Raw genomic sequence first — 40827 nt, forward strand, 5'->3', positions numbered from 1 at the left:
TCCCAAATTCGGGCAAATACGGGGGTGGCTTCGGCCTGGCGCCGGGGTGTCCGTGTTGGGTTTGCGGTTACTGGTTTGCCGACGTTTCGCGGGCGTGGCGTTCTGCTTCCTCGCGGCGCTCGTCCTCGGCGATCGCCTCGGCCACCGACATGCGCCTGCGGCGGCCCTTGCGGGCCTTGTCGGCGGGAGCGCCGTCTGCGGCGCTGGCCTCGGCGTCACCCGACCGCAGTTCGGAATAGATCAGGTAACCGATCGCGATGATCGCCATGGTGCCGAAGGCGATCCACTGCAGCGCGTAGGAGAAGTACGGGCCCGATTCCAGACGTGGCAGGGGCAGCGCACCGAGCACACCCGGCTGGCCTTCGGTGAGCGCGAAGTAGCCCGGGCGCAGCGTGATGCCGGTGCCGGTGGCGACGGTCTGCGAGTTCACCGCATACGTCCAACGGTGGCCGTCGTGGTCGAACAGCGGGCGGTTCTTACTGTCCTGCTCGTCGGCGCGGACGCGGGCGACGACGGTGACGTCGCCGGTCGGTGGCGCCGCGTACTCCGGCGCCTGCGTGCCGTTGACGGGGCGGACGAAGCCCCGGTCGACCAGCACCGTCGAGCCGCCCTCAAGCCGGAACGGGGTCAGTACCTCGAACGCGGGCTCGCCGAGCACGGTCCGCTGCCAGGCCAGCGTCTCGCCCTCCGGCAGGTACCGGCCGCGCAGCACGACCTGCGCCCACTCGGTGCGCTCGCTGGGGGCCTGTCCGGCGGGAAGAACCTCGGCGAGCGGTTTCGGCGGTGCGTGGAACGACTCGCTGATCGCGCTGTTGCGCGCCTGCGTCTCCTCGTTGCGGCTGAACTGCCACGGTGCGAGCAGGGTGAAGCACAGCGTGGCGAAGACCACGACCAGTCCGATCAGGCCGAGCCACCCGGGCCGCAGCAGAAACTTCAGACGCACACCCCTACGGTAGGCGGCCACCGACGGGTGGTGCTGCCGCCCCCAGCGCCGGTGTCACCTGTTCCACATGGCGCGAGAACGGGGCGCGATGCGACGCCGTGCACTCAGCGGGCGCGGAGGGCGTTGCGGGCCGCGGCCACGGCTTGGGCGGCGTAGCCGCCGCCGAAGAGCACGGTGTGCACCAGCAGAGGGAAGAGCTGGTGCAGGTGGATGCGGTCGGCCCAGCCCTCGGCCAGCGGGCTGACCTCCTGGTAGGCGGCCAGCACCCGGTCCAGGTGTGGGCAGCCGAACAGGTGCAGCATCGCCAGGTCGGTCTCGCGGTGGCCGCCGTGCGCGGCCGGGTCGATCAACCAGGCCCGCTGCCCGCCCCAGTGCACGTTGCCGCTCCACAGGTCGCCGTGCAGCCGCGCGGGCGGTTCCGCCGGCCCGGCCAGCGCGTCGATGTCCGCGCACACCCGGCCGATCACCTCGGCCCCGTCCGGCCCGAGCAGGCCCGCATCCACCGCGCGCCGCAGGTACGGCTCCACGCGGTGGCGGGCGTAGAACGACGGCCACCGCTCGCAGGGTTCGTTGCGCATCGGCGCGAGCCCGATCCAGGCGTCCGCCGGACCGCCGGGCGGGGCGGCGCCGAACGCCGGTGCCCCGGCGGCGTGCAGCGCGGCCAGTTCCCGGCCGAGCCGCTCGGCGGCGCGTGGGGTGGGGGCCGCCTCCGGGATGTGTTCGGTGACCAGCCAGCGTTCGGTGTGCCCGTGCACGGCGGGTACCGCGACCGAGTCCGACTCGGCCAGCCACGCCAGGGACGCCGCTTCGGCCGCGACGGCGCCCGGCATCGTCTCCAGGGCGGTCTTGGCGAACACGGTCGTCCCGTCGTCGAGGCGGACGGCGAACGCCGCCGCCGTGTCGCCACCTCCGAGCCGGTGCACCTCCACCGGTTGCCGACCGGTGATCTCCGCCACTGCGTCCCGGGGGTTCATCGGTTCACACCCGCTCGCGAACCCAGTCCAGCAGACCCGGCATCGCGGCCTCGACCATCTCCAGCACGTCGTCGAACCCGCTCGGACCCCCGTAGTACGGGTCGGGCACCTCGGCCCGGTCCGCGGCGTCCGGATCGAAGGAGCGCAGCAGCCGCACCTTCGCCGGGTCGTCGACCATGCGGCGCACCGCCCGCAGGTGCCCGGCGTCCATGGCGACCAGCAGGTCGGCGCCGAGGTGCGTCTCGTCGATCTGCGCCGCGACGTGGTCGGTGGGGTAGCCGTGCTCGGCGAGCACCTTCGCGGTGCGCGGGTCCGCGGGTTCGCCGACGTGCCACGGCCCGGTCCCGGCGCTGCTGACCTCGACCTGCCCGTCCAGCCCGGCGCGCCGGACCTGCTCACGGAAGACCAGGGCGGCCATCGGGGACCGGCAGATGTTGCCGGTGCAGATGAACGAGATGTGCACGTCCGGGAAGCATACGTGCCCGACTCCGCCGCGGACCTCGGCGCACCACCAGCGCCGCTTCCACCGCGGGCGCCGCCCGAAGCCTCGTCCGGTTCGGCCGAGCCGAGGTGAGCACCGCCAGGCGGTGCGGACCGCAACGCTTGTCGACCCGGTGGGCTCGAAGGGCAGTCGTCGTGACCCGGCGTCGGGGTTTTCCGTCCTGGTTAGACTGCGCGGGATGAGCAGCGGGCATGATCGGGAGCTGTTGCGCCACCACGGCGACGTCGACGCCGGACCCGGCCTGCTCGACTTCGCCGTCAACGTCCGGCTCGACCGGCCCCCGACCTGGCTTCGCGACCGCCTCGCGGCGGCCCTGGACCGCCTCGGCCGTTACCCGTCCGCCGCCGACGACCTGGCCGCTCGGACGGCCGCCGCCGCCCGCCACGGCCGCGACGCCGACGAGGTGCTGCTGCTCGCGGGCGCGGCGGAGGGCTTCGCGCTCCTGCCCTCGCTGCGCCCCCGCCTCGCGGCGCTGGTGCACCCCTCGTTCACCGAGCCGGAGCTGGCGCTGCGCACCGCGGGGGTCGAGGTGGCGCGGGTGCAGCTGAATCCGCGCGACGGCTACCGGCTGGATGCCGCGGCGGTGCCGGAGCAGGCTGATCTGGTGGTTCTGGGCAACCCGACCAACCCGACCTCGGTGCTGCACCCCGCTGCGGAGATCCGCAAGCTCCTGCGCCCGGGGCGCGTGGTCGTGGTGGACGAGGCGTTCGCCGACACCGTGCCGGGCGAGCCGGAGTCGCTGGCCGGGTTCGGGGAACCGGGGCTGCTGGTGTTGCGCAGCCTGACCAAGATGTGGGGGCTGCCGGGTTTGCGCGCCGGGTACGCGCTGGGTGACCCGGGGCTGCTCGCCGAGCTCGCCCGCAACCGTCCACACTGGCCGGTCAACACGCTGGTGTTGGAGGCGGTGGCGGCCTGCTGCGAGCCCGCGGCGCTCGCGGAGTCCGAGCAGGCCGCGGCGCAGTTGCAGGAGCACCGGGCGGCGCTGGCGGGGGCACTGGCCGGAATCCCGGGGGTGCGGGTCAACTCGCCCGCGCGAGCGCCTTTCCTGCTGCTGGAGGTGCCCGACGGGGAGCGGGTCCGCGCGGGGCTGCGGGAGCGCGGCGTCGCGGTGCGCCGCGGCGACACCTTCCCCGGGCTGGGTGCCGACCACCTCCGGGTCGCGGTACGCGACCCGGAGACGAACGCCTTGCTGGTCAAGGCTGTGCGCGATGTCGTGGAACGGGGGTGAACCGGTGGCGGTTCGGATTCAGGACGTGGTCGAGGCGCTGGAGGCGGCCTACCCACCCGAGTTGGCGGAGAGCTGGGACGCGGTCGGCCTGGTGTGCGGCGACCCGCAGGCCGTGGTGCAGCGCGTGCTGTTCTGCGTGGACCCGGTCGAGGCCACTGTGGACGAATCGATCGACTTCGGCGCGCAGCTGCTCGTCGCGCACCACCCGCTGCTGCTGCGTGGCGTGCACGGCGTGCCCGCCGACGACCCGAAGGGCCGAATCGTGCACCGGCTGATCAGGGCCGGCATCGGCCTGTACTGCGCGCACACCAACGCCGACAGTGCGGTGCACGGGGTCTCGGACGCCCTGGCGGCGGCGCTGGGGCTGACCGTGCTGCGCCCGCTGGCGCCGCACGCCGAAGGCGCGCAGACCGGGCTGGGGCGGATCGGCGAACTGTCCGAGCCCGAACCGTTCCGGGACTTCGTCCAGCGCGTCGCCAACAGCCTGCCCACCACCGCGTGGGGCGTGCGCGGGGCCGGTGACCCCGAGCGCCCCATCCGCACCGTCGCGGTCTGCGGCGGGGCGGGCGACTCGTACCTCGCCACCGCCGTGGCGGCCGGGGTGGACGCGTACGTGACCGCCGACCTGCGGCACCACCCGGCGGGCGAGCACCTGTCGCGGGCCGACGTCCCGGGTACCCGGGTACCGGCGCTGGTGGACGTGGCGCACTGGGCCAGCGAGTGGCCGTGGTGCCAGCAGGCCGCCGACACCGTCGCTGCGGCGCTGCCGGATACAGTCGAAGTCCTCGTTTCCACCCGCCGCACCGATCCGTGGACCGTCCATGCGGGTGCGGCATCCGACCCAGGGAGGGCGCTCGCGTGAAAGCCGACCCCGCCGTGCAACGACGGCTGCTCGATCTCGCGGAGGCGGACGCGGATCTCAACCGCGTCGAGCACCGGCGGCGCACGCTGCCCGAGTTGGAGCAGATCGGCCAGGTCGAGCGAGACGTGCAGGCGAAGCGCGACGAACTGGTGGTGGCCCAGACGGCGTTCGGCGACCTGGACCGCGAGGTTCGGCGCCTGGAGAACGAGGTCGAGCAGGTGCGCGCGCGGGAGCAGCGTGACCGCGACCTGATGGCGGCCGGGGGCTCCGCCAAGCAGCTGGCGGACCTGGAGCACGAGCTGCAGACCCTGGCCCGGCGGCAGGGCATCCTCGAGGATGAGCTGCTGGAGGCCATGGAGCAGCGCGAGGCGCTGGAGGCGAACGTGACCCGGTCCCGCGAGGCGGTCGTCGCCGCCGAGGAGCGGCTGGCGGAGATCCGCGCGCGCCGCGACGAGGCGCTGGCCGACCTGGAGGTCACCCAGACGCGCCGCCGGGCGGAGCGGGAGCTGATCGCCAAGGCGCTGCCGGAGGACCTCGCCGCGCTCTACGAACGGATCCGTGCGCAGCGCGGGGTCGCGGCCGGGCTGCTGCAGGGCTCCCGGTGCGGGGCGTGCCGCATCGAGCTGGACCGCAGCGCGCTGAACGAGGTGCGCGAGGCTGCGGCCGACGAGGTCGTCCGGTGTGAGGAGTGCGGCGCGATCCTGGTGCGCAGCGGGGAGCCGGGCCGGTGAGCCTGCGCGTCGTCGTCGAGGCCGACGGCGGGTCGCGCGGCAACCCCGGGCCCGCCGGGTGCGGTGCGGTGGTGCGTGACGCGGCCTCCGGGGCGCTGCTCGCGGAGCGGTCGGTCGCGCTGGGCGTCACCACCAACAACGTGGCCGAGTACCAGGGGCTCATCACCGGGCTGCGGGCCGCGGCCGAGCTCGGTGCCACCGAGGTCGAGGTGCGCATGGACGCCAAGCTGGTGATCGAGCAGATGGCCGGTCGCTGGCGCGTCAGGCACGCCGCCCTGAAGCCGCTGCACGCCGAGGCGGCGCGGCTGGTGGCGGAGTTCGCCGCGGTGTCCTTCGAGTGGGTGCCGCGTGCCCGCAACGCGCACGCCGACCGGCTCGCCAACGAGGCGATGGACCAGCAGGCGGGCGGCCACGCGGCGGAGGGTGGCGGCGAGTCGCCGACCGCGACGGCCCGCGGCCGCGCTGCGGGCTGGCTCGACGCGGACGGCACCCCGACCAAGCTGCTGCTCCTGCGGCACGGCCAGACGCCGATGTCGGTGGAGCGGCGCTACTCCGGCCGCGGCGACGTGGCGCTGACCGAGTTCGGGCAGCGGCAGGCGCGCGCCGCGGGCAAGCGGCTGGCCGCGATGGACGGCGTGATCGCGATGGACGGCGTGGCCCCGGTGATCGCCTCGCCGCTGACCCGCACCCGGCAGACCGCGCAGGCGGTGGTCGACGCCATCGGCGGCGAGCTGCACTTCCACGACGGCCTGCTGGAAACCGACTTCGGCGCCTGGGAGGGCCTGACCTTCCGCGAGGCGGCCGAGCAGTTTCCGCGGCTGCACCGCGCCTGGCTGGGCGACCCGACGGTGGAGCCGCCCGGTGGGGAGAGCCTGGAAGCGGTCTTCGCGCGGGTGACGGCGGCCCGCGACGACCTGCTGGAGCGCTACGCGGGTCGCACGATCATCGTGGTGAGTCACGTGACCCCGATCAAGGCGCTGCTGCGGCTGGGCCTGGACGTCGGCCCGCAGATGTTCTACCGCCTGCACCTCGACCTGGCGTCGCTGTCCATCGTGGAGTTCTACCCGGACGGGAACGCCTCGGTCCGGCTGGTCAACGACATCTCCCACTGGGCCTGACCCACCGCGCCGGGCGGGACCGGAACACCCCTCGCCAGAGTACGGTCCCGCACAGCCATCCGAACGCGTACGGAGCCGGGCGCGTTCGTCTCGGCAAGATCCTGCAACCCGGACGGCGGCGCTGGCCGGGCTGCCCCCGAATCCGCCGTTCGCCGCACACACCTCGGCGTGCCTGGCCGGGGCGAACCTGCCCCGCGAGGAACGGGAGCTGCGCCGCGCGATGGCCGAGCGCGGCTGGTCGGCCTCGGTGACGGTGGCCAACGACACCTTCGCGCTGCTGCGGGCGGGCACCGAGGACGGCGTCGGCGTCGCCCCCGACGGGCGCACCGCGCGGTTCCCCGCGATCGGGCGCATCTCCGGCGACTGGGGCGGCGGGGCGTTCCTCGGCCACGAGGTCCTGTGGTGGGCGGTGCGCCGCGGTCGCGCCCGGGCCGAGGTGCGCCTGGTCGAAGCGGCCCCGGTCCTCGGTGCGGGCCTTCTCGGCCTGGACCACCTCGGTGCCGGCCCGCCGGCCCGGCGTCGGCTGCGCGGGGCTGATCCGCGGCCCGACGCCCGACACGGCTAGACTCGTCGGTGCGGATGAGCCGGCCGGGTGACCGCGGCGGGGAGCGAACCCGCCGAGGAAAGTCCGGACTCCACAGGGCAGGGTGGTTGCTAACGGCAACCCGGGGAGACCCGCGGGACAGTGCCACAGAAAACAGACCGCCCGGCGGCTGACGCCGGGTAAGGGTGAAACGGTGGTGTAAGAGACCACCAGCATCCCGGGTGACCGGGGTGGCTTGGTAAACCCCACCCGGAGCAAGGTCAAGAGGACGCCGGCGAACGGCGTCTGCGCGGACGTTCGAGGGCTGCCCGTCCGAGGTCCGCGGGTAGACCGCACGAGCCTGTCGGCGACGGCAGGCCCAGATGGATGGTCACCGAATGGGAGCGCCGCAAGGCACCCAGGAACAGAATCCGGCTTACAGGCCGACTCATCCGCTTCTCGTCGTGTTCCAGTGATGGCTTCGGCGTCGCGGGCTGCGTCGCTCGCAACGGCGTCGACGGTTGTCGGTTCTGGTCGCGCCCGTGCCTCGCGTCCGGATCGTGGGATGGGCATTGCCGTTCGGACAGGGCTGGTCCGGGTGGCGGGAGCGCGGATCGTCCATAGTGGCGGTTGCTCGTTGGGCTGATCGGGTGTCGGTGCATGGCGGGGCGGCCCTGGGGCGGACGGGCCGTGGCGTAACCGCTACTCTGAGATGGGCGCCAAGATCACCTTTTTCGGATCTGTTCCCGCGGCACCGTGTCCGCGTGAGCCGGTCGGGTGCATCGCGGCGCGATGTGCGGAAATCCACCGGCCCACCGGTTCGTGCACGGTGCGTTACGAAGGAGCTCGCAAGCGGGTGAACAGTCACGAGATTCCGGCCCGGAACCGGCCTGATGAGCGTCCTTTTCCCGGCAGTGCGCCGAAAGCGGCATGCCCGAACGGCCTATTCGCGGCGTGACGGCGCCAGATCCGCAACGCCGTTTCCGCCACACCCGGACTCGCAACCACTACTTCTGGTCACCATGTCATGTTCTACTCGTACCTGCGTGCCGGGTCACGCCCGGCGGGCTGAGGTACCGACCCGACGACACTCCGCGCACTCAGGGGTAACAAGATGACCGCCACGCCGCTGGAAACACTGGCGCACCTGGACGTACTCGCGCAGCAGACGCAGCTCGGCACCAATGGCATCCAGGGCTGGATCCTCAACAACCTGCTCCCCCTGCTGCTGCTGACCGTGGCGATCCTGCTGCTGTGGCTCGGCGGCGGCAAGGGCGACAACGCGGGCGTGATGCGCCGCGTCGGCGGCGTCTTCGTCGCCTTGGCGATCATCGGGTTGGCGGTGACCGGAGCCGGCGTCGACATCGGCACCTTCATCGCCGGTCTGTTCAGCACCAGCGGGTGATGACCAGTGCGGATCCGCACCGACGACGAGATCTACCGGGTCGACGCGGTCTGGCTCGGCCCGCCGAAGGCGACGTTCCCGTGGCGCGCCCGCTACGTGGCCTGGGGCGTGGGAATCGTGGTGTTCCTGATCGTGCTGGCCGTGGAACGCCGCATGAACATCGGCTTCGGCTTCTTCTCCACCGCCTGGGCCGTGATCATCACCATCGTCGTCACCCGCATCATCTGCTCGCGCATCAGCCACGAACGACCGCTGGGTGCGGTCATGGTGATGTGGCTGCGCGAACTCACCGCGCCCCGCGAGAAGACGTCCGGCACGGGGGGAGCCGCCAGCGCGGCGCGGATCAGGGTACGGGCGCAGCGGCCCCGCCCCAGGACGTCCAAGCGTGGCCGCACCCAACAGCGGCAGCGGCCCGCGCCGACCAGGCAGCAGGTCGCCCGCAGCACGGTCCCCAGCAGGCGCGCGCGTAGCAAGGAGGTTCGCGGTGTTCGGTCGGCGGCGAGGCCGTGAGCGCAACACGCACCAGGTCCCAGGTCCCCGCGGCTCGAACGGCAAGGTTCGCAACGCCCGGAAGCGCCCGGCCAAGCGCGGGCGGGGACTGGGTGACGAGCAGTCCATCCCCACCTACACGCCGTCGATCGCCGCGCGCTCGATCGACGGGCACCTGCTGCGCACCGGTCAGGACGTGTTCGCCTGGTACCGGCTCGCCCCGCAGCGCTGGTCGTTCCGCTCCGACTCGCAGCGCCAGGACCTGATCGCCGCGATCGCCGGGCAGTACGCCGAGCTGCAGGGCCGCTGGTTGCACCTGCGGGTGACCACCCGGCCCTACCCGATCCGGATGTGGGCCGAGGCGCACGTGCACAACGTCCGCAACCCGCTGCCGGACACCCCCGGCGCGCTGAGCTTCGACGACTACATGGTCGGCGAGCAGCAGCAGCTGATGGGCCGGTCGATGGCGGAGAAGGAGGTGTACCTGGGAGTCCAGGTGCAGACCCGCAACGTCGTGGACCGGGCCGTGGAGCGCGCCGCGCCGCTGTTGCGCCGGGTCTTCCCGGAAGCCGTGGACGCCGAACTCGTCGCCCTCGACAGCGAGATCGAGCACCTGGACCAGGTGATCGGCTCGGCCGGGCTGGACGGGCGGCCGGTGACCGCCGAGGAGATGTCCTGGCTGATGCACCGGTCGTGCTCGCTGGGGCTGCCCGCGCCGCGCAACCTGCCTGCGGTGCCCGGGGCGCCGTGGGAACCGGAGGACCTGGCGTCGTTCACCGACGCCGCCGACATGCACCAGGACCCGTACGCGCCGACGGTCACCGTCCGCGGCCGCACCGGCTCCAACGCGGGCGTCACCCGGCACGTGGCGGTGCTGACCGTCGGGCAGACCCACGGCCTGCAGATCCCGGAGATCGACGACCCGTGGATGCAGCACTCCGACCGGCTGCCCGCACCGGTGGAGTGGTCGGCTCGGATCTACGTGCGCCGCCCCGAGGACGTCGCCGGTGAACTGCAGCGCCAGATGAACAAGGTGCGCTCCCAGGTGCGGCACTACACCGAGGAGCACGGCCTCGAGCCGCCGACCTCGCTGGCCCGGCAGGCCAACCGGGTGCTGGAGATCGACGACGAGATGACCTCCGGGTTCACCGCGCTGGCCACTCGCGTCAAGTCGTGGTGGCGGCTGGCGGTGTCCGGCCCGACCGAACGCGACGCGTTGCGGCTGGCGCAGCAGATCCTCGACCTCTACAAACCCAAGATCGCCATCGAGCACCCCGAGGCGCAGTACGCGATGGCGCGCGAGTTCATCCCCGGCGAGCCGCTGGCCAACGGCGCCTACCTGCGGCGCGGTTCGGTGGTGTGGGCCGCCTCGGCGGTGCCGCAGGCCACCGCGGAGGTCGGCGACCGGCGCGGCATCCTGCTCGGCGAGACCTGCACCGCGACCCGTCGGCCGGTGGCCTGGGACCCGTGGATGGCGCAGGAGGTCCGCGATGCCTCGGGGCTGACGGCCATGGTCGCCGGGCTCGGCGGCGGTAAGTCGTTCCTCGGCGGCGGCATCGTCTACAAGACCCTGCGCTCCGGGGCGCACTGGACGCTGCTGGACCCGTCCGGGCCGCTCGCGGAGCTGTGTGAGCTGCCCGAACTGCGCCCCTACGCGCGGCCGATCAACCTGCTCAACGCCCAGCCCGGCATCCTCAACCCGTACCGGGTGGTCGCCGAACCCGAACTGGAGCACTTCGTCGACGAGGACGACCCGGAACGCAGCTGGCGCCGGGAACGCGCGCTGGCCGCGGCCACCCGCCGCCGGCTCGTCCTCGACGTGCTCACCGGTCTGCTGCCCTACGAGGTGGCACGACTGCCGCAGACCCGGATTGTGCTGCTGCGCGCGGTCCGTGCCGTCGGCGGACGCCCCGACGCCCACCCGGGCATGGTCTTCGAGGCGCTGCGCCGTGACGCCAGCGAGCACCACGAACACGCGGTGGTGGTGGCCGATTTCCTCGACGAGATCCGGGAGCGCATGTCGCTGCTGATCCCGGAGGCCAACGCCGACCCATACTCCGAGCGCCGCGAGGACCGGCTGACGGTGCTGACCATGGCCGGGCTGACGCTGCCCAAGGACGGCGTGGGCCGGGAGCACTGGACCGACGCCGAAGCGCTCGGCGTGGAGATGCTCAACCTCGCCGCCTGGTTGACGCAGCGGTCGATCTACGAGCGGCCCAAGAACGAGCGCAAGGGCGTCTGGATCGACGAGGCGTTCTTCCTCAGCGAGGTGCCGACCGGCCGCGTGCTGATGAACCGGTTCGCCCGCGACTCCCGTAAGTGGAACGTGCGCGTGTTGCTGTCCAGCCAGATCCCGGCGGACTTCCTGCGCATCCAGGGCTTCGTGTCGCTGCTGGACTCGGTGTTCATCGGCCGCCTGGACGACGAGCAGGCGCAGGCCGACGCGCTGCGGCTGCTCAAGGTGCCCGTCGGCGCCGGCTACGAGCAGGTGGTGGCGGCGCTGGGCCGCCGCCCGGGCCCGGCGCGCAACGCCACCGAGCGGGACCGCTCGCCGCGGCAGTTCATCTTCGGCGACGGCGCCGGCGGGGTGGAGAAGATCCGCATCGACTTCTCCGGGCCGCACCTGGCGCACCTGCGCGACGCGCTGGACACCACGCCCGCGGCCGAGGACCACGTCGAGCGACGCGCCCTGCAGCCGGCCGATAACGGCGCGAACTCCGACGCGGCGGTGCCGGCGCTGGCCCCGGCGGACGACTACGCCGACGACCTGGAGTCCTTCGACGAGTTCGAGCTGGAGACCGTCGGCATCGGCTACGACGACGGTGGCGACCGCTCGCCCCGCCCGGGCGAGCGGGGTGGGGACGACGCCCGGTGAGCGCCGCGGTGCTGGCGGCCGCCCTGGCCGCCGCGATCGTCACGGCCGTGCGGCTGCGGAAACGGCGTGGCGCTGCGGGCACAGCGTCGAGTCGATCGCCCTGGAAACCGCGCGCCAGGCGGGGCGCGGTGGCGCTGGTCGCCGGACTGGTGGCGATGCAGGCACTGATCGGCGCCCCTGCCTGGGGCCAGGGCTTCGACTGCAAGGAGGCGCCCAACCCGGAACGCCCGGGCTCGGGCATGGTCGGGGAGATCGACCGGGGGTCCCTCGGGACGGGGTATCCGGGCAGCCCCTACAACGAGGTCGGCTACGCCGGGCTGGTCTGGCACACCTATGACCTGGGCTGCGGCCCGCAGGGGGTGACCAACCCCAACGCGCTGGTCGACACCTGGGTCGGCAACGAGCTGTTCAACGTCGCCAAGAACCTCGTGGGCGCGACCAACGGGCTGCATTACGCGCTGCTCAACGGCAGCCTCCTCAGCCCGTTGGACGAGCTCATCGCCACCGGCACCGTGGCCCTCTACGACAGTGTGTTCGCGCCGTGGTTCGGGCTGGTCGCGCTGGTGCTGGCGATCGTGCTGTTCCGCTACATCTGGTCGGGCGACCTGGCGGCCATCGGCAAGCGCGGCATGTGGGCGCTGGCCGCGCTGTGGTTCGCCTCCGCGACGTATCTGACCCCGCTGGTTTACACGCATGCCCTGGACGACGTGCTGATCCGCGGGACGTCGGCGGTGCAGGCCGGTTTCCTGCAGGAGGTCGGCGTCGACGAGCGGCACGCGCTGCCGACGCTGCTGCACGACCAGGTCGTCTACCGCAACTGGCTGCGCGGTGAGTTCGGCTCTCCGGACTCGCCGCAGGCCCAGCAGCTGGGCCGGGAGCTGCTGCGCGCCCAGGCGTGGACCCGGCAGGAGGTCGAGAGCGGGGCGGACGCCGGATCGCCCGAGCCGAAGAAGCAGGCGTTCGAGGACGTCGCGGGCAAGATGGGCAGCGCCTACGGCTACTTCCAGGGGGTGGACGGCAGCCGGGTCGGTGCCGGGATGCTGGCCATGGTGCAGGGATTCGCCTACGCCTCGTTCCAGCTGCTGGCCAAGGCCACCATCCTGCTCGCCCAGGTGCTGCTGCGGGTGCTGATCCTGGCCGGGCCGCTGATCGGCCTCGTCGCGATGATCTACCACCAGGTGCTGCGCACCATCGGCCGGGTGGCCGGGGCCGCGGTGCTCAACGTGGTGCTGATCTCGGCGATGGCCGGGCTGCACACCCTGATCCTCACCTGGATCTTCGACCCGGTTCGCGGCTTCTCACCGCTCACCCAGATCATGCTGGCGGCCCTGGTGACGATCGTGTTCCTGCTGGTCGCCAAGCCGATCCGGCGGATCGGTCAGATGGTCCAGCTGTCGGTGGGCACCGTCGGCCAGGCCGTGCCGCGTGCCCCGCAGGGTTTCTTCTCCCGCTTCCGCGGCCGGCGGACCGAGGAGGCGGACGGCGGTTTCTGGGAGCAGGTGCGCGACATGGACCCGGACGCCGAGTACGCCGAGCCGCAGCGCGGGCGGCGCCGCAGCCGCCCGGAGGCGCAGCACCCGTCGGTGACGGCGACCGCGCAGCGGCTGGACCAGGTCGTGCCGGCCGAGGTGAGCGGCGGGGCCAGCGCGGCGCTGCCCGCGGGGATGACAGTGCGCCGACCGGGTGGTGCGCAGGCCCTCCCGGAGGGCCGCACCATGAGCCGCGTCGTCGACACCAACCCGGTGGCGGATGCCAGATGGGACGGGATGGACGAAGATCCGGTGCTGATCCCGTCTCGCGCAGCCGCGTCCCCGATCTCCGGCCCAGCCGAGCAGCAGGGCCCGCGCCGCGCCGAGATGGAGGTCGTGGCCGGCCGTCCGGTGTATGTGATCTACCGGCCATCGAGGGGGCTGGAGGTGGCCGATGGCTGAGTGGAAGAGGGGTAGCTGATGCCGATCCGGACGCACCGCGGGCGGGCCGCGGTGTACCGCAGGTTGTGGGGTTGGCCGCTGCGCTCGCCCAAACACCTGGTGGCCGCGGTGGTCGTGCTCGCCGCGGTCGCGACGATGATCGGTTTCCTGCTGCCCGAACCACCGCCCAGCCAGCACGTCGCGGCCGGCCGCACCACCGCGGCCGAGCACTCCGCCGTCGTGCCGCCCACCCGGACCAAGTCGCCGCCCACGATCTCGGTGCCGCAGACCCCGCCGCCGCAGGTGCCCCCCGACCCCGCCGGGTTGGCGGTCGTCGAGGCGTGGGGCCGCGCGTGGGTGGACCACCCGGTGGGGGCCGACCGGCAGCAGTGGCTCGACAAGCTGCGGCCCTACACGACCGAGGAGTTCCTCACCGAGATGGCGACGGTCGATCCGGCCAACGCCGGCAACGTGATCACCGGTTCGGCGAGCGCGCTCAGCGCGACGGAGGGATCGATGGTGGTGCGGTTACCCACGGACATCGGCACCCTACGGGTGATCGTCAACAGGACCCCGGCGGGCTGGCGCGTCGCCCAGTACGACAAGGAAGCCTGACATGCGCAAACTCGTGGTGGCGTTCGTCGTGCTCGCGGGTTTCGCAGGTCTGATCGGGGTGGGCGCGGTGACCGCGCTGCTGGTCGGCAGCGGAGGGCGCGGCGCGGGCTGGTCGGCCTGCAGCGCCTACCTCGGCCCGTGGGGCGACGGCGCGGGCCGCGGCGAGCGGGACGCGGCGACCCTCAACGAGGAGTCGATCGGCATCGTCCGGCGGATCATCGAGATCGGCAAGCAGCGCGGCCTGCCGCCGCGGGCGTGGCAGATCGCGATCCAGGCCGGCAAGACCGAGTCGAACCTACGCAACATCCACTACGGCGACCGCGACTCGCTGGGCATCTTCCAGATGCGGCCGTCGATGGGCTGGGGCACCCCGCAGCAGATCACCGACGTCGACTACGCGATCAACAAGTTCTACGACGTGCTGCTGGCGGTGCCTGGCTGGGAGGAGATGCGCCCCGGCACCGCGGCCCAGCGGGTGGAGCGCTCGGCGTTCCCGCTGCGCTACCACCGGTGGGAGCCGATGGCCGCATACCTGGTGAGCGTGGAGGGCGATGTCCCGGGCATCAGCGCCTGCGACGGCCTGCCGCGCGCCAGCGTGCTGGCCGCGCAGGCGATCCAGTACGCGCAGGCCCAGCTGGGCAAGCCGTACGTGTGGGGCGCGGCCGGCCCCCACGCGTTCGACTGCTCCGGGCTGACGCAGCAGGCGTGGAAGGCCGCCGGGGTGGAGATCCCCAAGTACTCCCAGACCCAGTACTTCCAGGGCGGCGTGCACGTGCCGCTGTCTCAGGCCCAACCGGGTGATCTGGTGTTCTGGGGTTACGGCCGGGACCCGAACAGCATCCACCACGTGGCGCTCTACCTGGGCGACAACGAGGTGCTGCACGCCCCGCAGCCCGGCGAGTCGGTCGAGGTCACCAAGCTCTGGGACGGCGGGGAGCTGCTGCCGACGGTGGTCCGCCCGGCGGCCGACACGCCGCAGCCGCCCTCGCCGGCACCCGCCGCCGAGGGCCAGCGTTAGGTAAGAATGGCGGCGGCCTGCTGACACCGCGAGCGCGCGGATCGGCTCGTGCGGGCGGTCCCGCGGTGGAACCTGCGGGAGGTCGACCCGCGCAGCGGGGATCCGCGCGCCTCCTCCGGAAAGGGTTGATCATGTTCACTCCGAACCCGATTCCGCGGCCGTCCGGTCCGCCCGCGTCGAGCACCCCGCTCGGCGACTACCTGAACCAGGCCCGGCACGGCGTCGACAGCGGCTACGCGGTGCTGCCCCGTTCGTTGGCCGAGGCCATGCCGTTGCCCTGGCAGCAGCAGATGCGCAACCTGCTCGCCGAGTTCCACCAGGCGTTCGGGCACCTGCAGTGGCCGGTGTACCGGGTGGTGCCGTCCCGCTACGAGCGGCTGGTGGACCTCGACGACGACCAGCTCGCCGAGGTCGGCTGCACCGTGGAGGTCGGTGACGACGGGGAGCTGGAGTACCGGATGCGGGACGGGCGGCGGATCGACGCTCCGGAGCAGCATCAGGTGCTGGTGTCGTGCCTGGATCCGATCCCGCGGCAGCACCCGGGCGGCTGGCAGCCGACCCCGGCCGCGCCCCCGCCCCCGGCCTGGTGAGCGGTTGGGACATCCCGGTCGTCTCGGCTCCGGACGCGTGACAGGCGCTGCTGCTCGTGCGAGGCTCGGAACATGGGCCGCGGAGGATGGTATTTCTGTCTCAAGCATCGGCAGGTCGAGCCGAAGGCGGGTTGCCGTGCCGCTGAGCGCCTGGGGCCGTACCCGGACCAGGAGACCGCGGCCCGCGCCCTGGAGATAGCCGCGGAGCGGACCAAGGCGGCGGACGAGGCCGACCGGCGCTGGGACCGCGAGGACTGAGTTCCGATGGCGGCGGCGGGTGGTCCACCGGGCGGCATCGCTGTTGCCGCCGCCGCGCCGTCCGGCCGGGTGCGTCCGGAAGCGGGATGGGACTTCTCGGCGGTCCGCGCCGAACTCGGGCTGCCCGCGGACTACCCGACGGCCGCGCTGGCCGAGGCGGAGCAGAGCGTCGCGCAGCCGGTGGCGACCGGGCAGCGGCTGGACGCCACCGGGTTGCCCCTGGTCACGGTGGACCCGCCGGGGGCCAAGGACCTGGACCAGGCGGTGCTGGTGCAGCGTCGGCGCAGCGGGTACCGGATCCACTACGCGATCGCGGACGTGGCCGCCTTCGTGGTGCCCGGCGGGGCGCTGGACGTTGAGGTCCGGCGGCGCGGGCAGACGCTCTACCTGCCCGACGGCAACGTCCCGCTGCACCCGCCCAGCCTGTCCGAGGACGCCGCAAGCCTGCTGCCAGGCCAGGTGCGCGCGGCAGTGCTGTGGACGATCGACCTGGACTCCGACGGCCTCCCGGTTCGGGTGGACGTGCGGCGCGCGCTGGTGCGGTCGGTGGCGCAGTTGGACTACGAGGGCGTGCAGCGCTCGCTGGCGGCTGGTGACCCGCACCCGTCGATCGCGTTGTTGCCCGAGGTGGGGCGCCTGCGGCGGGAGCAGGCGCTGCTGCGCGGCGCGATCGAGCTGGGGTTACCGGAGCAGCAGGTGGAGCCCGATGGTGACGGGGGTTGGCGGCTGGTGCTGCGTCCCCGGCTGGTCGTGGAGGCGTGGAACGCCGAGATCTCGCTGCTGACCGGGATGTGCGCGGCGGAGATGATGCTGGCCGCGGGGATCGGGGTGCTGCGGACCGTGCCCGACCCGGAACCGGAAACCGTGGCGGGGCTGCGCCGTTCGGCGTCGCGCCTCGGCGTGCACTGGCCGGACCACGTCCCGCCCGCCGCCGCGCTGGCCGCGATGGACCCGGTCCGGCCGGAGGCGTTGGCGGTGCACGTCGCGGCGACGCGGCTGCTGCGCGGCGCCGGCTACACCGCGTTCGGCGACGGCGCGCCCGCCAAGGCCAACCACGCGGGTATCGGCGCCTCGTACGCGCACGTGACCGCACCCCTGCGGCGGCTCGTCGACCGCTACAGCGCCGAGGTGTGCCTGGCCGTCTCCTCGGACCGCCAGGTCCCGGAGTGGGTGCGGGAGGCGCTGGCGGAGCTGCCGTCGGCGATGGGCAGTTCCGACCGGGTCGCCGGGCAGGTGGAGCGGGCCTGCATCGCCCAGGCGCAGGCGTGGTCGCTGGTCTCGCGGGTGGGGGAGGAGTTCGCCGCGACGGTGCTGCGGGTGCCCAACGGTTCGGCCGGTGAGGTCTTCCTGGCCGACCCGCCGGTGATCGCGCGCTGCACGGGCAGCGGTCTCGGGGAGGGCCAGCAGGTGCGGGTGCGGTTGGTCGCCGCGGACCCGGCGAGCCGTGACGTGGCGTTCGAAGTGGCCTGAAGCACACCCCGTGTCGGTGGTGCTTCCGCCGTCACCGGTTGATCGTGGATGGCGCAGGGTCGAGGGAGACGAAAGGGGCCGGGGTGGCTGATGTGCGGGAGATGACCGTCGGGGTCCTGGGCGGCACGGGTGCGCAGGGGCGTGGGCTGGCGATCCGGTGGGCGAAGGCCGGGCTGAAGGTGGTGATCGGCTCGCGCAACGCCGAGCGCGCCGAGCAGGCGGCCGCCGAGATCCGCGGCATCGCGGGCGGTGACGTCACCGGCCAGCACAACGCCGGGTGCGCCGCGGCGTCGGACATCGTGCTGGCCGCGCTGCCCTGGGAGGGGCACGCCGAGACGCTGAAGTCGTTGCAGGCGCAGCTGGCGGGCAAGATCGTGGTCGACTGCGTCAACCCGCTGGGCTTCGACAACAAGGGCCCGTACGCGCTGGCGGTGCCGGAGGGCAGCGCGGCGCAGCAGGCCGAGCAGTTGCTGCCGGACTCGCGGGTGACCGCGGCGTTCCACCACGTCTCGGCGGTGACGCTGGCGGATCTGAGCGTCGACCGCATCGACCTGGACGTCCTGGTGCTCGGCGACGACCGTGAGGCCACCGACGTGGTCCGCGCGTTGGCCGACGTGATCCCGGGGGTTCGGGGGATCTACGGCGGACGCCTGCGCAACGCCCACCAGGTCGAGGCGTTCACGGCGAACCTCATCGCGATCAACCGCCGCTACAAGGCCCACGCCGGACTGCGCATCACCGACGTCTGATGCGGGCGTGAGGGTGCAGGCCGTCGCGAGCAGTCGCCTCCGCGCGGAATTGTCGCCGCGGTGCGGCGGCGGCACCCTGACGACAGGGAGGTGGTCGGGGTGCCGGAACTGCCGGAGGAAGCCAGCCGCTGGAGCGACGACGAGCGGGAGCGTGCCGATGCGCTGCTCGACGGGCACGCCGTGGTCGTCAACGTCCGCAAGGGCGGCCCGCACAAGCATCTCGTCGCGTGGGCGGCGGAGCAGGGCCTGCTGACCTACGTCGGTCACGCCGGTCCGCGGCACAACTGGCCGGAGTCGGAGTTCGCCAGTCCCTTCGTCAAGGAGGCCAAGACCGACCGCGAGGCCATGGTGCGGCACTACGAGCAGTGGCTCGACGAGCAGCCGAACCTGCTGGCCAAGATCCGCGAGGGAGAGCTGAGCGGGCGGGCGCTCGGGTGCTGGTGTGCCCCCGAGCCGTGCCACGCCGACGTCCTGGCCAAACGCGCGGGCTGAACCGCCCGCCCCCTCGGCACCGCCGGGTGGAGCGGGAGCGGTGGACGCGCTGCGGGCCCGGATCGGGCGGGCCCGCAGCGCGTCCTGATCACATCTCGGCGCGGCGCCCGCCGTCCACCGTCCAGGCCGCCCCGGTGACGAAGGAAGCCTTCGGCGACAGCAGGAACGCGGCCACCGCCGCCAGCTCCGCCGGGTCGCCGGAGCGCCGCAGGGCACTCGCCTGTTCGGCTTCCTCCTTCGACTGGGGGTTGTTCGCGGCGATCTGGCGGGCCCGCTCGGTGTCGAAACGGCCCGGCAGCAGCGCGTTGACCCGAACCCCGCGCGGCCCCACCTCGTTCGCCAGGTCCTTGACGAAGCCCTGGGTGGCCGGGCGCGCCACATTGGAGCTGGCCAGCCCGGTCAGCGGCTCCGCTCCGGAGGTGGAGGTCAGCACGACGATGGAGCCGCCCGGGCCGAGTTCGGCGGCCACCTCGCGGGCCATGCGGATCGGCGCGATGGTGGCGATCTCCAGACCGCGGCGCAGCGTGTCGTCGTCGAGCCCGCTGGGCATCCCGGCGGGCGGGCCGCCGTGGCTGACGAACAGCCCGTCGAGCCTGCCGAACTGCTCGCGGGCGAAGTCGATCAGCCGGCGCGGGGTGGCGGGGTCGGTGAGGTCGGCCGCGAGACCGCGGGCGTTGTCGCCGAGTTCGGCGACGGCCGTGGCGGTGTTGTCCGCGGAGGATGACGACACGACGACGTTGGCCCCCTCGTCAACCAGCGCGCGGGCGGTCGCGAAGCCGAGCCCCTTGCTGGCGCCGGTGACGAGGAAGCAGCGTCCGGAAAGATCCAGGTCCATGCCCGCACCCTAAACCGCCGTCGCCGGCTGCGGAATATCTCGTTCCGCACCCCTGGCGCGGGCCTAGGGTAGGGAGTATGGCTGAGGCGCAGTTCGGGGCGGAGACCTCGCAGCGGGGCGAGTGGGTGCGGCAGACCAACCGGTTCACCGACCGGATCACCGCCGACGGGTCGTCGGGGTGGCCGGTGGAACCGGGCCGGTACCGGCTGGTGGTGAGCCTGGCGTGCCCGTGGGCGCACCGGGCGGTGATCGTGCGCCGCCTGCTGGGGCTGGAGGACGTGCTGTCGCTGGGCGTCGTCGACCCGATCCGGGACGAGCGCGGCTGGCGCTTCACCCTCGACCCGGGCGGCCGCGACCCGGTGACCGGGATCGCCTTCCTGTCGGAGGCGTACCTGGCTGCGGACCCGGATTTCACCGGCCGCTACACGGTTCCGGCGGTGCTGGACGTCGCCGAGCGCAGGGTCGTCACCAACGACTACCCGCAGCTGACCCTGGATTTGTCCACGGAGTGGGCGCGGTACCACCGCGACGGTGCTCCGCAGCTGTACCCCGAGCACCTGCGGGCGGAGATCGACGAGGTCAACGAACTGGTGTATGCCGACGTCAACAACGGCGTGTACCGCTGCGGCTTCGCCACCACGCAGCAGGCATACGAGGAGGCGTTCGAGCGGTTGTTCGCGCGCCTGGACTGGCTCTCCGAGCGGCTCGCCGAGCGCCGCTACCTGGTCGGCGACACGATCACCGAGGCGGACGTCCGCCTGTTCACCACGCTGGTGCGCTTTGACGCGGTCTACCACGGGCACTTCAAGTGCAACCGGCAGAAGCTGACCGAGATGCCGGTGCTGTGGGCCTACGCCCGCGACCTGTTCCAGACGCCCGGTTTCGGCGACACGGTCGACTTCGACCACATCAAGCGCCACTACTACGGGACGCACCACCGAATCAACCCGACCGGAATCGTCCCGGTCGGCCCGGATGTGTCGGGCTGGCACACCCCGCACGGCCGGGAGGCGCTCGGCGGCACCCCGTTCGGCGACGGAACCCCACCGGCCTGAGCGGAGCACCCCACACCAACCAACCGATGCGGGGTGCCCCTGACCCCTTGAGGCCGTGCCCCCTCGACTCAGACGAGATCAGTCGTCCCAGCTCGAGAAGGCATCTCGCCGATCGAGGTTCAGTGGAAGGAGTGCTCCGGGCCGGGGAACGCGTGGTTGCGGACGTCGTCGGCGAAGCGGGTCGCCGCGTCGGCCAGCACCCCGCCCAGGTCGGCGTAGCGCTTGACGAACCGCGCCGTGCGGCCGGTGTTCATGCCCGACATGTCCGTCCACACCAGCACCTGCGCGTCGCAGTCCGGGCCCGCGCCGATGCCGACGGTGGGGATACGCAGCTCGGCGGTCACCCGCTTCGCCACCTCCGCCGTCACCATCTCCAGCACCACGGCGAAGGCGCCGGCCTCCTGCAGCGCGAGGGCGTCGGCGAGCAGTGCGTCCGCCTGGTCGCCGCGGCCCTGCACCCGGTAGCCGCCGAGCCCATGCTCGCTCTGCGGGGTGAACCCGATGTGCCCCATCACGGGGATGCCCGCCGACACCAGCGCCTCGACCTGCGCCGCGTAGCGGCGGCCGCCCTCGAGCTTGACCGCGTGCGCGCGGCCCTCCTTCATGAACCGGGTCGCGGCGGCCAGGGCCTGCTCCGGCGACGCCTGGTAGGAGCCGAACGGCAGGTCGGCCACCACCAGCGCGCGCTCCACCGAGCGGGTGACCGCGCGTACCAGCGGGACCAGTTCGTCGACCGTCACCGGCAGCGACGACTCGTAGCCGTACACGTTGTTGGCCGCCGAGTCGCCGACCAGCAGCACCGGGATCCCGGCCTGGTCGAAGATCCGGGCGGTGTACATGTCGTACGAGGTGAGCATCGGCCAGGGTTCGCCGCGCTCCTTGAGCTGCTGGAGGTGGTGGATGCGCACTCGGCGCTTGGCGGGTGCGGAACCGTAGGGGGCGGACGTCTCGCCTTGGGCAGTTGTCATCGTTGACCGTCCTTCTTCCTCGAGGCCCGCGCCGCGGGTCCCCGGGTAGTAACGGATGGTTGTAACCGCAAGAGTCCCACGCCCGGTGCCGCCCTGCCGAGACCCTGGGGGCGAAGGTCACAGCCGCCCGGGCATCACCCGATCCAGGGCTGGGCGATGCGCGCGTAGGTGCCGTCGTGCAGGGCGAGGTTCAGCCACTGGTTCACCCACTGCTGGAACACCACGTCCCCCTTGGGCAGCAGGTACGCCTTCTCGCTGAAGGTGAACGGCTGGTCAGGGTGCACCGAGCACAGCTCCGGGTGCTGCTTGGCCTGCCACCGGGTCTCGGCGGCGTCGGTCATCATCAGATCGGCCCGGCCGTCGATGATCTCCTGGAAGATCGTGTTGTTGTCCGGGTGCTCGACGATGGTGGCCCGCGTGAGGTGCTGCCTGGCGAACTGCTCGTTGGTGCCGCCCGGGTTGACGATGGCACGCACGCCGGGCTGGTCGATCTGCGCGAGCGTCTGGAAGCGCGCCGCGTTCTCGCAGCGGGTGATCGGCGTCTTGCCGTCCACCACGTAGGCGGTGCTGAAAAACGCGTGCCTGGCCCGCTCCAGCGTGATCGACACGCCGCCGACGGCGATGTCGCAGCGGGCGGTGAAGTCGGCGACCAGGGTCTTCCAGGTCGTGGGCACGATGGTGGCCTTCACCCCGAGCTTCGCGGCCATGTCGTGCGCCATGTCGATGTCGATCCCGCTCCACGCGCCGGAGGCGTCCCGGTAGGTGAACGGCCGGTAGTCCCCGGTGCTGCACACCCGCAGTTCACCGCGCTGTACGACCTGGTCCAACCGGCTCGCCGCCGCTGGCTGCTGCGGCGCGGCGGGCGGGGCGCCGGAACACGACGTGCCCGACGCGACCACACCGGCCACGGCCAACCCGACAGCGAACCTCTTCCACCGCATGACGCCTGCCTTTCGATTTTCGTGAGTCATGCATAGCCGCTCGGACCGCCGAGAGCCAGAACACTCCGGACGAGGATCGGATGCCCACCGGGGGTCGCCTCACCTGGTTCTGGGAAAAACGGGAAAAAGTCAGGAGCAACCAAATCGCCTCCTCGGCGTCCAAGTGAGGGGAGTGCGTGGGAGCGCGGGAGGGAGGCACCTGGGGGTGCTTCCCTCCCGCAACCCGTTCCTCCGCCCCGCCCCCATGGCGCCGGAGGAGATCGGTGACGCGGGTGCCGCCGAATTCCCCAACTCGCCCCACGTCACCGACCCCCGCCCTAAGATCGACTGTGCCGCGCGAACGTCTGCTCCGGTTCTCCTGAACTGGCTACCGGTCGGGCGGCCCTGTGCAGGCACTGTCGAGATATCTGGGGGAGATACGTTGCCGCTTGACAACGTTGTGCTCGCAAAACTGGATGTTCCGGACACTCCGGAACTGCGGGCTCGGCTGACCGAACTCACCTGTCCAGACGGCGTGGAACTACAGCCGGCCAACAACTACGAGGCCCGCGACCCGAGCGGGTACGTCTTTGTCACCGTGGACAGGTCCGGGAAGGTAACGAATGTCCGGATTCGGTCGGGGTGGACCGACCACATCCGGCCGGACGCATTTCCGACCGTGCTCTTCACCACGTATATGACCGCGGTTCAGCGTGCGCTTGCCGTGGAGCTCAGCCACCGTCCGGAGAGTCCGTCGAATCAGCCCGCGCCGGACGACACCTATACCGACCCCGCAGAGCTGTCGTTTGAGGAGTGGGTCTCCCGAACCCAGTCCCGGCTCAACGCCATCGATGCCGAATACGACGCGATCCGCCGCCAACAGCAGGCTCGGGCAGCGGAGGACGTCACCGAGATCCGCAGTCCGCTCGGCTACCTGACCATGCACATGCGCGGCGGGGGCCCGGTCTCGATCAACGGCGACCCTCAGGCTCTGGACAACCCGTCGGACACGGTGCTGTCCGAGGAAATTCTGCAGCTGTTCGTCCGGGCGGGCCTCGGGGTCGCGCCAGACGGAGAGTCCCGTCCGACGCAGTCGCGCGGCAGCAGCGATGACGCGTACGACGAGGACTTCTCGGAGATCGACATGTTCGAGGATTGGAATGACTGAATTCCGAAGCGTCTTTGAGTGGATTCGAGACGAAGCCCAGAAATGGCAGAAAAAGGCCGACGACGCCGAGCCGATCCTGCGAGCGGTGCAGAGCGCGTACCTGTCACCTACGGCGTTCTTCGTCGGCGACCTCATGACCCTCGTCCCAGGTTCCATCAACGCCGATCTTGAGGCCGAGCAGTACGAAGAGTTCCGCGCGTACATCGAGCGACTTCTTCGGGAAGCGATCATCGAGTTCGATCAGATTGGCCAGGCATTGCGGAAGATCGCCGACGAGTACGAAAGAACCGACAGCGCCAACAGCATCGACGTCAACCAGGCTTTCCACGCGTAGGAGTCAATGATCCATATGTCCGAAGCTGACATACTGACCAGCCAGCTGGACCAAGCCTTCAATGGTCTGGAGGAAAAAGTCCAGGAGTGCGTCGACAAATTCAACGCCGCCGTCCATCACATCGTGGACTGGGCATTCGTGCTTGGTCCGGCGATGTTATACATCAATCCGCGTCTTGACGAGGTCCGTGAGGGTCTTGAAAAGCTGGTCAAGCTCGTCAGGACCGCAGTAGAGCATCACCTGCCCGTCGTGTCACTGATTGTGCAGTCCAACAAGTGGGTCGCCGATGTCAAGGCCCCCATGAACAAACTCACCCATTCAACGGAACACCTGCTGTATTACTGGGAAGGTAAAGCGAGCGAGGCGTACAAGGACAAGGTCGGACAGCAGAACGAAGCGATCGCTTTTATTGTGAACCGGGCGGACGCAGTCAGCGCGTGGCTAATGGACATCGCCAAGTATAACGTCGAGTACATGTGCGGGTTGACCAGGATGGCGACCGATTTCCTGGGGGCACTTGTCGCCGCCTCGATCGAAGCGGCGACGGTTGTCGAGATCCCGTTCGCGGTACAGAATCTCGCAGGCGCCATCGGAACCCTCGTCACCCAATACCTGAACAACCTGGTGGACACCGCCAAGAGGTTCGTGGAGGCGCTCAGCAAGGTACGTGACCTCAAGAGCGTGATGACCGACAGAGCGATTGTGGATGACAGATGGCCGCAGGCGGTCATCGGTTGAGTCCGTACCCGTCACAAGAAGGAGCTATGAGCGCTAGTTCGCATCGTGCCTGGGGTGGGCCGATTGTTGGTCTGGTGGTTGCGGCGATGATGTTTGCCGGTGGGTGTTCTGTCGAGCCGTACACGATGCCCACGTCGTCGGATCCGACGCCGACTCTGATTCCCGGTGCTGAGTCGACGCCGAGTGGTCCACCGCCGGGGCCGGTCAAGTACGATTTTGCAACTTTCAAGACTTGCTCTGAAATTCAGCAGGCGGTGCCCGACCTGCCGCCGCCGTTGACGCCGCAGCGTGAGGAAAGTGCAAGTCGGTTTTCGCAGAAGTGCACTTTCGCGACGACCTCGAACGAGGATAAACGTTACATCGCCTTCCGGGTCGAGCTTTGGGAAAACCAGCGAGACAGGTACGGCTATCACTCCGCGGCTGAGCTCGCGAGAATTGGTTTCAACGCCACCCCGCTGCCCGGCGTGGAACCGGAGACCGGTCTAGGATTCGGCTCGCAAGCCCAATGGAATGAATCTGACGTGAGTCGAAGCTGTCACCTGGAAGTTCTCGACGAGAACGCAGTGATGATCCTCACCTACTATTCTGGTGAGGAGGACCAAGATCCGCGAAGTGAGCAGTGTCGTGAAAGTGCGCGCACCCTCGCGAGGCAAATTCACGCCGCCGTACAGCCACAATGAGCGTCGCGATCTGTCGCCGACATCGAGATCCGCAGCCAGCTTGGCAACCTGACCAGGCGCGGAGGGGGTTGCGTTTGATGCATCTGCGTGGTGGTAGCCGGTTGATTCCGTGCCCGTCAAGAGAAAGAGCTATGAACGTTGATTCGCGCCGCGCCTGGGTTCGGCCGGTTGTTGGTCTGGTGATTGCGGCGATGATTTTTGTCGGTGGGTGTTCCGGCAAGCGGTACACGATGCCCGTGTCACCGGACCTGACCCCCATGCCCAGTTTTGAGCCGACGCCGAGTGATCCACCGCCGGGGCCGGTCAAGTATGGCTTGTGGACCTTCAAGAATTGCTCTGAAATTCAGCAGGCGGTGCCCGATCTGTCGTCGCCGTTGCCGACAGCGCGCTCTTCGCATAACGGGTGGCACACGCAAACTTGCGATTTTACGGTCTCGAAAGATCACGGGCCGTACGTCACCTTCAACGTTGAGCTTCATGAGAACTGGCAGGCATGGCACGGCAACTACTCCGGGGCCGAGCTTGCGGAAAAGGACTTCAACCGCCCTCCGCTGTCGGGCAAGGAAGAAGAGACCAGCCTGAACCTCGGTTCGCAGGCACGCTGGGACGTTGATCTTGGAGTGAGTAACAGCTGCAAGCTGGAAATTCTCGACGAGAATGCGGAGATGTTCATCACCTATTATCCTCTTCAGGATATTGGAAGCGAGCAGTGCCGCGAACGCGCGCGCACTATCGCGAAACAGATCTACGACGCCGTACAGCCGCAGTGAGCCTTTCGTGGGGGGCCTGTTGTGATCGTGGGGAGGCTGGGGGAGGCAGTTGAGTGTGCGGTTCCCCAGCCTCGTGGGCCAGGGCTGTCAGGCGAGACGTCGTACGAACTTGGTCCAGGTGGTGCGGTCGAACCGCAGGATCGGGCCGTCAGGGTCCTTGGAGTCGCGGATGTCGATCCCGTCGGGCGCGAAGCGGGCCTCGACGCAGCTGTTGTTGTTCGGGCCGCTGTAGCTGCTCTTGAACCAGTCGCGTTCGTTGTCGTCAGTCATCATGTTCCAGCTCCTCAACTCGTCGTGCGATGAACGATCGTGACTGCTCAGGCCCGAGTGCTACGGCACGGAGCTGATCAAAGGCGCGCATGCATGCTGCGATGTCCTTCTCGTCGACGACGTAGACACCGCCGCCTATGAAGGTTGGCTGATGCACGAGATCCGGTGCAAGGCCATCAAACCGGAGGATCTCGATCGAACCGCCGAGCAGTGGATGGTCCACAATAGACAACGGTGCCACTTGGATGACGATGTGTGGGTGTTGTTCGATCAGCGCGAGTAGCCGCTGAAGCTGACCGCGCAGCACCTTCCAGCGTCCGACCGGGCGGCGGAGTGCGGCCTCGCCGATCACGAACCACATTCGCGGCGGGTTCTCGCGCGTGATGAGTTCCTGGCGGTCAAGTCGGAACTGGACTCTTGCCTCGATGTCTTCGTGGCTTGCTGTACCCACCAGCGCCGCACGTCCAACCCGCATCATGGCGCGGATGTAGTCCTCGGTCTGGAGCAGACCGGGGATCAGTTCGCTGTCGGAGTAGTAAATTTCCGTGGCGTCTTGTTCGTGGTCGCTGAGTCTGCGGAACGCACCAGGGAAAGCGTCTGAGTACATCCGGCGTGGCTGACGCTGGCGAGCCAGCTGGGCGAGGCGGGTGATCTGGGCTCGGTCTTCCTTTGGTGCACCGTAGAAATCGAGAAGCGCCTCGATCTCCAGCACCTTGAAGGCGCGTTCGCCGCGCTCCACCCTGCTGATCTGGCTGACGTCGCACTCGATCGCGGCAGCAGCCTCCTTCTGCTGCTTGCCGGCCGCTTCGCGAAGTCTGCGCAGTTCTGCGCCGAGCTGGCGGCGTTCGAGTGTCGTACGTGGTCTGCCCATGCTGAAGATCAGCCTTCCAGGGTGACATGTGGCGTGGTCAAATGTCAGCTAGTCTCGCACTGTCTCAGAACACGCCTCCGTCTTGTTTGCGACGGAAGTCTAGCCAGTGGGCAGGGGAGTGGTGATGGTGCGTTTCGGTTATGTGCTGGAAGCTGTGTCGACCGGGGCTGAGGTCGTCGAGATCGCACGGAAGCCCGTAGATCCGGAGCAGCGGGACCCTGAGCTGCTGCGGCAGGAGCTACGGCCGTGGGCGGAGGCGGAACTGGTGCGGTCGAAGGCCGAATTCGGGCTCTACACAGCGGAGTTCGGTTCCTGGGGCGATGGGCGCTCCGGCTTCTACCTGCGCATGCTCTACATCGTCTGGGGCGGTGACGATGTCATCTCGGCGCATGTCGACGACAGCCCGGTCAACTACGCGGGCGTTCGCGCGCTTGCCAACCAGGCCGAAGCCTTTCGCGTGCTCCGTAAAGCAGAACGTCAGCACGTTGTCCGGGCAGGAGGTCACGAGCGCCTCATGGCGCGGTAGGCGGGGCGGAGGAGATCGGTGACGCGGGTGCCGCCGATGTCGATCGGCAGGTCGTCGAGCTCGTCCAGGACCGCGTCCGCGGCGGTGGGTTCGGAGTCCGGGATCACCGGGGCGGCGGGTCGTTCCCCGGTCGTCCAGAACACTTCGGGGGATTCCGGCAGGGTCGGCGCGTCCTCCGGTTCGCCCGCGTCGGGTCCGGTGACCGTGCCGCGAAGGGCGCGGAGCCGGTCCAGGAGCTCGTCGCGACCCCGGCCACGCCAGGCCAGGATCTGGAACGGGTCCTCGTCGAAGGACTCCGCCAGCAGGTAGCACGCCGCCGCCAGGTGCTTGCACGGGATTTCCCAGTCGGGGCAGGAGCAGTCCATGGTCAGCTGGCGCATGGTGTTCGGGAACAGCCGCAGGCCCAGCTCCGCGAAGACGTTCTCCAGGTCGGTCGGCATCTCCCCGGCCAGCAGCTTCGCCGCGTACAGCGCCCGGCCCGCCAGCGCGCGCTCGATGCGCTCCCACTCCGCCGCGGTGAACGCCTTGATCCCGATTCGCACCCGGTAGGGCTCCGGCCGCGAGCCCTGCACCAGCCCCACCACCACGCTCGTCGAGACCGTGAGGCTGCGGACCTGCCCGGCGCGCGCGTAGTTCTTCCCGCGCGCCAGCCGACCGCCCATGCCGAACGACTCCAGCACCTCGATGAACCGCCGCGACCACCAGGTCCGCGCGATCTCGCCGCGTCTGCTGCGCGCGCGGATGCCGCCCTCGACGCGGATCGGCTTCGCGGGCCGCGGGAATCCGCGCCAGTTATTCACCGACGGCCTCCGGTTCCAGCGTCATCAGTTCGCGCAGCTGGCTGGTGGACAGCTCGGTCAACCAGTTCTCGCCGCTGCCGACCACCAGCTGCGCCAGCGCCTTCTTGTCCTCAATCATCCGGTCGATCTTCTCCTCCAGCGTGCCGATGCAGGTCAGCTTCCGGACCTGCACGTCCCGCCGCTGGCCGATGCGGAACGCCCGGTCGGTGGCCTGGTCCTCGACCGCCGGGTTCCACCAGCGGTCCAGGTGAATCACGTGGTTGGCGGCGGTCAGCGTCAATCCGGTGCCGCCGGCCTTCAACGACAGCAGGAAGATCGACGGCCCGTCCGTTTCCTGGAACCGCTGCACCATCGCGTCGCGGGCCTTCTTCGGCGTGCCGCCGTGCAGGAACAGCACCTCGGTGTCGAATCGCGCCGACAGGTGCGGGACGAGCATCCCGCCGAACTCGGCGAACTGGGTGAAACACAGCGCCTTGTCACCCTCGGCCAGTACCGACTCGAGGATCTCCTCCAGCCGGGCCAGTTTCCCGGAGCGGCCGGGCAGCGGGGAGCCGTCGCCGAGCAGCTGTGCCGGGTGATTGCACACCTGCTTGAGCTTCGACATCGTGGCCAGCACCAGGCCGCGCCGCTCCATGCCCTCGCTGTCGGCGATGCGCGCCAGCATGTCGTCGACCACCGCCTGGTACAGCGACGCCTGCTCGGCGGTCAGGTTGCACAGCTGCTTCATCTCGATCTTGTCCGGCAGGTCGCTGATGATCGCCGGATCGGTCTTGACGCGGCGCAGCACGAACGGAGATGTGATGCGGCGCAACCGGGCCGCGGCCTCGGTGTCGCCGTCGCGTTCCACCGGCACCGCGAACCGGGCCCGGAACGTGCTCAACGAGCCCAGCACACCCGGATTGATGAAGTCCATGATGGACCACAGCTCGGCCAGCCGGTTCTCCACCGGAGTGCCGGTCAGCACGATCCGCTGCCGCGCGGACAGCTCGCGGACCGCCTTGGCCTGGCGGGAGGCGCTGTTCTTGATGTTCTGCGCCTCGTCGAGCACCACCCGCTCCCAGCGGACCTCCCGCAGCACCTCGGCGTCCCGCACGACCAGCGGGTAGGTCGTGATCACCAGGTCGTATGCGCCGACCGCCTCCAGCAGGTCCTCCCCGCCGAGCCGACCGCCGCCGTGGTGCACGTGCACCTGCAGCGACGGCGCGAACCGGGCGGCCTCCCGCTGCCAGTTGCCGACCACCGACATGGGGCAGACCAGCAGCGTCGGCCCGCGCGCCCCTTCGGCGCGGGACAGCGCCTCCAGCGCGAGCAGCTGCACGGTCTTGCCCAGGCCCATGTCGTCGGCGAGGCAGGCACCCAGGCCGAGCCGGTCGAGAAAAGCCAGCCAGGCCAGGCCGCGGCGCTGGTACAGGCGCAGTTCCGCGGTGAAGTCCTCCGGCGGCTGCACCGGTTCCAGGTGCTGGTCGACCTGCCCCGACAGCAGGTCCCCGAGCCAGCCGCGGGCGCTGACCTCGACCACCGGCATCGGCGGCTGCCCGTCCTCGCCGTGCGCCCTCCCGTGCAGTCCGCTGTGCAGCAGCACCTCCCCGGCGGTCATCCGACCGGTCCGGGACTTCTCCAGAAACGCCAATCCGGCGGCCAGCCGCTTGCGGTCGATCCGGGTCCACCTGCCGCGCAGGCGGACCAGCGGCACCTTCGCCGCGGCCAGTTCGGCCAGCTCCGACTCGGTCAGCTCCTCGTTGCCGAGCGCGAGGTCCCAGCGGTAGTCGACCACGGCGTCCATGCCGATGCCGGACTCCTTGGTCACCACGCCCGCCGTCCCGGTGCTGCCCGCCGAGAGCTTCAACCCGAGTTGCGGTGTGCTGCCCCACCACGACGGCAGGAGCACGCCGAAGCCCGCCTGGTCCAGCAGCGTCGCGTGGGTCAGGAAGTCGTGGGCCCCGGCGGTGTCCAACCACAGCTCCGTGGGATGCGGCACGAGCAGCGCCGCGTCGAGCCCGGGAAACACGCGGCTGGCCCTGCCGAGGTGGGCGAGCAGCAGCTCCTCCGGCTGCTGCACCCAGCGCTGCAGCACGCGGCTCTCCGCACGCCACACCTCCTGCGCCGGGACGAGGACGCTCGGGTCGTCGGCCGCCTGGAGCAGGAACTCCAGCCGCCAGTCCTCGTCGTCGCCCTCCGGGGCGTGCAGCCGGAAGCAGGTTCGCAGCGGGCTCTCGCGGGTGCCGCTGGCGCGCCACTCGTCCACCAGCCGAGCCAGTTCGCGGGCGGCCTGCGGGCCAGCGTCGAAGCGGGGCTCGCGCGCCAGCGCCCGCACCCATGCGGCGGCGGTGCTGCGACCACGGGGCAGGTCGATCTCGCTGATGCGGCTGCGCACGATACCGTCGACCAGCACGTCGAGCGCCGTGCGCAGCACCTCGGCCGGAGATCGGCCGCCCTCGCAGCGGAAGGCGGGTGGCATCGCCTCGCGCAGACCGGCGAAGCGCACCGCCTCCGCGCCCGACAGGGCCGGCCGCCACCTCGCGGTGGGATGTCCGGACTCGAAGACCAACGCGGGCAGCACGCGTCCGCGCGAGACGACCTGCTCGGCCAGCTCGGCGACCTCCCGGAGGAAGTGCGCGGACGCCCCCAACCGGCACCCCGGCGGGACCTCGTCGAGTGCCGCCGCCGCGGGACCGCACGACACGGCCGGGACCAGCCACTCCCGCAGCCGCAGCTTCCCCCGCGGCGCCGGCCCGGCGGTCAGTGGATCGCGCACCAGCTCCGGCGACGGCACCGGCGCGGAAGCGAACGAAGGCAACCGGAGCCGGACGGTGTCGACCTTGCCCTGCTCACCCGGCAGCGCGTCCCGCAGCGTCTCGCCCGGCACCGCGAACGGGTGCGCCACCGGCCCGCGCGGCGCCCGTCCGGGCACCCGCGCCGGCAGGTCCGAATCCTCGGCCCAGAGCACCAGCCGCCCGTCCGAGGTGCACGCGGCGTGCACGGCCCACACGGCACAGCCCCCTTCGGTCGTCGCAGTGCTCCTCCTCCCGGCCGAGACCGGGAGTCTGCCACGACCTTACGGGGCGACCTCGCGCCACCGGTTGGTGATCGGCAGCCGTCGGTCGCGCCCGAACGCCTTGAACGTGATCTTGGTGCCCGGCGGGTACTGCCGACGCTTGTACTCGGCGCGGTCCACCAACTGCAGCACCCGCTCCACCAGCTCCGCGTCGAAGCCGTCGGCGATCAGGTCCGCATACCCCCGGTCGCCCTCCACGTAGCCGTCCAGCACGACGTCGAGGATGTCGTACGGCGGCAGCGAGTCCTGGTCCACCTGGTCCGGGCGCAGCTCCGCCGACGGCGGCTTGGTGATCGAGTTCTCCGGGATCGGCGGCACCTCGCCCCGCTTCTCCGCCTCGGCGTTGCGCCACTTCGCCAGCTTCCACACCAGCGTCTTGGGCACGTCCTTGATCGGCGCGAACGCCCCCACCGCGTCCCCGTAGATCGTCGAGTACCCGACCGCCAGCTCGGACTTGTTCCCGGTCGCCAGCACCAGATCCCCGCGCTGGTTGGACAGCGCCATCAGCAGCACACCCCGGCACCGGGCCTGCACGTTCTCCTCGGCCAGTCCGGTCAGCTCCAGCTGCCGCACGTACACGTCGACCATGTCCGCGATCGGGTGCACCTCGAAGCGGCAGCCGATCCGCCGGGCCAGCTCGGCGGCGTCCGAGCGGGAGTGCTCCGAGGAGTAGCGCGACGGCATCGACACGCCGGTCACCGCGTCCGCCCCCAGCGCGTCCGCGGCCAGCGCGGCGCACACCGCCGAGTCGATCCCCCCGGAGAAACCGAAGATCACCGACCGGGCGCCGTTCTTGCGCACGTAGTCCCGCAGACCGGTGACCAACGCGCCCCACACCTCGGCCTCGTCGTCCAGCGGTTCGGCCGGCGGCAGCGGCGGCAGCGGCTCGTAGCGGGGCAGCGGGTCGGGCTGCAGCACGATGCGCCGCACGTCGAACGCGGGCATCTGAATCCGGCCGGGCTCCGCGGGCACCGTCGTGGCGGTGTGGCCCCCGGCGGGCAGGTCCATGTCCAGCACCAGCAGGTGCTCGGTGAACTGCGGTGCCCGTGCAAGGACCTCGCCATCGGTGTTCACCACCAGCGAGTCGCCGTCGAAGACCAGCTCGTCCTGCGCGCCCACCAGGTTCACGTAGGCCATCGGCGCCCCGGCCTCGGCGGCCCGCCGGGTGACCAGTGGCAGCCGCACGTCGTCCTTGGCCCGCTCGTACGGGGAGGCATTGATGCACACCAGCAGGTCCACGCCAACCTTGCCGAGCGCGGTCACCGGGCCGCCGTTCTGCCAGATGTCCTCGCAGACGACCACCCCGACGTCCAGGCCGTGCAGCCGGACGATCGGCAGGTCGTACCCGGGCGCGAAGTAGCGGGCCTCGTCGAACACGCCGTAGTTCGGCAGGTGGTGCTTGTGGTACGTGGCCACGACCTCGCCGCCGTAGAGCAGCGACGCGGAGTTCCGCGGCCCCTGGTCGTCGCGCCCCAGGTGCCCGACCACGACCAGGGCGTCGCCGCACCCGGCGTCCTGCAGGCGGCGGGCGAGCGCGTCCAGCTCGGCGAGGTTCGCCGCGGCGAATGACTTGCGCAGCGCCAGGTCCTCGACGGGGTAACCGGAGAGCACCATCTCAGGGAACGCCACCAGGTGCGCGGCTTCCGACACCGCGCGCCGGGTCCAGTCCAGGACCATGGCGCTGTTCCCGGCGATGTCGCCGACACACCCGTTCACCTGTGCTAGTGCGATCCGCAGCTGGGGCATGGCCCCATCTTCGCGCACCCGGCCGGGTGGTGTCGTGCCGCCCGGTGCGAATCACGCCCCCTGCGACATGCCACGATCCTGTGGTGACCCGCCTACTGACCGTGCTGTCCGTGTTGGTCGCGCTGGGCGCCGCGGCGTGCAGCGCCCCGACGCACGACGCCGAGATGCTGCAGCCGCACACCGAGAGTCGAGGACCCGCCGGGCCGGTGCCGCCGGGGCTGGAGCGCTTCTACTCGCAGCCGCTGTCGTGGGGCCCGTGCGAGCCGTACGCCACCACCGACAGCGATCGGCAGGTGTTCCGCGACGGCGGCCTGGAATGCGCACGGCTGGAGGTGCCGCTGGACTACGCGCAACCGCAGGGGCGGACGATCACCATCGGCGTGCTGCGCAGCCCGGCGAAGGACCCGGCCCGGCGCATCGGTTCGCTGCTGATGAACCCGGGCGGCCCCGGTGCGTCCGGCATGAGCACCGCGGCCAGCCTCGCCGGTTCCATCGCGTACACCGAACTCGGTGAGCGCTTCGACTTCGTCGGCTTCGACCCGCGCGGCGTCGGCGCCTCCCAGCCGGCGGTGCGCTGCCTGACCGACCAGGAGCGGGACGCGGAGCGGTTGGACAACGACGCCGACACCTCACCCGCCGGGGTGGCGCAGACCGAGCAGGAGGAGCGCGCCTACGCCGCCAAGTGCGCCGAGCGCACCGGTGTCGACGTGCTCGCCAACGTGGGCACCCGGGAGGTCGTCCGCGACATGGACGTGCTGCGGTCGGTGCTCGGCGACCAGAAGCTGAACTACCTCGGCTACTCCTACGGCACCCGGATCGGCTCGGAGTACGCCGAGACCTTCCCGGGCAACGTGCGCGCGATGGTGCTCGACGGAGCGATCGACCCGGGGCAGTCCACGGTCGACCAGCTGGTCGCCCAGGGCGCCGGGTTCCAGCGCGCCTTCAACGACTTCGCAGCCTGGTGCGCGGCCCGCCAGCAGTGCGCGCTGGGCCACGACCCGAAGGCCGCCGTGGCCGCCTACCAGCAGCTGACCCGGCCGCTGATCCAGCACCCGGTCCGCGCCGGCGACGGCCGCGTACTGTCCTACCCGGACGCCACGATGGCGACGATCCAGGCGCTGTACACGCCGAGCCTGTGGGAGCAGCTGGACAATGGCCTGACCGAGCTGCGGCAGGGCAGCGGCCGCGTCCTGTTGGCGCTGGCCGACAGCTACTTCGGCCGCGGCGCCAACGGCCGGTACGCCAACACCACCGACGCCTTCGACGCCGTGCACTGCGTCGACGACCAGCGCGTGCTGGACCCGGAGCAAGTCCGGGACGCCGACCGCCGCTACCGGCAGGCCGCGCCGTTCCTCGACGACGGCAACCCGCCGAGCGCGGCCCGCGACATGTGCGCGTTCTGGCCGGTGCCGGTCACCGGCGAGGCCGAGCAGCCGCAGGTAACGGGCCTGCCGCCGACGCTGGTCATCTCGACCACCGGCGACCCGGCGACGCCGTACCAGGCGGGGGTGGAGCTGGCCAAGGCGTTGCACGGCAGGTTGCTGACCTTCGAGGGCACCCAGCACACGGTCTTCCTGCAGGGCAATTCCTGCGTGGACGACAAGACCACCCGGTACCTGGTCGACCTCACCCTTCCGGCCGAGGGCACCCGCTGCACCCAGGACTGACCGCCCTGGCGTCACCGAGCAACCCGGCGGAGGGTGCTCCTGACCGCTGGTTCATGGACCAGTTACGCACAACGCGGTCCCAGCTCTTAGGCTGCCAGCATGAACCGCCAGCAGGAGTTCGTGCTCCGCACCTTGGAGGAACGTGACATCCGCTTCGTGCGGCTGTGGTTCACCGACGTCCTCGGCATGCTCAAGTCGGTGGCGATCTCGCCCGCCGAACTCGAAGGCGCCTTCGCGGAGGGCATCGGGTTCGACGGCTCGGCGATCGAGGGTTTCGCCCGCGTCTACGAGTCGGACATGGTCGCCAAGCCGGACCCGGCCACGTTCCAGGTGCTGCCCTGGGAGACCCCCGACGGGGAGCACTACTCGGCCCGGATGTTCTGTGACATCCACATGCCGGACGGCTCGCCGTGCTGGTCAGACCCGCGGCACGTGCTGCGCCGCACCCTGGCCCGCGCCACCGAGTCGGGCTTCACCTGCTACGTGCACCCCGAGATCGAGTTCTTCCTGCTCAAGAACCTGCCGGACGACGGCAGCGAACCGGTGCCGGCCGACTCCGGCGGGTACTTCGACCAGGCGAGCCACGACGCCGCCCCGCACTTCCGCCGCAACGCCATCGAGACCCTGGAGGCGATGGGCATCTCGGTGGAGTTCAGCCACCACGAGGGCGCGCCCGGCCAGCAGGAGATCGACCTGCGCTACGCCGACGCGCTCACCATGGCCGACAACGTGATGACCTTCCGGTACGTGGTCAAGGAGGTCGCGATCACCCAGGGGGTGCGCGCCTCGTTCATGCCGAAGCCGTTCAGCGCCCAGCCCGGTTCGGGCATGCACACCCACTTCAGCCTCTTCGAGGGCGACCAGAACGCCTTCTACCACCCGGAGAACCCGTTCGAGCTCTCCGACATCGGCCGCGCCTTCGTGGCCGGCATCCTGCACCATGCGCGGGAGATCAGCGCGGTCACCAACCAGTGGGTCAACTCCTACAAGCGCCTGGTCGTTGGCGGCGAGGCCCCGACCGCGGTGTGCTGGGGCCACGCGAACCGCTCCGCGCTGGTTCGGGTGCCGATGTACTCGCCGGGCAAGGCGTCGTCGCGCCGCGTCGAGGTACGCAACCTCGACTCGGCCTGCAACCCGTACCTGGCCTACGCGGTGATCCTCGCCGCCGGGCTGCGCGGCGTGCAGAAGGGCTACGAACTTCCCCCCGCCACCGAGGACGACGTGTGGAGCCTCACCGAGCGGGAGCGCAAGGCCGCCGGCTACGCCAACCTGCCGCAGAACCTCAACGAGGCGCTGACCGAGATGGAGTCCTCGGAGCTGGTCGCCGAGACGCTCGGTGAGCACGTCTTCGACTTCTTCCTGCGCAACAAGCGGGAGGAGTGGAACGCCTACCGCAGCCACGTCACGCCCTACGAGCTGCGCACCCTGATGCCGATGCTCTGAAGGCGCGACGGACTGGTGGGGTTGGCCGTGTTGCCGGGGCGGCCGTAGCGATAAGTTGCGCGCGTGACTGATTCGCAGGCGCACTCCGACCCGGCCAACCCCGACGGTGACACCGCCGCGGAATCCACCCTGGAGTCCGGGGTGCTGGAGCAGTCCACCGAACTGTTCGAGCCGGAATGGCCCGCCGAGGCCCCAGAAGACCTCGAGGCGGGCACCCTGCTCGGCTGCACGCTCGCCTTCCGCAACCAGCTCCCGGCCGCGCGGGTGCTCCGCGACTCCTTCCACCGCCACCACCCCGGCGCCCGCTTCGTGCTGCTGGTGGTCGACATGCCCGGGCGGTCGACCACCGAATCCGACGGCATGACGGTCGCCGCCATCGGGATGGACGAGCGGGAGTTCGCCCGGCTGGCGATGGGCTGCACCGCCGAGCAGCTGCGCAACGTGCTGCGCCCCAGGCTGCTGCGGCACCTGCTGGCCACCGGGGCCACGGTGCTGTACTTCGAACCGTCCGTGCAGATCTTCGGCCCGTTCGACGACCTGCTCGCCGGTCTGACCCAGGACCGACCGGTGGCGCTGGTGCCGCGGGTGCTGCGCCCGCTGGCCGTCGACGGCCTGCGCCCCAACCCCGCCGACCTCGCCGAATCGGGCACGTTCGACCCCAGCGTGTTCGCCGTGCGCCCCGGCGCCGAACAACTGCTGGACACCTGGATCGAGCAGCTGAGCGCGGACCCGGCGCTGGCGACCCCGATGCTCGACGACGCGCCCGCGCTGGTCGACCACCAGGTCATCCGCGACCCCGGGGTGGGGCTTTCGGTGTGGAACGCCGGGCAGCGGGAGCTCGCGATCGGCAGCGACGGGCGGCACACGGTCGACGGCGCGGTCCTGCGGAGCGTGCACTTCGACGGCTTCCAGCCGCAGCGGCCGTGGCTGCTGTCCACCACCTATGCGGACCGGCCGCGGATACTGCTGTCCGAGAACCCCGTGCTCGCGGGCCTGTGCGCCGGCTACCGTAACGCCCTGGTCGGCGCGGGGTTCACGCGGGAGCAGCCGTACCCGTTCGACGTCCTGCCCAACGGTGCGGTGCTGCCCGAGACGCTGCGGCGCGAATACCTGGCCGCCTGGCACTCCGAGGGGCAGCCGCCGCCCAGCCCGTTCGAACCAAGCAACCCGCTGGAGGAGTTCCGGGCGTGGGCGTGCGCCCCGGCCGACGAGCGGCAGCGTGCTGCGGGCGGTTCTCGCTGGACCGCGGCGGTGTGGGCGGACGACCCGATCCTGCGCCGCGACTACCCCGACCCGTTCGGGGCCGACGCGGAGGCGTTCCACGAGTGGTGCGTCGGCGTCGGCGTGGCCAGCGGCCGGGTGCCCGCCGAGGCCGTGCACCGCCGGGTCGACCAGGGGACCGCGCTGGTCGACCAGCTGGGCGTCGCGGTCCTGGGGGACGGGTCGATCGCCGAGCTGGTGCGCAGCGCCGTCCGCGCCTCCGGTCTGCCTTCCGCGGACACGCCGTACTACCCGGTGGTGCTGCGCTGTGAACCCGGCCTGCCGGTGCCCGCGGGCAGGTACGTGATCGACATCCGCACCGATGTCGCGGACAGCCCGGACCCCGAGGTGTCCGAGGTCTGGGTGCTGTCGGAGAGCAGCCGCGCCGCGGCCCGCCGCAAGGGCATGAAGACGCGCGTGGTCGCGCTGCCCGCCCCCGAGCGCGACAAGGTTGACCTGCCGACCCGCAAGGGCGCCCGCGCCCGGTTCGGGCTGTCCGACGAGTTCGTGCTCGGCTCCTTCGTCGACCACGCCGCCGAGCGCGCGGACAACGCGCTGGGCGTGGTCAGCGCCTTCCTGTCCGCCTTCCCAGAGCGCGACGACGTGCGCCTGCTCGTCGGGGTGACCGGCGCTGCCGAGCACCCGGAAGCGGCGGAACGCCTGCGCCTGGCGACCGCGACGGATCCGCGGATCCTCCTCATCGAGGACAACGTTGAGCTGCACCCCCTGCTGGCCGCATCCGACTGCTTCGTGTCGCTGCACCGCGGCGAAGCCGGTGACGGCCACGTGCTCCGGTTGCTGGAGGTCGCGGCGCACGGGATCCCGGTGATCGCGGGTGAGCATGGGGCGGTCGCCGAGCTCTTCGGCGCGGACGCGGCCCGCCTGGTGCCGTGCCCGGTTCCGGGTGAGCCGGACGTCGAGGCCGCGGCCGAGCTGCTGCGCAGCGTCGCCGACAATCCGGATGCCACCGCGGCGTTCGGCGTGGCGGCCAAGGAGAGCCTCCTCGCGATGCACACCGTCGCGCGTGCGGGCGCGCGGTTGCGCGAACGCGTCGAGCACGCGTACCGCAACTGGCGCACCAAGTGGTCGCGCAACGGCCACGGCCAGTTCGACGACCCGCTGCGACCGCTGCTGGTGGCGCGCCACGCGCTACACCGCACCCCGGACGTCAGCGTCGGCAGCCGCAACGCGATGGCCCCGGCGCTGCGCAAAGCGGTGCTGAAGGTGCTGAGCCACTACGACGAGCACCTCCGCGACGTGATGCGCTCCCTGGTCGACGGCGTCGAGCAGACCGCCGCGGAACTGCTCCGCCGCCAGTACGAGGCCGACGGCGAGGGCGACCTGGATGCTCTGCGCGCGGAGCTGGTCCAGCTCAACCGCCGCCAGGAGCAGCTCGGCGCGCAGCTGCTGGGCACCGACGACGGGATGGTGCGGGCCCGCGCTGACCTGGCCGAACAGCACCGCAGGCTGCGCAGGTTGGAGGAGGGCGCGGTCCACGACGAACGGATCGGCGCGCTGGCGGAGCGCCTGGACAGCCTCACCGGCGCGGTGGAGCGGATCCTCGACCGGATGGACGCCCTCGAACAGCGGCAGCAGGCCGGGCAGACCGTCGAAACGAGCGTGCGCGCGGCATCCCTCGACGCGGCGAACGCCCTGCAGCGCACCGACGTGCTGCAGCGCATCCTGCTCCGCGAACACGAGCGGACCTCCGGTTGGGGGGATGGCACGACGACCCCGGTGCTCTGCGACGCGGGCCTGCTCAGGCTGCCCGCGGACGACAGCTTCATGCTGCCGTGGCTGTCCTCGCACTCCAGCTGGGATTCCGACGTGTCGGCGCTGATCGACTCGTTGCTGGAACCGGACGGGATCTTCGTGGACGTCGGCGCCTACGTGGGCTACCAGACCGTCCGCGTGCTCAGCCGCATGGGCAACAGCGGTGCGGTGGTCGCGGTTGAGCCGTGCCCGCGTAGCGCCGAACTGCTCAGGCACAACGTCGAGATCAACGTGCCGGCCGCGTGGGGGCACCGGCTCGTCCTGCTCGAGGGCGCGGCCTGGGACAACGGGTGCGACATGACCGCCGAGCCGTCGCTGGCCGGCGGCGTGTCCGTGGCACCGGCGGTGGACGGTGAGCCGGCCGCGGTGCGGGGCATCCGCCTGGACCGGGAGTTGGAGAACCATGCCGCCCTGCAGGACCTGAAGCTTTCGGTGGTGCACGTGGACGTGGGCGGCCGGGTGCACCGGGTCCTCGGCGGCCTGGTCCGGCTGCTGCGCCGTGACCGTCCTTCGATCGTGTGCTCTTTCACACCAAACGCGATCAAGCAGCTGGGCGACGACCCGGCGGCGGTCCTGCGCGAGTTCGGCACGTGGGGCTACGAGCTGGTGCCGGTCGGCCGGACTCGGGCGGTCAGCGCCGCTGACCTGCTGGAAGCGATCGGAGCGGCGGGAGCGGCGAGCACCGTGAAGCTCTGGTTGCGGCCGAAGCAGCGGTAGCCGGTGATGCGACAAAGAGGTGGTGTCAAGACTCTGACCAGGCGATTTGACATTCACGCAGGGTGTGCGTAATTTGTTCTTCGCCGCACGGAAGGCCGGACGGAACAGGACGCAGGAGCCTGGCGGGGACGGCCTGGGGAGCGCCCAGGAGTTCGATCACGAACTTCGCGGAGCGCAGACCACCCGGGGCGCGCGGGTTTGACACCGCGAAGCGAACCGGGTAACGTAAAGCGGTCGCCAGGTAGACAGAAGTTCTACGAGGCGCGTTGATAACTCAAGCAACGGCTCGACCTTCGGGCGAGATCAGCGAGGGGGGACCCCCCTGAAAACGCCGAAATGAGGGCCTGCTAGAGTTGGAGACATCGAAAGCGATGGAGGAAATGCTCGGCTGAGCGTTTGTGCTTGGTGTGGGCGTGTTCTTTGAGAACTCAACAGCGGACTGTTTTGGTTGGTGTTTTTGTTTGCCCCTGGCCATGCAT

General features: G+C 70.9%; 37 protein-coding genes and 1 other RNA gene. 27 read left to right on the top strand and 11 right to left on the bottom strand.

The features are described 5' to 3' along the window. Positions 1-67 precede the first annotated feature (67 nt). From IEY17_RS08945 to IEY17_RS08955, 3 genes are all read right to left on the bottom strand, one after another. Complete coding sequence (locus IEY17_RS08945; RefSeq protein WP_188986827.1) at positions 68-943, bottom strand: SURF1 family cytochrome oxidase biogenesis protein; 876 nt, start codon at positions 941-943, stop codon at positions 68-70. 104 nt (positions 944-1047) lie between these two features. Further along, positions 1048-1917, bottom strand: a complete 870-nt coding sequence (locus tag IEY17_RS08950; protein WP_188986828.1) for a fructosamine kinase family protein — start codon at positions 1915-1917, stop codon at positions 1048-1050. A 4-nt stretch (positions 1918-1921) separates the two neighbouring features. Further along, positions 1922-2380 (bottom strand): low molecular weight protein-tyrosine-phosphatase, encoded by a 459-nt coding sequence (locus tag IEY17_RS08955; RefSeq protein WP_188986829.1) that lies wholly within the window; start codon positions 2378-2380, stop codon positions 1922-1924. 217 nt (positions 2381-2597) lie between these two features. Between IEY17_RS08955 and cobC the strand changes: the two genes are divergently transcribed. The 17 genes from cobC (at position 2598) to IEY17_RS09040 (ending at position 18752) form a co-directional block, all read left to right on the top strand. Next, positions 2598-3647: an Rv2231c family histidinol phosphate aminotransferase CobC gene (gene cobC / locus IEY17_RS08960; RefSeq protein ID WP_188986830.1), complete on the top strand. Its 1050-nt coding sequence runs from the start codon at positions 2598-2600 to the stop codon at positions 3645-3647. Further along, positions 3628-4509 carry a Nif3-like dinuclear metal center hexameric protein gene (locus tag IEY17_RS08965; protein WP_188986831.1) on the top strand — a complete coding sequence of 294 codons (882 nt, stop codon included), beginning with the start codon at positions 3628-3630 and terminating at the stop codon, positions 4507-4509. Before cobC ends, IEY17_RS08965 begins: the two co-directional genes overlap by 20 nt. Next, positions 4506-5240, top strand: coding sequence for a zinc ribbon domain-containing protein (locus IEY17_RS08970; RefSeq protein ID WP_188986832.1), 735 nt, complete (start codon positions 4506-4508; stop codon positions 5238-5240). Before IEY17_RS08965 ends, IEY17_RS08970 begins: the two co-directional genes overlap by 4 nt. Then, a complete protein-coding gene (locus tag IEY17_RS08975; protein ID WP_188986833.1) occupies positions 5237-6358 on the top strand; it encodes a bifunctional RNase H/acid phosphatase in 1122 nt (373 codons plus the stop codon). Before IEY17_RS08970 ends, IEY17_RS08975 begins: the two co-directional genes overlap by 4 nt. A 220-nt stretch (positions 6359-6578) precedes the next feature. Next, entirely contained in the window at positions 6579-6923 is a 345-nt protein-coding gene (locus IEY17_RS26055; RefSeq protein ID WP_373289858.1) for a hypothetical protein, read from the top strand. A gap of 15 nt (positions 6924-6938) precedes the next feature. Then, an RNA gene (gene rnpB, locus IEY17_RS08985) (RNase P RNA component class A) lies at positions 6939-7336 on the top strand. A 659-nt stretch (positions 7337-7995) separates the two neighbouring features. Continuing rightward, positions 7996-8286 (top strand): hypothetical protein, encoded by a 291-nt coding sequence (locus tag IEY17_RS08990; protein ID WP_188986834.1) that lies wholly within the window; start codon positions 7996-7998, stop codon positions 8284-8286. A 6-nt stretch (positions 8287-8292) separates the two neighbouring features. Further along, positions 8293-8796, top strand: a complete 504-nt coding sequence (locus IEY17_RS08995) for a hypothetical protein (RefSeq protein WP_188986835.1) — start codon at positions 8293-8295, stop codon at positions 8794-8796. Then, positions 8771-11650, top strand: coding sequence for an ATP-binding protein (locus tag IEY17_RS09000; protein ID WP_188986836.1), 2880 nt, complete (start codon positions 8771-8773; stop codon positions 11648-11650). Before IEY17_RS08995 ends, IEY17_RS09000 begins: the two co-directional genes overlap by 26 nt. Then, positions 11647-13581: a hypothetical protein gene (locus IEY17_RS09005; protein ID WP_229679963.1), complete on the top strand. Its 1935-nt coding sequence runs from the start codon at positions 11647-11649 to the stop codon at positions 13579-13581. The genes IEY17_RS09000 and IEY17_RS09005 overlap by 4 nt, the downstream gene beginning before the upstream one ends. An 18-nt stretch (positions 13582-13599) precedes the next feature. Continuing rightward, positions 13600-14175 carry a hypothetical protein gene (locus IEY17_RS09010; protein ID WP_188986837.1) on the top strand — a complete coding sequence of 192 codons (576 nt, stop codon included), beginning with the start codon at positions 13600-13602 and terminating at the stop codon, positions 14173-14175. Position 14176: 1 nt separating this feature from the next. Then, the gene (locus IEY17_RS09015; protein WP_188986838.1) at positions 14177-15193 is read left to right on the top strand and encodes a C40 family peptidase; all 1017 of its coding nucleotides are present in this window, start codon (positions 14177-14179) and stop codon (positions 15191-15193) included. Positions 15194-15324: 131 nt separating this feature from the next. Beyond that, on the top strand, positions 15325-15783 hold the full coding sequence (locus IEY17_RS09020; protein WP_188986839.1) for a hypothetical protein: 459 nt from the start codon (positions 15325-15327) through the stop codon (positions 15781-15783). A 72-nt stretch (positions 15784-15855) separates the two neighbouring features. Then, positions 15856-16041 carry a hypothetical protein gene (locus IEY17_RS09025; protein WP_188986840.1) on the top strand — a complete coding sequence of 62 codons (186 nt, stop codon included), beginning with the start codon at positions 15856-15858 and terminating at the stop codon, positions 16039-16041. A 6-nt stretch (positions 16042-16047) separates the two neighbouring features. After that, positions 16048-17511 (top strand): RNB domain-containing ribonuclease, encoded by a 1464-nt coding sequence (locus IEY17_RS09030; RefSeq protein WP_188986841.1) that lies wholly within the window; start codon positions 16048-16050, stop codon positions 17509-17511. Between the two features lie 83 nt (positions 17512-17594). Continuing rightward, complete coding sequence (gene npdG, locus IEY17_RS09035; protein WP_188986842.1) at positions 17595-18260, top strand: NADPH-dependent F420 reductase; 666 nt, start codon at positions 17595-17597, stop codon at positions 18258-18260. Between the two features lie 99 nt (positions 18261-18359). Then, on the top strand, positions 18360-18752 hold the full coding sequence (locus tag IEY17_RS09040) for a DUF4326 domain-containing protein (protein WP_188986843.1): 393 nt from the start codon (positions 18360-18362) through the stop codon (positions 18750-18752). 88 nt (positions 18753-18840) lie between these two features. Here the strand turns inward: IEY17_RS09040 and IEY17_RS09045 are convergent, their stop codons facing one another. Next, entirely contained in the window at positions 18841-19587 is a 747-nt protein-coding gene (locus IEY17_RS09045) for an SDR family NAD(P)-dependent oxidoreductase (protein ID WP_188986844.1), read from the bottom strand. Positions 19588-19664: 77 nt separating this feature from the next. Here IEY17_RS09045 and IEY17_RS09050 point away from each other — a divergent pair, with 77 nt between their 5' ends. Then, positions 19665-20642: a glutathione S-transferase family protein gene (locus IEY17_RS09050; RefSeq protein WP_188986845.1), complete on the top strand. Its 978-nt coding sequence runs from the start codon at positions 19665-19667 to the stop codon at positions 20640-20642. A gap of 119 nt (positions 20643-20761) precedes the next feature. Here the strand turns inward: IEY17_RS09050 and panB are convergent, their stop codons facing one another. Beyond that, entirely contained in the window at positions 20762-21610 is an 849-nt protein-coding gene (gene panB / locus IEY17_RS09055; protein WP_188986846.1) for a 3-methyl-2-oxobutanoate hydroxymethyltransferase, read from the bottom strand. Positions 21611-21744: 134 nt separating this feature from the next. Continuing rightward, complete coding sequence (locus IEY17_RS09060) at positions 21745-22551, bottom strand: transporter substrate-binding domain-containing protein (RefSeq protein ID WP_188986847.1); 807 nt, start codon at positions 22549-22551, stop codon at positions 21745-21747. A 421-nt stretch (positions 22552-22972) separates the two neighbouring features. Here IEY17_RS09060 and IEY17_RS09065 point away from each other — a divergent pair, with 421 nt between their 5' ends. The 5 genes from IEY17_RS09065 to IEY17_RS09085 all read left to right on the top strand — a co-directional run bounded on the left by IEY17_RS09065 (position 22973) and on the right by IEY17_RS09085 (position 26220). Then, on the top strand, positions 22973-23698 hold the full coding sequence (locus IEY17_RS09065) for a hypothetical protein (RefSeq protein WP_188986848.1): 726 nt from the start codon (positions 22973-22975) through the stop codon (positions 23696-23698). Then, positions 23691-24032: a hypothetical protein gene (locus IEY17_RS09070; RefSeq protein WP_188986849.1), complete on the top strand. Its 342-nt coding sequence runs from the start codon at positions 23691-23693 to the stop codon at positions 24030-24032. The genes IEY17_RS09065 and IEY17_RS09070 overlap by 8 nt, the downstream gene beginning before the upstream one ends. Before the next feature lie 15 nt (positions 24033-24047). After that, positions 24048-24770, top strand: a complete 723-nt coding sequence (locus tag IEY17_RS09075; RefSeq protein ID WP_188986850.1) for a hypothetical protein — start codon at positions 24048-24050, stop codon at positions 24768-24770. A 26-nt stretch (positions 24771-24796) separates the two neighbouring features. Further along, the gene (locus tag IEY17_RS09080) at positions 24797-25450 is read left to right on the top strand and encodes a hypothetical protein (RefSeq protein ID WP_188986851.1); all 654 of its coding nucleotides are present in this window, start codon (positions 24797-24799) and stop codon (positions 25448-25450) included. A gap of 131 nt (positions 25451-25581) precedes the next feature. Then, positions 25582-26220 (top strand): hypothetical protein, encoded by a 639-nt coding sequence (locus IEY17_RS09085; protein WP_188986852.1) that lies wholly within the window; start codon positions 25582-25584, stop codon positions 26218-26220. A gap of 87 nt (positions 26221-26307) precedes the next feature. Here IEY17_RS09085 and IEY17_RS09090 read toward each other — a convergent pair whose 3' ends face one another. After that, complete coding sequence (locus tag IEY17_RS09090) at positions 26308-26493, bottom strand: DUF397 domain-containing protein (RefSeq protein ID WP_188986853.1); 186 nt, start codon at positions 26491-26493, stop codon at positions 26308-26310. Beyond that, complete coding sequence (locus IEY17_RS09095) at positions 26483-27361, bottom strand: helix-turn-helix domain-containing protein (protein WP_188986854.1); 879 nt, start codon at positions 27359-27361, stop codon at positions 26483-26485. The genes IEY17_RS09090 and IEY17_RS09095 overlap by 11 nt, the downstream gene beginning before the upstream one ends. Positions 27362-27485: 124 nt before the next feature. On the opposite strand from IEY17_RS09095, the gene IEY17_RS09100 reads away from it, so the two are divergent. Further along, positions 27486-27887, top strand: a complete 402-nt coding sequence (locus IEY17_RS09100) for a hypothetical protein (protein ID WP_188986855.1) — start codon at positions 27486-27488, stop codon at positions 27885-27887. Here IEY17_RS09100 and IEY17_RS09105 read toward each other — a convergent pair. The 3 genes from IEY17_RS09105 to IEY17_RS09115 form a co-directional block, all read right to left on the bottom strand. Beyond that, a complete protein-coding gene (locus IEY17_RS09105; RefSeq protein ID WP_188986856.1) occupies positions 27863-28687 on the bottom strand; it encodes an SWIM zinc finger family protein in 825 nt (274 codons plus the stop codon). The two genes, IEY17_RS09100 and IEY17_RS09105, sit on opposite strands and share 25 nt — an antisense overlap. Further along, entirely contained in the window at positions 28680-31676 is a 2997-nt protein-coding gene (locus IEY17_RS09110) for a DEAD/DEAH box helicase (protein WP_188986857.1), read from the bottom strand. The genes IEY17_RS09105 and IEY17_RS09110 overlap by 8 nt, the downstream gene beginning before the upstream one ends. 66 nt (positions 31677-31742) lie before the next feature. Next, complete coding sequence (locus IEY17_RS09115) at positions 31743-33488, bottom strand: NAD+ synthase (protein ID WP_188986858.1); 1746 nt, start codon at positions 33486-33488, stop codon at positions 31743-31745. An 83-nt stretch (positions 33489-33571) separates the two neighbouring features. Between IEY17_RS09115 and IEY17_RS09120 the strand changes: the two genes are divergently transcribed. From IEY17_RS09120 to IEY17_RS09130, 3 genes are all read left to right on the top strand, one after another. After that, the gene (locus IEY17_RS09120) at positions 33572-35155 is read left to right on the top strand and encodes an alpha/beta hydrolase (RefSeq protein WP_229679964.1); all 1584 of its coding nucleotides are present in this window, start codon (positions 33572-33574) and stop codon (positions 35153-35155) included. Positions 35156-35254: 99 nt separating this feature from the next. Further along, positions 35255-36598, top strand: a complete 1344-nt coding sequence (locus IEY17_RS09125) for a glutamine synthetase family protein (RefSeq protein WP_188986859.1) — start codon at positions 35255-35257, stop codon at positions 36596-36598. A gap of 63 nt (positions 36599-36661) precedes the next feature. Beyond that, on the top strand, positions 36662-40348 hold the full coding sequence (locus tag IEY17_RS09130) for an FkbM family methyltransferase (RefSeq protein WP_188986860.1): 3687 nt from the start codon (positions 36662-36664) through the stop codon (positions 40346-40348). The last annotated feature ends 479 nt before the right edge of the window (positions 40349-40827 follow it).

Origin of the sequence: Saccharopolyspora thermophila (assembly GCF_014646075.1) — a bacterium.
GTDB classification, from domain to species: Bacteria; Actinomycetota; Actinomycetes; order Mycobacteriales; family Pseudonocardiaceae; genus Saccharopolyspora; species Saccharopolyspora thermophila.

Coding starts and splice junctions, on each gene's coding strand:
- IEY17_RS08950 (WP_188986828.1), bottom strand. CDS start 1,917: ATGAACCCCCGGGACGCAGTGGCGGAGATCACCGGTCGGCAACCGGTG.
- cobC (WP_188986830.1), top strand. CDS start 2,598: ATGAGCAGCGGGCATGATCGGGAGCTGTTGCGCCACCACGGCGACGTC.
- IEY17_RS08965 (WP_188986831.1), top strand. CDS start 3,628: ATGTCGTGGAACGGGGGTGAACCGGTGGCGGTTCGGATTCAGGACGTG.
- IEY17_RS26055 (WP_373289858.1), top strand. CDS start 6,579: ATGGCCGAGCGCGGCTGGTCGGCCTCGGTGACGGTGGCCAACGACACC.
- IEY17_RS08990 (WP_188986834.1), top strand. CDS start 7,996: ATGACCGCCACGCCGCTGGAAACACTGGCGCACCTGGACGTACTCGCG.
- IEY17_RS09010 (WP_188986837.1), top strand. CDS start 13,600: ATGCCGATCCGGACGCACCGCGGGCGGGCCGCGGTGTACCGCAGGTTG.
- IEY17_RS09015 (WP_188986838.1), top strand. CDS start 14,177: ATGCGCAAACTCGTGGTGGCGTTCGTCGTGCTCGCGGGTTTCGCAGGT.
- IEY17_RS09020 (WP_188986839.1), top strand. CDS start 15,325: ATGTTCACTCCGAACCCGATTCCGCGGCCGTCCGGTCCGCCCGCGTCG.
- IEY17_RS09025 (WP_188986840.1), top strand. CDS start 15,856: ATGGGCCGCGGAGGATGGTATTTCTGTCTCAAGCATCGGCAGGTCGAG.
- IEY17_RS09030 (WP_188986841.1), top strand. CDS start 16,048: ATGGCGGCGGCGGGTGGTCCACCGGGCGGCATCGCTGTTGCCGCCGCC.
- IEY17_RS09045 (WP_188986844.1), bottom strand. CDS start 19,587: ATGGACCTGGATCTTTCCGGACGCTGCTTCCTCGTCACCGGCGCCAGC.
- IEY17_RS09050 (WP_188986845.1), top strand. CDS start 19,665: ATGGCTGAGGCGCAGTTCGGGGCGGAGACCTCGCAGCGGGGCGAGTGG.
- panB (WP_188986846.1), bottom strand. CDS start 21,610: ATGACAACTGCCCAAGGCGAGACGTCCGCCCCCTACGGTTCCGCACCC.
- IEY17_RS09060 (WP_188986847.1), bottom strand. CDS start 22,551: ATGCGGTGGAAGAGGTTCGCTGTCGGGTTGGCCGTGGCCGGTGTGGTC.
- IEY17_RS09070 (WP_188986849.1), top strand. CDS start 23,691: ATGACTGAATTCCGAAGCGTCTTTGAGTGGATTCGAGACGAAGCCCAG.
- IEY17_RS09075 (WP_188986850.1), top strand. CDS start 24,048: ATGTCCGAAGCTGACATACTGACCAGCCAGCTGGACCAAGCCTTCAAT.
- IEY17_RS09080 (WP_188986851.1), top strand. CDS start 24,797: ATGAGCGCTAGTTCGCATCGTGCCTGGGGTGGGCCGATTGTTGGTCTG.
- IEY17_RS09085 (WP_188986852.1), top strand. CDS start 25,582: ATGAACGTTGATTCGCGCCGCGCCTGGGTTCGGCCGGTTGTTGGTCTG.
- IEY17_RS09090 (WP_188986853.1), bottom strand. CDS start 26,493: ATGATGACTGACGACAACGAACGCGACTGGTTCAAGAGCAGCTACAGC.
- IEY17_RS09095 (WP_188986854.1), bottom strand. CDS start 27,361: ATGGGCAGACCACGTACGACACTCGAACGCCGCCAGCTCGGCGCAGAA.
- IEY17_RS09100 (WP_188986855.1), top strand. CDS start 27,486: ATGGTGCGTTTCGGTTATGTGCTGGAAGCTGTGTCGACCGGGGCTGAG.
- IEY17_RS09115 (WP_188986858.1), bottom strand. CDS start 33,488: ATGCCCCAGCTGCGGATCGCACTAGCACAGGTGAACGGGTGTGTCGGC.
- IEY17_RS09125 (WP_188986859.1), top strand. CDS start 35,255: ATGAACCGCCAGCAGGAGTTCGTGCTCCGCACCTTGGAGGAACGTGAC.